Source organism: Pantoea sp. Tr-811 (assembly GCF_011752535.1).
Taxonomy (GTDB): domain Bacteria; phylum Pseudomonadota; class Gammaproteobacteria; order Pseudomonadales; family Pseudomonadaceae; genus Aquipseudomonas.
The window spans coordinates 1-57671 of the sequence record NZ_VWXJ01000016.1; the positions used below are offsets into that span (position 1 = coordinate 1).

The following is a 57671-nucleotide window of genomic DNA, read 5'->3' on the forward strand; positions in this document are numbered from 1 at the left end:
CGGATAGCACAGGTCGCGCCTGGTGCCCGACTGAGGTAGATCTGCACTTAGATCTGCTGAATTTACAGGGGGTCCCAGCTTCTTTCGCTACTCGACGTACTTACTGGCGTTTTCACACAGCCTGGACTCGAAGCCGCCGTTGAGCCCAACAGCAATAATTGTGGGAGATAACCCAGCCCTGCGGGCTGCGCTGTCGCGCAGGGAACCGTGCCAGCAGTCGCGCCGCAGTTCAATGCCCTGTAGGAGTGGGCTTGCCCCGCGAACACCGGCGCAGCCGGTGCCATACACCGCGTCGCCTGCTTCGCGGGACAAGCCCGCCCCTACAGAAATACCAGTTGAATCAGATAGTTACGATTTTTCCATAGGAGCCTGCCCGGCCCTACGGGCTGCGCTGTCGCGCAGGGAACCGTGCCAGCAGTCGCGCTGCATGCCCTGTAGGAGCGGGCTTGCCCCGCGAACACCGGCGCAGCCGGTGCCATACACCGCGTCGCCTGCTTCGCGGGACAAGCCCGCTCCTACAGGGATTTTCACGCCAGCTTTTAGAAAGCCAAGTTAATAGCTAGCCGTCCCATGATCTTTCAACAAACCGCGCATCAGCAGCTCCAGTGCCGTGGTCGCTTGAGCGAGGCGCATAGGCCCGTCTTCTGCCTCAGCTATCCATACGGCCGCTTCTGCCAAGCTGCCATAAATCAACGAGGCCAGCGCCTGCGCGGGGACATCAGCTACCACGCCCTGCTCGATCAGGTTTTCTATCAGGTGTTGCATCGACTCCACACAATGCTGTTGGGCATCCGGTGAGCCAACGCCCAACACGGCCCTTGCATCACGCAGCACGATCCTCTGGATGGGCGGTTCCAGCGCCATTTCGAGGTAGGCGCGGCAGCGCCGATGAAAGCCGTCCCAGGCATCATCGGCGGTGTCGGTAATGGCGCGCAGCCGCTCATCCATCTCGGCATCTAGCTGATCGACAACCGCCTTGAGCAAGCCCTGCTTGTCGCCAAAGTGATGGTACAGCGCCCCCCGCGTCAGGCCCGCCTGCGCGGTCAGGTCATCCATCGAGGTATCGGCATATCCGCGCTCAGTGAATACCTGGCGTGCCGTTTCCAACAACAAGGCGCGGGTTTGTTCCATTGCGGCACGGGTACGGCGAACCATCCAGCGGCTCCAGTTGATAACGCGGCTCAAGGGGATGCTGATCTACCGATACAGCCTGCGTGCATTGTCATGATCGTCAGGTGCGCTGGCAAGCATACCCAGGCCCAGGTAACGCTACGTGGAGGATTGGGCACGGCTGTCCGCCTGCCGTTTGCCATTGCCAACGCCGATGACACAAGCCAGCAGCAATGCCAGCCCGGCCAGGGCGCTGGCGAACCACAGATTGGTCGCCAGACCGAGCCTGTCGACGGCTTGCCCACCGCCCCACGAGCCAAGTGCAATGCCCACATTGAACACCCCGACATACAACGCGGTAGCGACCTCCACTGCCCCTGGTGCGGCTTTCATCATCCAGGTCATCAGGCTCACCGACACCCCACCATAGGCCAGCCCCCAAACCATCAACAGCACCCCACTGCCAACAGGCGAGCCCCCCAGAGCAAGCAATAATATCGGTGTCAGGAGCAGCCCGACGGCAATCGCCATGAGCGTACGCAAGGTAGAATGCGCAGCGCCGAGGCCGGCGAGAAAGTTGCCGATAATGCCGGCAATGCCGTAGGCGAACAGAAGCACGCTAATCCACTGCACGCCAACCCCCGACACTGAGAGCAACAAGGGGCGGACGAAGGTGAAGGCCATGAAGTGCCCTGCCACCAACAGCAAGGTCAAGGCAAGCCCGGCGAGCAATGTACGGTTGCCCAACAGCGCGGCGAACTGGCTCGGCCTTACCGAGCTGTTCACTGGCAAGCGCGGGAGGACGGCTAGGTGAATCAGTAGCACAAGTGCGCAGAGCATAGCCATGCTGCCGAACGCCCAACGCCACCCAGCCAGGTCGCCGATCAGCGCCCCCACTGGCACGCCCAACACCGACGCCGCCGCCACTCCGCCAAAGATGATCGCGGTGGCCAAACCTATCGAGCGGCCTGGCACCAGCCGCGCAGCAAGGCCACCGGCAATCGCCCAGATCCCGCCCATGCACAGCCCCACCAGAACCCGAGCAGCGAGCATCCAAGGCATAGTAGGTGCCAATGCCGACACAACGTTGGCGATCACCAACAGCCCCAGCAGGCTGCACAAGATCCATCGGCGGTCCAGGCGCCCGGCCGCAATCACTACCAGCGGCGCGAACAGCGCTGCCAACAGCGCAGGCAAGGTGATCATCAGCCCTGCTGCGCCCGTCGAGATCTCCAGGGATTCGGCTATCGCCGTCAGCAAACCGACGGGAAGCATTTCGGTGGTAACCACAGAGAAGGTTGCCAAGCCTACGGCAGTGACCGCCAGCCAGGGGTGACAGGCCGTCGACTTGGCGCCGGCCGATGCAGTGGTACTCATGATTGCAGGCTCCATTCGATTTCAGCGAATGCTAAAGATCCGTCAAACCCCATAGGACACCTGCTCAGATCGATCGCGCATGCTGAAATAGCCCCACAAAGCTACCAGCAAGACCGCCAAGCCAGCGCAGAGCGCAACGTTGAAACCTGCCTTGGCGCCCAGCAGATCGACCACCTGGCCTGAGGCCGCGGCCCCAGCGGCAACGCCGACATTGAGGCCAGCAAGCAGCCAGGTCATGCCTTCGGTCAATTTGCGTTCTGGCACAACACGCTCCACCAGCGACATCGCCACGATCATGGTCGGGGCAAAGAACAGGCCGGCGACCAGCACTGCGGCGGCCAGCTCGAAAATGTTCCCCGCCAGCAGCAACGGCAACGTGGTCAGCGCGGTGGCTGCGCCACCCAACAGGAGCAGCTTGCGCAAGGGCGTCTGCCATTTCGTGGCCCCAAACGCCAGCCCCGCCACGCAGGAACCCATGGCATAGCAGGACAGCACCACGCTGGCTGCAGCCGGTGTGCCCCTGTGTTCGGCAAAGGCCACGCTGACGATATCGACAGTCCCGACGATCACACCCATGGCAACCATCAGCAGGGTCAGCAGCCGCACATCGGCGAGGCGAATCACCGACACGCTGTCCCGGCCGCGGGTCGCGGTGGCCTCTACCGGCGGCTCGGTACTCACCTGCACTACCAGGGCAGCGACACCCATGGCCAGCAATACCGCAGCAGCCAGAGGCCCGGCCTGGGGTAACACGGCCACGCTCAATCCCACTGAAATCGGTGGGCCGGCAATGAAGGTCACCTCATCGAGCACGGTTTCAAGGGAAAAGGCCGTCTGCAACTGCGGCTTGCCGCGGTAGATGGCAGTCCAGCGTGCGCGCACCATCGCCGACATACTGGGCATGAAGCCGGCCAGAGCGGCGCCAGCGAACAACGTCCAGTCGGCGCCCTGCAGGTCACTGCAGGCCAGTAGCAGCAGGATACCCAGCACGCTTACCGCGGCAGCAGCCGGCAATACCCGGCGCTGACCGTAGCGGTCGACCAGGCGCGAGATCTGTGGCGAGACCAGGGCATAGGTCATCACGAAGGTCGCCGAAACGGCCCCTGCCAGGCCGTAGCTGCCACGGACCTGCGACAGCAGGGTGATGATTCCGATACCGGTCATCGGTAATGGGATCCTGGCCAATAGCCCGGCCAGGACGAACCCCTTCGCGCCTTTTGCCTGGAACAACCCACGGTAGGTACTGAACATGGTCGACGCTCCTTATCGATGGCCAGCCGAACTGATTCAGCTGCATACATACGCTTCGTATGATTAAAAACCTTATTATCATACGAACTGAATGTAAAGCAGTGAGCAGCCCGGCGCCGCCTTGGTAGGAGCGAGCGCAGCTCGCGAAGCGCCGCGTGGGCGGCGCTCGATCTCACAGCGCTGAAAATCCCAAGCCGAACACATCCAAACACCACACGCCCCTCAAGCCCCCCCGTGCAACATCAACGCGCCAACGATAAGCGCCTTCATCCCCTCCAGAAGCTCGACCTCCATCTCCGACTCTTCCTCGCCCCGGTCAACGCCCAGCAGCGGCTCGCGCCCCGACACCGTGTACACCGTGTCGGACACGGCAAAGCCATGGAATGCCACGGTCGACAGTAGCCAGCGCGAGCGTTCCAGGCTCAACCCATAGGCCTGGGCGATATGCGCCTGGTGTTCGTTGATCTTGCCAATCATCGCCTCCGTCGCCGCCAGCCTGCGGATCACATACGGCGTCAGCCCCGGGTGAGCCTTGACGAATGCCTGCACCGATGTGGCGAAGCGGATCAGGTAGGCCTGCAAGTCTTCACCGCACGGATCGTCTGCCCGCGGGATTTGCCAGCGCTGGAAGATCTCCTCGGCCACCAGGCACTTGAGTGCCTCGATGTTCGCCACGTGCTTGTAGAGCGCCATATGGCTCACCCCCAAGGCAGCAGCCACACCGACGAAGGTGAGGTTGGGCAAACCGATGGCGATGCTGACCTCGGCTATCCGTTCGCGGGTAATCGTGCGGGGGCGACCGCGTGCAGGTGTGCGTTGGGGTGGTTGCATCAGCTCCTCCGGGCTTTCTGAAGACCGTCTTGTAGCCGTCTTGTCGGGTTTTCGCAAATTAGTTTATAGTCATGCAACTAATTCGCTGATCGCTTTTGCAGGGCCTGTTTCATGTCTGACTCGTCCCCTTTCCTCGGCCCCCTGGGGCTTGTGCTCGCACCTGTTCGCGGGCGTTTGCTGATTGCTACCTTGCTGGCCGCCTGCGGCTCGATGCTGACCCTGGTGCCGCTCGCAGGCATCGCGCACATCGGGCAATTGGCCATTTATGCCACGGGCACGGCAGGTGCCATTGGCTGGACCATCGCCGTCAGCGTTGCCAGCGTTTTCGTCGGCATGGCACTGATCACCGCCGGTGAGTTCTTGGCGCACCAGGCCGACAACCACCTCACCCACCGGCTGCGCTTGGCGATCGGCCAACGTTTGATGCAGGTGCCGCTCGGCTGGTTCAGTGAGCGCACGTCGAGCGAGGTGAAGCGGGCCATGCAGGACGACATTGGCACCCTGCACAGCCTGACCGCGCACTTCTTCACCACGCTAGGCCGTGCCGTGGGCGCCGTGCTGGTGTCGGTGATCTACCTGGTCGCCATGGACTGGCGCCTGGCGCTGATCGCCTTGCTGCCGTTCCCGGCGTTCTTCCTGTTCCTGCACCGGGCAGTCAAGGCCAGCGCGCAGCACATGGGCGATGTGGCGGCGGGCATGGCCCGCATCGACAACTCCGTGGTCGAGTTCGTCAACGGCATGCCGCTGGTCAAGGCATTTGGCGATCATGGCAACGCCCAGGACCGCTACCGCGCCGCAGTGGATGACTTCGCCGCGACCTTTACCGGCTTCACCCGCCCATTGGTTACGGCCATGGCCCGTGCCAATGCCTTGATCGCACCGGTAACGGTGCTGGGCGTGGTACTGCTGGCCGGCATGCTGTTCGTCGCCCTGGGCTGGATCGAGCCGCTGCAGATCCTGCCGTTCGCCCTGGTTACCCCAGGGCTGTGCGCGCCCTTGCAGCTGCTGCACTTCATCACCCATGACCTGAACACGGCCGTTGCCGCCGCCCAGCGGCTCCAAGCGCTGCTGGCCACCCCCGTGCTGGCGACGCCTGCCACCTGCACCTTGCCCAATGGCAGCGAAGTGCGCGTGGAGCAGGTCAGCCATGCTTTCGCGCCCGGTAGCAACGTGCTCAGCGATATCAGCTTTACCTTGGCCCCCGGCACCACCACCGCCATCATCGGCCCTTCCGGCGCCGGCAAGTCGACCCTGGCGCGCTTGCTGCTGCGCTTCTTCGACCCGGATGCCGGGCGCATTACCCTGGGTGGCGTCGACCTGCGCCAGGTCGCCAGCCCAGAGCTGTACCGGCGCATCGGCTTCGTGTTGCAGGAGGTTCGGCTGTTGCATGCCAGCGTGGCCGACAACATCGCCCTCGGCCGGCCAGGCGCAACCCGCGCGCAAATCGAAGCGGCAGCGCGCCTGGCCAATATTCACTCGCGCATCCTGCAACTGCCACGCGGCTATGACTCGGTCGTGGGTGAGGACGCGCAATTGTCTGGTGGCGAACAGCAGCGCCTGAGCATCGCCCGTGCGGTGTTGCTCGACCCGCCGCTGCTGGTGCTGGACGAAGCCACCGCCGCTGCCGACGCCGAAAGCGAAGCCGCGATTCAAGACGCCCTCGCCCACTTCGCCCAGGGCCGCACCCTGCTGGTCATCGCCCACCGGCTGGACACGGTCATGCACGCCGACCAGATCCTGGTGCTCGACCAAGGCACGCTGTGTGAACAGGGCAAACACGACGAGCTGTTGGCCCGCCAAGGGTTGTATGCCCAGTTGTGGGCGCAGGGGGGTTACCAAGACACCGAGAGCAAGGCGCTGCCGACATGCTGAAAACCTTCATTCGGCTGCTGGGCGACAATGCCCAAGCCGCCCGCCGCTACCTGGTCATGACCGTGCTGTATGGGGTTTTCAGTGGCCTGACCCTCAGCGCCCTGGCGCCGGTCATGCTGCACCTGCTGCACAACGAGATGCGCGCCGCCGCTGCCTGGCTGATCGGCCTGACCGTCGGCATGGCGTTGTGCTGGGCCTGGCGACGCCGGGTAGAACAGGCCGGCATCGGCTTGGCGGTGGCAGTGCTGCAAGACGGCCGCCAGCACCTTGGCGCCCATGTGGCGCAACTGCCACTGGGCTGGTTCACCCCCGCCAACAGCGCACGGCTGGGGCACGTCATCACCCAGGGCACCATGGCCGTGGCCCAGCTGCCGGCCCATGTGCTGACGCCGCTGATCTGTGGCAGCGTCACCCCGCTGGTGCTGCTGGCCGTGCTGTTTGCCTTGCACCCAGCGCTGGGCCTGGTCGCCCTGCTGGCACTGCCGGCCTTGGTCGCAACCGCGCTGTTCAGCGCTCGCCTGGGGCGCCACGCCGATCGCACCTTCAAGCAGCACTTCGCTGCCGCCAGCCAGCGCATGGTCGAGTTCGCCCAGGCCCAATCGGTGGTGCGCGCATTCAATGGAGACGGCGGCGGCACCCGCCTGCTGGCACACAGCCTGGAGCGCCAGCGCGACAGTGGCAGGGGCTTGATCGTCCGCGCGGCACTGGCGGCGCTGCTCAACAGTTGGGCGGTGCAGGCGACCTTCGCCGCGCTGCTGGCGGCTGCCGGGTCATGGCTGGCCGAGCTGCCAGGTGGGCAGGTGCAAGACGCCGTGGTGGTGACCGTGGCGCTGGCAATGGTCTGCCGCTTCATCGACCCGCTGCAGGACGTGGCCAGCCATGTCGAGATCCTCCGCGGCGCCCATGGCCACCTGCAGGAAATCGAACGGATTCTGTCAGCCGAACCGCTTCCCCAGCCCCCATCGCCTGAACAACCAGCGGACGCTGCCATCGACCTGGATCACGTGCACCTGCGCTACAGCGCCAGCAGCCACGACGTGCTGCGTGGCGTGAGCCTGCACATCCCGGCCGGCAGCATGACGGCAATCATCGGCGCCTCAGGCTCGGGCAAAACCTCGCTGCTGCGCTTGATCGCACGCTGCTTCGATGCCACCGGCGGCAGTGTGCGTATTGGCGGCGTGGACGTGCGCAGGATGGCCCGCGCCAGCCTGGCCGCCAGCGTCAGCCAGGTGCTGCAGGACACCTGGCTGTTCCAAGGCAGCATCGCCGACAACATCCGCATCGGCAAACCCGACGCCAGCGATGCCGAGGTACTGCAAGCCGCGCGCATGGCGGGGCTGGCGACTGTCATCGCACAGCTGCCCGATGGCCTGGCCACGGCCGTGGGTGAAGGGGGAACACGGTTGTCGGGTGGCGAACGCCAGCGTGTGACCATCGCCCGCGCCTTGATCAAGCAAGCCCCCGTGCTGCTGGTGGATGAAGCCACCGCCGCGCTCGATGCCCATAACCAGGCCCTGATCGCGCAAACCCTGCACAACCTGCGTGGGCGTTGCACGCAGGTGGTCATCGCGCACCAGCTCAGCACCGTGGCCATGGCCGACCATATCGTGGTGCTGGAGGCCGGCCAGGTTGTCGAGCAAGGCTCACCGGCGGCATTGCGTGCCAGCGGCGGCTACTTCGCACGCTTCCTGGCCCAACGTCACGCGGCCAACGGCTGGCGTATCAATGCGCCGCAGGCGGACCAGCCTTGATGCGTGTGGCATGGCTCGTTGCGTTCCTGCTGTTGTGCCTGGCCTCCCTGGCGGTTGGTGCCCGTGAGCTGGCCTGGGCGCAACTGTCAACCTTGCACGGCGACGCCTGGCTGACCCTGACCGCCAGCCGCCTGCCACGCCTGGCCGCGTTGCTGCTGGTCGGCGTGGGCCTGGCAACTTGCGGGGTGATTGTGCAGCAGATCGTGCGCAACCGCTTCGTCGAACCAGGTACCACCGGTGGGCTGGATGCCGCCCGCCTGGGCATCCTGCTGTCGCTGGGTTTGGCGCCAGCAGCCGGGGCGCTGCAGCGCATGCTGTTCGCCCTGGCCGTGTGCTTTGCCGCCAGCCTGCTGTTCGTTGCCATCATCCGCCGCCTGCGCGCCCGCAACGCCGTGTTGGTGCCTGTGATTGGCCTGATGTATGGCGGTGTGCTCAGTGCGCTGGCCGAATTCTATGCCTACCGCTTCAACCTGCTGCAAAGCATGCAGGGCTGGTTACTGGGTGATTTTTCCAAGGTGGTGCAAGGCCACTATGAAATCCTCTACCTGATCCTGCCCATCGTGCTGCTCACCTACCTGTATGCCCAGCGCTTCACCGTGCTCGGCATGGGCGAAGGCATGGCCACCAGCCTGGGCCTGAACTACACCGCCAACGTCACGCTTGGCCTGCTGCTGGTGGCGGTGACCGTGTCGGCCAGTGTGATCGCGGTCGGCGCCATTCCCTTCGTCGGCCTGGTTGTGCCGAACCTGGTGGCCCTGCAATGTGGCGATAACCTGCGCAGGACCCTGCCGCTGGTGGCACTGGGAGGGGCATCGCTGCTGCTGGTATGTGACCTGCTTGGGCGGCTGCTGATCTACCCGTTCGAAGTGCCCATTGGCCTCACGGCAGGTAGCCTGGGCGGGCTGATTTTCCTCGGGCTGATCCTCTGGAGGCAGCGATGAAAGCCCGTCACTGCATCTGGCTGGCGGTGCTCGCCCTGGCCATCGTGTTCGTGTTCGTCAACGCCGGGCTGGACTTCACCTATGTGATCCCCAAGCGCCTGGCACGGCTGGCCGCCATGGTGATCGGCGGGGTGTGCGTGGCCTGCTCGGCCATCGCCTTCCAAACCCTGTCCGGCAACCGCATCCTGACCCCGGCGATCATGGGCTATGAAGCCGTGTACCTGCTGCTGCAGGCACTCCTGGTACTGGCCCTGGGCGTACAGGGGCAGGCGCTGCTCGGCAACCAGGGTAACTTCCTGATCGCGCTGCTGGTGATGCTGGGGTACTCCTGGGCGCTGCACCGCTGGCTGTTGCGCAGCGCCAACGGCAACGTCTACTTCCTGCTGCTGGTCGGCCTGGTGCTGACCCTGGTCATGGGCACCTTGACCCAATTCGTGCAGCTGAAAGCCAGCCCTGGCGAGTTCTCGATGCTGCTGGGCTACACCCAGGCCTCGTTCAACCGCGCTTCGCCGCAACTGTTGCTGAACTGCGCCGTGCTGGTTGCCGGGCTGTGCGGGTTGCTGGCCAAGGCCATACCGGTACTGGACGTGCTGGTACTGGGGCGCGACCAGGCCATTTCCCTGGGCGTTGACTACCAGCGCAACGTGCGCCTGCTGCTGGCACTGATTGCGGCGCTGGTCGCGGTATCCACCAGCCTGCTTGGGCCTACCGCGTTCATGGGGGTGTTCGTCGCCAACATCACCTACGCCGTGGCCGGCACGTTCCGCCACCGCACCACCCTGGCGCTCGGCAGCGCCGTGGCCATTGCCGTGTTCATCGCCGCCCAGTTGCTGGTCGAGCACGCCTTCAACTACAGGACCACCGTCGGCATTCTCGTGAACCTGGTGTGTGGCACCTACTTCCTTGCCCTGATGGTGCGTAACCGGGGAGCCGCATGATTACTGTCCATGACCTGTACAAGCGTTACGGCGACAAGGCCGTGTTGAATGGCGTCAACGCCTGTTTTCCACGCCAGCAGCTGACTTCGCTGATTGGCCCCAACGGCGCCGGCAAGACGTCGTTGCTGATGATGCTGGCGCGGCTGCTCAAGCCAAGCAGCGGTGAGATCCGCCTGGACGGGCAAAGCATCGGCCACCTGTCCATCGGTGCCTACGCCCGGCGCGTGGCCACGCTGCGCCAGGCGGTGGAGGTGAACCTGCGCCTGACCGTCGATGAGCTGGTCGCCTTCGGCCGCTTTCCCTACAGCCGCGGCGCACTCACCCGGGAAGACCGCCAGGCGATCGACCAAGCCATTGCCTTTCTGGCCCTGGAGCCACTGCGCCAGGCCTACCTCGACGAACTGAGCGGCGGCCAGCGGCAATTGGCGTTCCTGGCCATGACCATTGCCCAGCAAACCGATTACCTGCTGCTCGACGAGCCGCTGAACAACCTCGACATGCGCCACGCCGTGCAGATCATGCGCAACCTGCGCCGGCTGTGCGACGAATTCGGCCGCACGGTGATCCTGGTGGTGCATGACATCAACTTCGCCGCGGCCTACTCCGACCACATCGTCGCCATGCAGGGCGGGCGGGTGCATTGCAGTGGCAGCGTCGACCAGGTGGTGACCGAACAACAGCTGCAGGCGCTGTACGGGCTGGATTTCGAAATCAGCCACAGCGCGAGCGGCCGCTTGTGCAACTACTTCAACCCCCCCGGAGAACTGCGATGAACCGCAATCAACTGGCCAGCGGCTGGCCTTTGGCGTTGCTGCTTGGCGCCACCCTGGCCCTGCACGGCTGCAACGAGCCCACGGCAGCCACCGTGCCACACGCTGCCCATGGCGACTATGCGCCGGTGACCGTGCAACACAAGCTGGGCACCACGGTGGTCAGCCAATTACCCCAGCGCGCCGTGGCCCTGGACATGAACGAAGTGGACTTCCTCGACCAACTGGGCGTGCCCGTGGCCGGCATGCCCAAGGATTTCGTGCCGCACTTTCTGGCCCGCTACAAGGACGCCACGGCAACAGCGGATGTCGGCTCGATCGTACAGCCCAACCTTGAGCGGGTGCATGCCGCCCACCCCGACCTGATTCTGATCACCTCCCTTCAGGCCAACCACTACGCCGAGCTGAGCGAAATGGCGCCAACCCTGCACTTCGATGTGGATTACCGCGACAGCGAGGCCGGCCATGTGCAAGTGATCCAGCAGCACCTGGCCAGCCTCGGCCAGGTGTTTGGCAAGCAGGCCGTGGCCCAGGCAAAAGTCGCCGAACTGCAAGCCAAGCTGGCCGAAGTGCGCAGCGTGACCCGCGACCGCCCGGAACGGGCACTGGTGGTACTGCATAACAACGGTGCCTTCAGCGCCTTTGGCGTGCACTCGCGCTATGGCTTCATCTTCAACGACCTGGGCGTCAAACCGGCCACCGCCACCCTGGACACTGGCCTGCACGGCCAGCCGATTTCCAGCGAGTTCATCCAGCAGGCCAACCCCGACATTCTCTATGTGGTAGACCGCACCGCCGTGATGGAGCACCGCCCGCTGCTGACGGCTGAAACGCTGGCCAACCCACTGCTGCGCCAAACCAACGCCTGGAAGCACGGCCGCGTTGTGTTCGTCGACCCCGAAGCCTGGTACGTCACCGCCGCCAGCCCCACCTCACTGGCGCTGATCGCGGATGACGTGATCAAGGGCTACCAGGACTAGGCCATGACCGCTCTCACCGCCCTGCTCATGTAATCAGCTGATTCTCATTTGCCTTTCGTCTTCGCTTCACAAAACCAAAAACCAATCTGCCATCCGCCCACCTGGAGCCACCGCGTGCCCAACCGTCCCTTGCATACTGTTCCGTCCCCTGCCCTGAGCGTTGCTGCCTTGCAACGCACCCCCCTGGCACATGCCGTGTTCATCGGCCTGGCCCTTGGCAGCTGCACACTGGCGCCCATGGCCGCACATGCCGACACCGCCAGCAGCCCCGCACACCAAGCGGGTGAAGAAAAAACCACCGCCGCTGAACTGCCCGCCACCTTGATCGACGCCCAGGCCAACGCCGCCGACACGCTACCGCCGGTGTATGCCGGTGGCCAGGTGGCCACGGGTGGACGTGTCGGCCTGCTGGGCAACAAAGACTTCATGGAAACGCCGTTCAGCACGGTCAGCTACACCGACGCCTATATCCAGGACCTGCAGGCCCGAGACATCACCGATGTGATTGCCGCCACCGACCCCTCGGTGTTCAGCAACGGCCTGACCGGCACCTACAGCGAGAACTACTCGATTCGCGGCTTCCAGACCAGCGTCAGCGACATGACCGTCGATGGCCTGTTCGGCATGGCGCCCTACTACCGTGCCTCACCGGAAATGTACGAGCGCATCGAAGTGCTCAAGGGCCCCTCGGCGCTGCTCAACGGCATGCCGCCGGGTGGCTCGGTGGGCGGTATCGTCAACCTCATTCCCAAGCGTGCCGGTGACACGCCGCTGACCCGCGTAACGGCCACCTACGCCTCAGACAGCCAGCTGGGTGGCCATGTCGACGTTGGCCGACGCTTCGGCGAAGGCAACCAGTTCGGCGTGCGCTTCAACGGCATGTACCGCGACGGCGACACCGCCATGGACGACCAGCGCCAGCGCAATGTGTTGTCTGCACTGGCCCTGGACTGGCGCGGTGAGCGTGCCAAGCTGTCGCTTGACCTGTTCGACACCGACGACCATATCCGCGGCCAGAACCGCGGCATGGGCCTGGCAGCCGGTGTGCCCGTGCCCAGGCCACCGAGCAACAACACGCTGCTCAACCCCGACTGGGCCTATGTCGAAACCAAGGACAAGGGCCTGATCTTGCGCGGCGAGTACGAATTGAGCGACCAACTGCTGGCCTACGGTGCCTTCGGCACCAGCAAGACCGACTACCACTATAGCGGGGCGCTGACCGCCACGGTGCTCAACAGCGCCGGCGATTTCAGGACCGACATGGGCCAGTTGCAGATGCAGATCCACAAGACGTCGGCCGAAGTGGGCCTGCGTGGGCATTTCGACACCTTCGGCATTGGCCACCAGTGGTCGCTCAATGCTACCGAGTACAGTGACACGCAAAAGGACTTCGGCCGCCGTGGCGCAGGCGCCAGCTGGACCACCAACCTCTACCACCCGGTCTGGGGCCCGAAGGCACCCGAAGCCTGGCCAGCGATTGCCCACACGGAAAACGACCTGAAAAGCTACGGCATCGCCGACACCTTGTCGGTGCTGGATGAGCGCGTGCAGCTGACCCTCGGTGTCCGTCGCCAGGAAGTGGTCACCGATACCTTCAACGTCACCACCGGTGCACGCAACAAGCCCGGCTACGACACCCATGCCACCACCCCAGCGGCGGCCGTGCTGTTCAAGCTGACCGATGAGTTGTCGCTGTATGCCAACTACATCGAGGGCCTGAGCAAAGGCGCGGCGGCGCCCATTACCGCGGCCAACTACGGCGATGTGTTCGCGCCGTACAAGTCCAAGCAGAAGGAAGTCGGCCTCAAACTCGACCTGGGCACGTTCAGCCACACCCTGGCGCTCTACGAAATCAAGCGCCCAGGCAGCATGACCGACCCGGTGACCAACATCTACTCGTTCGGTGGCGAACAGCGTAACCGTGGCGTGGAGTGGAGCTTCTTCGGCGCGCCCCTGCCCAGCCTGCGCCTGATGGGTGGCGTGGCCCATGTCGACCCGAAACTGACCAAGACCCAAGGTGGCAGCAACGACGGCAAGACCGCCACCGCCTACCCCAAGCTGCAGGGCAAGCTGGGCATTGAGGTCGATATCCCATGGCTGGAAGGGCTGACCTTGACCGGTAACGTGACTTCACAGTCCAAGCAGTACCTCGATGCCAGCAACAGCCTGTCGATTCCGGGCTACACGATCTTCGACGCCGGTGCCCGCTACGTCACCCACGTTGCCAGCAAGCCTGTGACCGTGCGCACGAACATCACCAACCTTGGCGACAAGGACTACTGGGGGGTGCCGCTGACCCAGAGCCTTGGGCTGGGGGCTTCGCGGACCTATCAGTTGTCGACGACAGTGGACTTCTAAGGCATTGCAGGCGCTCGCGATGGCGCGCCGCTGCGGCGCATCGCGACCCCGGTAGGAGCGAGCGCAGCTCGCGATGGGGCGCGCAGCGGCCCCAGGTCTTCAGCTTCGCAATTCATCACGCTGGGGCTGCTTTGCAGCCCATCGCGAGCTGCGCTCGCTCCTACCGGGTCCTGTGGGAGCGGGCTTGTCGAGGCGGCGAGTGGGGAATCAGCGTGCCCCCTCCAGGGCATGGCTGCCCGCCACGGCAATCGGGTCGTCGTGCGCCCCCACCGCCGTGCTAACCCCCACCGCACCAATCACCTTGCCCTCCACCAGAATCGGCTGGCCGCCGGCCAAGGTGGTAACGTCCAGGGCCAACAGCGCCGGGTGGCCATCGTTCACGCGGTTTTCAAAGTTCACGCTGGGCGCGCCGAACAGCGCCGAGGCCTTGGCCTTGCGCATGGCCAGCTCAGCGCTGATCGCGGTGGCACCGTCCATGCGGCGAACGACAATGGGGTAACCGGCGTTGTCGACCACGGCGATCGAACCTACCCAACCCTGTTGCTTGGCGTACTGGTCAGCAGCCTGGGCGATACGCTCGGCAGCCGCCAGGTCCAGTTGCTTGGTCGAAGGCAACGCGACCGGGCCGCCAGCCTGGGCGCCAGCACAGACGCCCAGGGCCAGCGTGGCGGACAACAGCAATCGTACGAACATGAAATTCTCCTGATGACATTGAAAACGCGCCCGGCCAACCGGGCACGTGAGGAAAGCGCCTCAGCGCAGCTCGGCCACCTGCGCGGCGGTAACGGCCACCTCGGAGTTGCCGAACTGCTTGAACAGGAAGGTGCTCAGGGTCGCAAGCTGGGCATCGCTGAGGTTGGCAAAGCCCGGCATGAACACCTCCTGGCCGTCGACCTTGCGGTGCACGCCGTGCAGCAGCACCGACACCAGGTTGGTGGGCTCGGCGGCGCCCAGCACGCTGTTGCCGAACAGCCGTGGGTATTCGCCCACACCCTTGCCGGTGACCGCGTGGCAGGTGGCGCAGTTGGCGTTGAACATCACCTCGCCGCCCAATGCGTCGCTGCCTGGGTCGTACTGCGGGTGGCTGGCGCGCAGCGCGGTGGTGCCAGTGTAGGCCTGGCCCTGGCCGGTACGCGCAGGCGCGCTGCCCGGGGCGCCACTAGCCGGCAGGTCGCGCAGGTAGGCGACCATGGCGTGCAGGTCGGCATCGGGCAAGTGGTTCAGGCTGTTTTCCACCGCCTCGGCCATTGGGCCTGCAGCGTTGGCCTTGCCATGCACGGCGCCGGTCTTGAGGTAGGTGAACAGCTCGTCATCGCTCCAGGAGCCGACACCGCTTTGCCCGCCGGTGATGTCGTAGGCCTTCCAGGCCCCCAGGTTGCCACCGCCCAGGTCCGGGTGGCCAAGGCCTTGGATGAAGTTGCGCGGGGTGTGGCATTCACCGCAGTGCTCCAGGCTTTGCACCAGGTAGGCCCCCCGGTTCCACTGCGGGCTCTTGCCCGCCACCGGCAACTGGCGCCCGGACTGGAAGTTCATCACGTTCCAGAAGGCCATGGCCCAACGCTGGTTGAACGGGAAGCCCATGGTGTTTTCTGGCGGCTTGCTGTCGATTGGCTTGAGCGTGCGCAGGTAGGCCACCAGTGCCAGGGCGTCGTCGTCGGACATGCCGGTGTACGAGGTGTACGGCATGGCCGGGTACAAGCGCCTGCCGTGCTGGGAGATGCCATTGCGCACCGAGCCGACGATCTCGGCGTCAGTGAAGCTGCCGATGCCGTTGACCGGGTCCTGGGTGATGTTGGTCGAATAGAGCCTGCCAAACGGTGTGTCGAAGGCCATGCCACCGGCATAGGGCTTGCGCGCATCGACGGTGTGGCAAGCCACGCAATCCGAGGCCAACGCCACGGCGCGGCCACGCTCGATCAATGCTGCGCTGTCCTGCCCGGGCCTGGCGGTGGGCATTTCGACCTGCGATTGCTTCCAGATCACGCCACCTGCTCCGATGCCTACGGCCACGGCCACGGCGACACCGGTCAATGCCAGCACCCGCCAGCGGGCGCGGCGTTTTGTCGATCCTGCTTTCATCAGCATGCGCCGCTCCTCACACCGAAGCCTTGATGATGCTGTCGGCGGCCAGCAGCGACAGCGCCACCCCGGTCAGCGTCGAGTTGACCAGCGCCGCGGTCGGCATCACGCCGGTGCCCCCGAAGTACAGGTTGTCGTGGTCGTGGGCCTGGGCCAGCTTGTTGCACACCGAGGTGTGCGGGTCGCTGCCCATGCTCAGGGTGCCGGTAATGTGCTGGCTGTTGGTGTACTGGCCGCGCTCGGAGAACTTCACCTCGGTGCCACCGGATGCGCTCACGCAGTCGGCGAAGTGCTCGCGGCAAACGTCGTAGCCACGGTGCACGTAATCGGGGAAGCGGTAGTGGATTTCCATTTTCGGAATGCCCCAGGCGTCTTTCTGGTCGCTCAGGACGATGCGGTTTTCCGGGTCTGGGAGCATCTCGAACATCGACTTGAGCAGCACGAAGCGTTCGCCATCGCGCTTGATCTTCTCGTTCAGTTCCTTGCCGTAGTAACCCTGGGCCACATATTTCTCGGTCAGGTAGCGGGTCGGGTTGTCGTTGTGCACATCGATGCGCAAGGCCGAGCGCTCGCTGCGGAAAGCGCCATCGCGGGTGTTGTTGATGCTGCCTGGGCACATTGGGCCACGGCCGATGTACAGGGGTTCGTCGGCAAGGTACTCGACGGCGCTCGCCGGGTGGTCCATCAAGCGGCGGCCAACCTGGTCGGTGCCGTTGGCCACGCCGTTGGGGTTGCGCTCATCCTTGGACATCAGCAGGATCTTCACGCTTTCCATGGCATTGGCGGTGAGCAGGAAATGCTTGCCGGTAACCCGGTGTACCGCTTTGTGCTGGTCGATGAAATGCGCCGCGACGATACGGTTGCCCTCCCCGGTTTCAAGCTTGAACACCACCGCGTTGCTGATCAGGTTCAGGCCCAGCCCCTGGGCGCGGCGCACCGACATGCTGCCGTTGTACTGGGCGCCGATTGGGCAAATGGGCATGCAGTTGTTGTTGCCGCAGCACGCCGGGCGATCGTCGTAGGCCGCGCTGTTGCGCGCTTGCGGGCCAGGCAGCAGCTCCAGGCCTACCGCTTCGTAGCGTTGGCGCAGGCGCTCGAAGCCGTAGGGCAACGGCAACACGTCCATCGGGTAAGGCATCGAGCGCGGCGAGCCGTAGTCACCGGCCAGCGTGCCGCCACCGGAGACGCCCATCTCAATTTCCGCTTCGCAGTAATAGGGTTCGAGGTCGTCGTAGCTGATGGGCCAGTCGACCGACTGGCCATACAGGCTCTGCATGCGAAAGTCGTTGGGAATCAGGCGCCAGGCCTGCCCTGCCCAATGCCAGGTGGTGCCGCCCACACCGCGAATGAATTGCGCGGTATACGGGGCCGGGCCCTTCTGGATCAGGTAGCCGTTGTCGTGCGGGACGAAGTTCGGGTGCGGCGCCCAGGGCATCATCGGGTACGGCGCCATGTGGTTGTTCTTGTACGCGCCATTGCGATAGTTGGACACCAGCATGGCTTGGTCCAACGGTGCGCCGGCTTCCAGCATCAGCACCGACAGGCCCTTGCGCAGCAACTTGACGGCCGCAGCGCCACCGGCGGCGCCGGCACCGATGATGACCACATCGGCCGACAGGGGGGTGGAATTCGAATCAGGCATGGCGTTCGCTATCTTTTTGCAGGGCGTAGGCAGGGGGGTTGACCCAGAAGTTCGGGCTTGAGGTGCAGTAGCTTGGGGGCTGGACGAAATCGGACACTGCCTGGTAGGCCGCCACGCTTTCGAAGGCGACACATTCGCGCACCCCGTCACCGTCCTCGACGGTGCCCAGGTACAGCGCAGTGTTCAGGCGCAGGAACAGGCTTTTCAGGTCCGGGTTCAGGCTGGCCAGCGTTTGCAGGCGCTCGGCCGGGGTCGGGAGGGCGGACAGTTCAGGAAGCGTGGCCAGCAGTTGCTCGACCAATCGGTCAAGGCCGGGCAGCGTTGGCTGAAGCTTCTGGTGCACCAGGTCGATCAGCTCGCGATCGACACCGATCTGGCCGGAAAGCTGGTCTGCGAGTGAGATGAATGGGGCCGGGGCAGCAGGGACTTCAAGGGCGCCGCCGGCCGCCAGGGCCTTGGGCAGAAGTTTGGGTGCGCCCAGCGTCAGCAGCATCATGCCAGCGCCGCTGGAGACAAAGAACTCTCGTCTACTAAGCATGGGAATTACCAATGAATGGGAAGCTGCCCAAGAGGGATAGGCATAGGCTCCCCTTTTTGGGCGGCGGCACCGTATCACATGTTACTAAATGTGTAGTTAACTTTTTAAAACGCTGAAAAGCCTGTTTTAGAAGGCTTTGTCGTCTTATTGCTAGACTTAAGGCGAGTAGTTTTGCGCATTGAAATAATGCTAGCCCGAGGTCATTCCAACACAATTACTGTTGAGTGAAACGCTCTCTGTTCGGACTTTTGTGCATGCAGGCGCAATGAGTGATTTCAACGCGAAGTGTCGAGTAGCCCTCAGTGTTTTCGGGGGCAGAATGCCCTCCCCGCCCTGCCAGCACCCCGTGCAATTGCCCACTGGAGCCCGGTGGCCGAAATAGGAACAGACAGGCTCGGTTCCAGGCGGGCGATAGCGGCCAAGCGCACGGGTGCTTTCAGTAGGTAGCCATTTCAACGGCTTGATGCCAAAGAAAATTTTTCACTGGAGCGTTCGATAACCGCCCACTTTAATCTCGCCAGGGCCAAAGCCATCGTTGTAGGAGCGAGCGCAGCTCGCGATGGGCTGCAAAGCAGCCCCGGCGTACCAAGCCGCGAAGCTGAAACCCTGGGGCCGCTGCGCGCCCCATCGCGAGCTACGCTCGCTCCTACCGGGGCGGCGCCGGCCTGGGCCTGAATTGCAGCCAACGCAACCGTCAGATCAAGCCTTCCGCTTCCAGGGTCTTGTGCACCGCCGGGCGGCTGGCAACGCGCTTCTGGAACGCGACCACGGCCGGCCAGGGGGATAGGTCGACCTTCAACATCGGTGCCCAGTTGACGATGGTGAACAGGTAGGCATCCGCCACGCTGAAATGCTGGCCACCCAGGTAGTCCTTGCCTTGCAAGGCCTTGTCCACTACCCCCAGGCGCTTGCCGAAGGTTTCCACGGTCTTGCTTCTGGCCTCCGGGGTGATGCTCGGGTTGAACAGCGCGGCAAGGGTCTTGTGCAACTCGGTGCCGATGAAGTTCAGCCACTCCTGCACCCGCGCCCGCTCCAGCGACCCCGCTTGCGGCAGCAAGCCAGCCTGGGGCTTCTGGTCGGCCAGGTACTGGATAATGGCCGGGCCCTCGGTGAGCACCTCACCGTTGTCCAGTTGCAAGGCTGGCACGTAGCCCTTGGCGTTGATGGCGTAGAAATCCGCGCCGCTGGCCGTGGTGTGCTGCTTGAGGTCGACCTTTTCGGCGGTGTAGGGCAAGCCCAGTTCGTTGAGCACGATGTGCGGCGAGAGTGAGCAGGCACCTGGCGTGTAGAACAGTTTCATCGTTTTCTCCCGTGAGGTAAGGCCAGCCGTAAGGCGGCTGGCGCGGCGAAATACTCTGCAACCCAGCCGATATGACACCAAAAGCCGAGCGCCCACAAGGTGTGGCCACCGATCACAGGCACTTGAGCGATTGCGCCAGGTCGGCGAACCGGTACGACTCGGTGATCAGCCCATCGACCTTGAGCGCATCGCGATTGCGTTCGGCCTGCGCGCGCAAGGCCTCGCTGACGTTGACGTTCAGCGCTATCTGGCGCGGCATGAAATCGGCATCCGTTTCCTTCACCGGCACCGCCGTTTTTTCCAGCTGGGCGATGCTCTGCTCGGAAAGCTGGGCCGGGTGGATCACCCGCTGCACATCCCGCTCGCTGCGCCGGTTGTTGCTGCGGATGGTGAAGTCCGGCGCGGCAACCCGGCCACTTGGGCTGTACATTACCGCCGTTACCAGCCGGTCCAGTGCGCAGTCTTCTTCCTTGCGCCGGTGGGTAATGTCGCGCACCGGGCGCTCCGGCAACGCCAGGCGGGTAATGCCGAAGTCGTTCAAGGCGCCCAGCACCTCGCGTGGGTCATCCGCCACCTGGATCTCGCGCCGGGGCGGCCAGAAGTCGAAGTTGCCGTGCCCTCCCCACCAGCCCCCCACGTGAATGGCGAACATCTCCGGGTAGACCTTGCGCTCGGTGCGGCGAACTGGCTTGGAATCGTAAAAGCACATGCACGCCAGCTGGATCAGGTGGGTGGCGCCAAGCGCGGCCAGCGGCTCGTAAATCAATACGCCCAGGCGGTCGTGGGCGTTCCAGTTGGCGAACACATCACCGCTGCTGGCGGGCGTGCCGTTCAACTCGACTTCGTAGAAATCGGTTCTCAAAGCGTCGATCACATGCATAAGCGTTCCTCGCGGATGGATGTTCGGTTCAGGCCGGAATGATGCACTGCACTTCGCCGGCCTCAACGCGCACGGCGTAGGTTTTCAGGCCGCACTCGGCAGGCCCCTCCAGCACCGCCCCGCTCTGGATATCGAAGCGCGCGCCGTGCAGCGGGCATTCGATTTCGGTGCCCTCCAGCCAGCCGTCCGACAGCAGCGCGTAGGCATGCGGGCACACATTTTCGGTGGCGTAGTAACGCTCTTCGACCTGGTAGACGGCAATCATCTTGCCATCGACTTCACAGGCGAACGGCGAATCCGGCAACACCTGCTGCGCTTCGCAGACTTTGGTCCAGACAGCTTCCATCAGACAACCCTCCGTGCCGGGGTGCGTTCCCCTGTTGTGCGTTGCGCCGAAACCAAGGCCGAAGCGTACAGCTCGGCAAGGGGCTCGTTGCGCTTGATTGCGCGCCGGATCGCCGAGATATCGCGGTTGCGATTCGCGGCAATGGCGCACACCAGACGATCTTCATCATCCCACCCCAATGCCAGCCACTGCCCGGCGTGCACATCACCCAGGTAGGCGTACTTGCCTGCCAACTGCGGCAGGCCCAGGCACTGCAGGGTGCTGCTGTACTGGTCGGACCACAGCCACGGCATCTCACCATAGGCTGCCGCCGCATCGCCTGCGGCAGCGCGGCCAGCCACGCTGCCCTGCTCCCCGGCGGCCGTCCAGGACTCCGAGCGGGTGCGCACGCCCAGGTGGGTGACCGGGTAGCAGGTAATCTCCCCCGCTGCGAAAATGGCCGGGTCGCGGGTCGCGCAGGCCCTGTCGACAACGATGCCATCGGCCACGTCCAGGCCACAGGCCTGGGCCAGTTCCGCATTGGCTTGCACGCCAATGCCCACCACCACCACATCGGCCAGCACAGGCCCGGCCGAGGTTTGCACCCGGGCCTTGCCCAATGGGCCAGGCTCGATGGCCGCCACCTGCGCCTGCAACTGAACCTCCACCCCGTTTTCCACATGCAGCGCCTGGGCCCAATGGCTCAGCGCCGCGCACCCGGTGCGCGCCAGCAGGTGTGCCTGCGCCTCGATCACCGTCACCCGGCAGCCGCGCTGGCGGGCAGCAGCGGCCACTTCCAGGCCAATGAAACCACCCCCGATGATCACCACGCGGGCCTCGCTGACCAGTTGGCTGCGCAGCGCCAGCGCATCCTCGAACGTTCGCAGGTAATGCACCGGCGCCCGGGCCACTTCACTGGGAAGCCTGCGCACACGAGAGCCGGTGGCAATTATCAGCTTGTCGTAGGCCAGTGCTGCGCCGCTTCCCAGGTGCACCCGTGCATTATCGCGGTCGATCTCGCCCACCGATGCCCCGCCCAGCCACTCCACGCGCGGCTCGCCGTACAGCTCGTGCCCGCCAAGCATGGCCGGCGACAGGCTGTCACCAGTCAGAAAACCCTTGGAAAGATGAGGCCTGTCATAAGGCAACTGCGGCTCCTGGCTCACCATCGCAAGGCGCGCCTGGGGTTTGGCTTGTAGCAGGCTTCTTGCCGCCTGGTGGGCGGCCGCGCCGCCGCCGATGATCACGAACTGTTCCATGGGACCCTCCCAGCGTTACCGGTTGAGAGGACTGTAGCGAGCCACCACCTGTACTACAATGCACACATTTTTGTGATTTCAAGTAGTACAGATGGGGGACCCCATGCAGCGTTTCAGAGCCATTGCCGAGCTGCTGCGCAAACGCATCGACGCCGGCCTGATCGCCCCAGGCGCCAAGCTGCCGTCCCTGCGCCGCTTGGCCAGCGAAACCGGCTGCAGTGTCGTCACCGCCTACCGCGCCTACGAATTGCTGGAATCCCAGGGCCTGTGCCAGTCCCGCGACCGCTCCGGTTTCTACCTGTGCAGCCCCGGCAAAACCAGCGTGCATCGCTTCGCCAAAGACATGCCAGTAATGCCTGCCGACACCGTGCGGGCATTGGATGAATCCCTGGCGCGCCCGCACTTTCATGCCCTGGCTTCGGCGGCCACGCTGCCAGATGCCGAACTGGTCGACAGCGAAGGGTTGAACAAAACCTTGCGTCGCGCCTTGCTGCATACTCACCCGCGCCCGGAACAGGCGCCAGACGGCCACCCGCATCTGATTGCAGCCCTGCTGCAACGGGCCGGGCGCAGGGAGCTGTTCTGCGAGCCGCACCAGGTGATCGTCACCCGCTCGGCCATGGAGGCGTTCAACCTCTGCCTCGACAGCCTGGCGCAAGGCGCAAGCCCGGTGCTGGTGGAAAGCCCGTCGTTCCACCCGGTGCTGGAAAGCCTGCGCCACCGGGGCATCAAGGCGCTGGAGATCTATTCGCACCCGCAACTGGGCATCGACCCCGAGCAGTTCGAGCACATCCTCAACAGCACAGGCGTCAAGCTGTGCGTGCTGATGGGCTGCAACCGCTTCCCCACCGGCGTGACCTACAGCCGGGCGACCCTGGAACGGCTGGTGGCCGCCGCCCGGCGTCACGGTGCCGTGATCATCGAGAACGACATGGCGGCCGAGCTCGGCCATGGTGCGCTGCGCAACGCCTCGTTGGCGGAGTTCGACAGCGGCGCCACGGTGGTGCAGTTCGGTGGCACGGCATCGTACCTTTCCTCTGCTTTCGAAATCGGTTGGGTCATGGCAGGCCAATACGCGGCGCAGATGAGCGCCAACCGTCACCTGGGCGCCACCTACCTCCCCCACCCGGCGCTGCAGGCGGCGCTGGCCGAGTACCTGGCGGGGCGCAAGGCCGAGCGTGACCTGCGCGCCACGTGCCTGAAACTGGGCCAGCGCATGCAGCAAGGCATGGGCCTGCTCAAGGCGGCCTCGGCTGGCAAGGTGACTGTCTCCGCCCCCCACGGTGGCTACATGTGCTGGGTCAGGGGGCCGCGCGGCTTCGATTCGATGAAGCTCGCCCAGACCGCCACCAGCGACACCTTTGCCTTCATACCCGGGCCGTTCTTCTCGCCTGCGGGAGCCTTCGCGAACTTCATGGCGCTCAACTTCTCGGCCCCCTGGACAACGCAGCGTTGCGAGCAATTGCGCCAGCTGGTCGAGGCCATGTACAGCCAGGCATGAACAAGGCCCGAAGCGCATGGCGCGTCGGGCCCGGTTCAATTCCCCCAACCGTTAGGCCGTTTGCAAGTGCGTGTAGGTGGCCAGGAATTTTCCGTACTTGTAGTTACCGCAGGTGTAGGGCTGATACTTGGCCGGGTTGCTTGGCGACACGCAGGTCGGCACAGGCTCGACCACGGCGTCGTAATCCATGTCGATGAAGAACGGAATCGAGTAGCGCGCCTTGCCGGTGGTATTGATCACCCGGTGGAACGTGGCAGGGTAACGGTCATTGGTCAATGTTTGCACCAGGTCGCCGATGTTGACGACGAAGGTGTCGTCCACCGGAGGCGCGCTCACCCAATCGCCATCACGGTTCTGCACTTGCAGGCCACCGATGTTGTCCTGGTGCAGGATGGTCAGGAAGCCATAGTCAGTGTGCGCGCCTGTGCCCAGCTCACCCAGGGACAGTGGCCCGTTCTGCGGCGGGTAGTAGTTCAGGCGGTGAATGGTGATCGGTTTGCGCTGCAACTTTTCGAAGTAATCCGGCGGCAGGTCGAGGCTCAGGGCAATGGCACTGATCAGTTTGCGGGCCAGGCGCATCATGTGCTCGTGGTACAGCTCGAACACTTCGCGAAAGCCGGCGATGGTGGGCGGAATCGGGTTGGGGCCGAAGAAGCGCGACACTTCATCGTAGTGTTTACCCAAATCGTAGGCTTCCTTGCGGTCCCGGGTGTTCTGCGGGTCGGCGTTCTCCGTGTACATCGGAATGTAGCCGCGGAACACTTCACCGTGGTGGACGATGCTGAGCTTTTCCTTCTCCTCGGCGGGCAGCGCGAACAGCTCGGCGGTAAGCCGGTAGGCGTCTTCGATCAGGCTTTTCGGAACACCGTGGTTCTTGATGTAGAGAAAGCCGATATTTTCGCAGATATGGCCAATTTCCCTGGCTACCTTCTGGCAGTCCGTGCCGTCCAGCAGCGTGGTCAAGTCAACCACCGGGATCTCGTGGAACGACGTGGTCTTGCTGTTCAAGCTCCGATTAACACTACTGCGCATAGCACTGCCCTCTTGTTGTTGGATATGGCTGACCAATGGCTTGGTGGTGGTTCTGATGCCTGTTCGCTGGCTGGTCGCTGCGTGTTTCAGCACGCCTCGACGAGCCAAGATTGGTACCACTAGACACTAGTGTCAAGTAACAAGAACACACGTGTACTGGTGTTTTCGATAATCCACTGATTTGCCGAAGAAAATAGTTACGCCGCCCGGCGCGGGCCGCAGCCGGTGTATGCTCAGAGCAATCTTGAGTCTGCGGGCGTCTCCTGCGCGGCATTGCTCCTGCCAATGCCCCACCGAGATAAACGCTTCAGTTGAGGTACAGATGGCACATCCAAACAAGCAGAACGACCTTGAGAACCCGGCCCGGGGAACCGCTGATGCATGGCTGGAAGGGGCTTTCGAGCTGTTTCTGGAATCGGGGATCGATTCGGTGCGAATCCTTCCGCTGGCCAAGAAACTGGGCCAGTCGCGCACCAGCTTCTACTGGTTTTTCCAGGACCGCGAAGCGTTGCTCGACGCATTGGTGGGGCGTTGGCGGGAGAAGAACACCGGCAGCATCGTCCGCCAGGCAGGTGCCTATGCCGACAGCCTTCAGGAAGCGGTGCTCAACGTGACCGACTGCTGGTTCGACCAGGCCATTTTCGATGCCCGCCTGGAGTTCGCGATGCGCAGTTGGGCATTACAGTCGGCGCCCATCGCCGCCGAGATCGAAACCGCAGATGCCCAGCGGATCGCGGCCATTGCCGACATGTTCAGGCGCTTTGGCGTAGTCGACCTGACCGCAGATGTGTGCTCGCGCGGGCTTTACCTGATCCAGATCGGCTACATTTCCATGCAAATCAGCGAAGACACCGGCACCCGCATGAAGCGCCTCCCGGAGTACGTGAGGCTGCTGACCCAGCACCCGCCCCTGCAGAAGGAAATGGACAGGTTCCATGCCCGTCATGGCTACGTGCCTGGCTGACATCTGGCGAACACGGGGCTGGACATTGCCGGTAATGAGAGTCATTATCTCTATCTAAATGTAACTTTATATCATTCCATAGGACGATGACATGAAACCCGGCATCCACCCCGACTACCGCCCGGTCCTGTTCCACGACGTGTCTGCCAATGCGTTCTGGTTGATCGGCTCGACCATCGACACGGACAAGACCTTCGAGCACAGTGATGGCAAGACGTACCCCTACGTCACCCTCGACGTTTCCAGCGCCTCGCACCCGGTGTATACCGGCCAGGAACGCAAGGCCAAGTCCGAGGGCCGCGTGGCAGGGTTCAACAAGCGGTTCGCGGCATTCACCAGCAAGTAGGCAGGCTCGGCCCTTCGCGAGCTGCGCTCGCTCCTACCAGGCCAATGCAGTTCCCGGTAGGCGCGAGCACAGCTCGCGGCGCGCGTTAGTCAGGGCTGCTGCAACATCCCCGCGACTTTCTCCAACAGCAGCGCTATCTCGAATGGCTTGGTGATCAACGCCGTGCCCGGGGTCAGGAACCCACCCTTGAGCACCGAGGCCTCGGCAAACCCCGTGACGAACAGCACGCGCAACTCAGGCCGTTCCAGGCGCGCCGCATCGGCCACCTGGCGGCCGTTGAACCCACCCGGCAGGCCAACGTCCGTCACCAGCAGGTCGAACGGGCGCGGGCTGCGCAGCAGGTGCAAGGCACCCGCGCCCTCCTCGGCTTCCTCGACCTCATAGCCCGCCTCGCGCAGCGTATCGACCATCGACATGCGCACCACCGGCTCGTCGTCCACCACCAGGATGCGCCCAACCTTGTCGCCCGGAACCGACCGCTCCCCCACCTCCTCGGTTACCTGGGCATGCAACTGCCCGTCGAACCTGGGCAGGATCAGGCGCATGGTGGTGCCCACGCCTTCCTTGGAGTGTACGTCCACCTGCCCACCGGACTGGCGCACGAACCCGTGCACCATCGACAAGCCCAGCCCGGTGCCCTGCCCCAGCGGCTTGGTGGTGAAGAACGGGTCGAAGATACGCTTGAGATTCTCCGCCGAAATGCCAGTACCGGTGTCAGCCACCGAAATCACGATGTACTCCCCCGCCGGCAGGTCCACCTGCACCGCAGCCTCCCCCTGGAATTCGACCACGTGCGTGGAGATCGAGATGGCACCGTTGCCATCGGGCATGGCGTCACGCGAATTGATGGCCAGGTTCAGCAGCGAACTTTCCAGTTGCGCAGGGTCGATGCGCGCAAGCCCGGTGTCCGGCTCCAGGTGCGTGATCACCGTGATGGCCGGCCCCACCGAGCGGTTGATCAGGTCCACCAGCTCAGCGATCAGCACGTTGATATCGGTGGGGCGCGGGTCGAGCGTCTGGCGACGCGAGAACGCCAGCAGGCGCTGGGTCAGCGAGGCGGCGCGCTTGGCGCTGACCTGGATGCCGTTGAGCAGGCGCTCGCTGGAGTCGGCCTTGCCCTGCTTCAAACGCCGGGACAGCAAGTCGGCGCTGCCCAGTATGCCGGCCAGAATATTGTTGAAGTCGTGGGCAATGCCCCCGGTGAGCTGGCCGAGCGCTTCCATTTTCTGCGCCTGGCGCAGCGCCTCGTTGGCCTGGTAAAGCTCCTCGGTGCGCTGCGCCACCCGCTCTTCCAGCGTGGCCTTGGCCTGCTGGACCTGGCGGTACAGCTGGGCATTGTCGATCGCCACTGCCGCCTGCGCGGCGAGCGACACGATCAACTGCTCATGCTGCTCGGTAAAGCGGTTTGGTTCCGGGTGGCCGAAGAACAGCCCGCCCAGCACCTCGCCGGTTCTGGACACCACGGAAATCGCCAGGTAACTGCGCACCGGCAGGTGGCCCTTGGGCATGCCATGGTGGGGCTTGAACTGGCCATAACGGGGGTCGGTCAGGATATCCAGGGACCGCACCACGCCCTCATTGCGAAAGGTTGGCGCAAACACCGGCGTGGCGCGCGGGTGACCCAGTTTCTCGAACGCCGCGCGGTCTGCCCCCGACAGCGTGTAGAGCTTCAGGTGGGCGCCGGTTTCATCGACCTCGTTGGCGAAGTACGAGCCAAAGGCCGCGCCAGTCAGTGCCATGGCGGCGTCCGTCAGGTTCTGGACAATGCGCTCCAGGTTCAGGTCACTGGCGAATGCTGCGTTGATGTCACGCAAAATCCCCAGGATCCGGCTCTCTTCCCTCAAGGCCTGCTCGGTTTCCACCCGGTCGGTGACGTCGAAGCCCTCGCAGAAAATGCCGCTGACCACGCCGTTGTCGTCGAACACCGGTTCATAGACGAAATCAAGAAAGCGCGTGGCCTTGCCTTTGTCGCCCCAGTACAGGGAAATCGCCGTCCCGTTGGCAACGAAGCGTTCACCGGTGGCGTACACGTTGTCCAGCCAGGTGTAATAACCCTGCCCTTCCAGGTCGGGGAACACCTCGCGCACCGACCGGTTGAGGTAGCCGCGCTCGCCGAAACTGCGCCGGAAGGCTTCGTTGACGAATTCGAACACGTGGTCCGGGCCTCGCAGAATGGTGATGAACCCAGGCGCCTGGTCGAACATCCTGCGGTCACGGCCCAGGGTAATGTGCGACGGCACCGGCTCGATCGCCGCCGCGCGTACCTCCTGGCCTTGCACCAGCACCCCGGCCACCTGCCCGTCCGCGCCGCGCAGCGGGCTCAGGCTGAACGCCCACGGCTTTTCCCGGTCCAGCCGCACGGGGAACTCGGAGTCCGACAGCAGCAGCAACGCCCCGCTCTCGATCACCGCATCGAGCTGCGGCGCCACACGCGGCCACACGGCTGTCCACACATCGTGCGCCGGCCGGCCCAGGGCGGCAGGATGGCGATGGCCCATGGCTGGCACCCAGGCGTCGTTGTACAGCACCGCCCGCTCGCCCGACCACACGATGGCCGACGGCAAATCCGAGCTCAGCAGGAACGAGAAGGCATGCTTCAACGCCTCCGGCCACTGTTCCCTGCTGCCAAAAGGCGTTGCCGCCCACTCGACAAGGCCAAGCCGTGCGGCCACCTCACCACGTCGAGGGCAAATGGGGTGCAGGAGCGGTTGTTGATCGCCAGAGTCCATATCGGTAAACGTCGCAGGAGCAGGGCCTTCAATTTAAACCATCGGCGACCCTTGGGCCTTAACTATTACCGCAGGCCTTTCACCCACTAAAGGTTTGCCCCGAGGTACTTGAAGCGCCTCGTCTGAAAAAGCGAAAAAGTTTGCAGCGCCCGGCACTTTTCCAACGGTCACAACTGAACACAGACCTTCCTGTGTTTGACTTGAGGTAAGCGATCATGGCGAACAATCAAGACAAAGGCGCGCACCAAGGCGGCACCACCAAGCCCGACATGGGCAAGACTGGCCAGCAAGGCGGCCATGGCGCGGGGGGCGATATGGGCGGCAAGCACCAAGGCGGTCAGAAATCCGGGCAAATGCCGGACGACAAGATGAACAAGGATTGGGACGCAACCAAGGACACCGGCCGCCAGGGCGGCCAGTCAGCCACCCACGACCGCGACACGAAAACCGCTGACAAGGCTGGCGCCATGGGTGGCCAGCATGCCCGCGACGATCAACAACGCAAAGATAAAGACCGCTGATCGCGCCCTGGCACCAAGGCGGCCCAGCCGCCCTGGTGCGGGAAAGGTGAAACCCAAGGGCCCGTCAAGGTGCCGAATTGACGTGCCCTGTTTGCCCCTCAAGCCGCTGGGCCTGGCCCGATGAGGGGCGTTTGAGGTGGAAAAGGAAGTACAGCAACCCGGCCAGAACCAGCCCCGCAATCCAGCTGACATCGGCGCCAATCCACTTGGCCAGGTAGCCCTCGAAGAACGACAACTTCATGAACGGCACCGTGCCGATGATCGAGGCGCCATAGACGATCATGGTCTTGCGATTCCAGCGGCCATAGCGCCCCTGGGCGTCGTACAGGTCGTCGATGCTGTAGTTGCCCCGCCGGACCACGTAGTAATCCACCAGGTTGATCGCACTCCACGGAATCAGCAGGTACAGCTGCCCAATCAGAATATCGGCAAAGAAGGTGTCGAACTGGTATTGCGTGTGCACGGCAATGGCACATGCCAGTATCGACAGCAGCGCCATCAGCCCTGCCTTGGCGCCACGCCGCACCTGCAGCACCTTGGCGAAGCCGCTGAAAATCGTGGTGGTGGACATGTAGGCGCTGTACAGGCACAGCACGTTGTACTGAATCACCCCCAACGCCACCACCAGCAGCGCCGCCTTGGCCCAAGGGCCGAACAGGTTGGCAACGGCCGTGCCGGGGTCGGCGCCGAGCGCGGAAGGCACCACGGCGGCCAGGGTCGCCCCCAGCGCCATCATGCCCAGCGAACCCAGTGCGCAGCCGAAGTAGGTGGTCCAGAACGTGTCCCGGGTGCGCACATCGGCCGGCAGGTAGCGCGAGTAGTCGGCCACGTAAGGGCCGTAGCCCAAGGTCCAGGAGGCCGCCTGGGCGATCACCAGGTTGAACACCGGCATGGAAAAGCCACCGGCATCCACGTGCAGCGCGTCGGGCGCACTCGCCTGCAACAGGATCAACACCAGCGCAGCACCGAATACCACGGACGACAGCAAGCTCATCCAGGCACCCAGGCGGTGAATCAGCTCATAACCGACGACACCGATCAGGAACGTGAGGGCGCCAACAATCAGGATGGCTTGGTTGTCGCTGACCGCCAGCAGCGCCTTGAGCGGGTCGCGCATCAGCACGCCGCTGGCGGCCATGAACAACACCGCGGCCGTCACCATCACCAGCAACGGAATGGCCGCACCGAACACGCCGAACTGGGCACGGCTCTGAATCATCTGCGGCACCCCCAGGTGCGGTCCTTGGGCCGAATGGGCGGCCATGAAGATGGTGCCCAGCAGGCAGCCCACCAGTAGCCCCACCAGCGTCCACGCAAGGCTCAAGCCCGCCGCAACGCCCAAGGTGCCGACCATCAGCGCGGTTACCTGCAGGTTTGAACTGAACCACACCGTGAACAGCCGTCGCGGCCTGCCGTAGCGCTCGTTGTGGGGGACGAACTCGATACTTCGCTGCTCGATTTTCATTGTTATTGTCCTTGTTACCAAGCGAGAGTTTCCCCGAACGGGGTGCCGGCGCTAGCGACGAATGCCGATCACCCGCCCGCAGTAGCCGGGGCGCGGCAGGGTTCGATGGGTTTGCAACAGCGCGCTGATGTTCGCCTCCACACCGGTGGCGAACTTCGCCGCGCGCCCGGCCAGGCTGGCAATGTTCATCAGCATCTGTTCACTGGCCGCCAACAGCTCGCCATCGGCAGGCCGGTACAGGTGATGGACGATATGCAGGCGCTTGCTGTCGTGGTCGATCAGCTGGGTAAACACCTGCACCTGCTCACCCAGCCGGGTTTCGCCCAAGTAGTTGATATGGGCTTCGAGGGTGTACAGGGTGTGGCCATGGATCGCCCGGCCGTCGGCATCAAGGCCGATGCGGTCCATCAGGGCATCGGTGGCGTGGCTGAACAGCAGGAAGTAGAAGGCATCGCGCAGATGCCCGTTGTAGTCGATCCAGTCTTCGACAATGGTGGCTTGATGGGTCAGCAGCAGCTCGTTCACGCACATACTCCTTGCACACGTCTTAGGGGCGCGTTTTCAAAGGTCGAGCACAAGGCTGGGTGACAGCGACCGGGAAACGCAGATCATCATCACGTCGTTGTTCTTGCGCTCGGCAGCCGTCAGCACGCTGTCGCGGTGATCCGGCGTACCGCCCAGCACACAGGTTTCGCACGAGGCGCAGGTGCCCTCCCGGCAGGAGCTTTCGACGCGCAGGCCGTTGGCCTCCAGCACCTGGAGAATGCTTTTGTCCGCTGGCACTTCGAGCGAAGTGCCGCTCCTGGCCAACTGCACCGTGAAGGCGTTGTCCACGCTAGGGCGTTGCGGCGCCTTGGGCGTGAACCACTCGAAATGCACCTGCGCCTCGGGAAAGCCGCGCGTGGCGGCTTCAACGGCCAGCATCAGGGGCGTGGGCCCGCAGGTGTAGAAATGAACATTGCCAGGTTGCCGGCCCACAGCCGCGGCGATATCGAACAGGCCGCCCGCCTCATCGTCGGCATGCAGGGTCACCTGGTCGGCATACCGCCCAAGTTCCTCAAGAAAGGCTGCACGCTGGCGGTTGCGCACCAGGTAGAACAGGTGCCAGGGGCGCTTGTTGGCTTCGCACCACTGGATCATCGACCACACCGGGGTAATGCCGATACCGCCCGCGAAGAACACGAACGCCGGCGCGTCTTCTTCCAGGGGGAAGTGGTTGCGCGGCGGGGTCACCGTCAGCCTGTCGCCCACGCGCAGCGCTTGATGCACGTGGCGGGAGCCGCCCCGGCTGGTGGCAGACAGGCCAACCCCCACGCAATAGCGGTGTTGCTCCCGGGCGTCATTGCACAGGGAATACTGGCGCACGGTACCGCCAGGCAAATGCAGTTCGATGTGGGCGCCGGGCTTGAACGGCGGCAGCGCCTGGCCCGGTTCAGCGCGCAACTCAACGACCATGACGCCCTTGGCTTCGGCAGTCAGGTCGGTTATCTGCAGGGTCAACTTCTCTTCAGGCATGGCACACCTCACGCAAGGGCAGACCGGCCCGGGGCCACTTGCACCCCGGGCCCGAACTCAAGGGCGGCGCAGTGGTACGCTGGCCTTGAGTAGCTGAGTGATCAGCTCATCGCGCTGGGCCGCCAGCGATGCCCAGCGGGTGCCACCGGCTTGCTGATCCACGCCTGCCACCAGCAGGGCGGCCGTTTCGCTGTCCAGGCGTGGGTCGCCCAGGTCATCCCACCAGCCGTTGAAGCTGTCGGCGTACTTCTGGCAGAAGGCCGCGAGGCCATCCGGCCCGCCCCCCAGGTGGAACAGCAGGCTCGGCCCCATTGCCGCCCAACGCAGGCCAGGCCCCGCCCACACCGCCTTGTCGACATCTTCCACACTGGCGACGCCGCTCTTGACCAGGTGAATGGCCTCACGCCACAGCGCCGCCTGCAGGCGGTTGGCCACATGGCCTTTCACCTCGCGATTGACCCGGATCGTCACCTTGCCCACCAACCCATAGAACCGCTCGGCCTGCTCCACCACACCCGCTGCCGTCTTGTCGTTGCCCATTACCTCCACCAAGGGAATCAGGTGCGGCGGGTTGAACGGATGGCCCAGGATGAAATGCGAAGGGTTGCGCCACCCTGCCTGCATCTCGCCCAGGCGCAGGCCGGACGCGGACGATGCCACGATGGCGCCCGGCTTGAGCGCCGCTTCCAGCCGGGCGAACAGCTCATGCTTGATAGCGATCCGCTCCGGCACGCTTTCCTGCACGAAGTCGGCGCCCTGCACGGCACTGGCGACATCGCTGTGAAAGCTCAGCTGGCCGGGTTCGGCCTGTACCAGGCCCAGCTCGCGCAGGGTGAGCCAGGCATTGTCGATGTAGCTGCGCACATCGGCTTGCACCGTCGGCGAAGGGTCGTAAACGGCAACGTCACGCCCCGATGCCAGAAACAGCGCCGCCCAGCTGGCGCCGATCACCCCTGCGCCAACCACTGCCACCTGTTGAAATTCACTCATCGGATAAACCTCGGTCGTTGGAAAACATCGAAGGCGCGCCGTTTCACTGCGGCGCCCTGCTGATCAGCCGTGTGCGTACATGACGTGGCGAATGCTGGTGTAGGCGTCGAGGGCGAACACCGACATGTCGCAGCCATGGCCTGAACCTTTCATGGCGGCCCAGGGCATTTCCGGCGTGGCAACGCCGTGGGTATTGACCCAGGTGAAGCCGTAGCGCAGGCGGCTGCTGGCCGCCATGGCGCGGCCGCTGTCACGGGTCCAGATCGACGAGGCCAGGCCATAGCGGCTGGCGTTGGCAATCGCCACCGGGTCCTGGTCGGGGGTGAAGCGCGACACTGAAATCACCGGGCCGAACACTTCCTGGGTGGCGATTTCAGCGTGGTGGTCAACGTCGGCAATCACGGTCGGGCTGTAGAAGAAGCCCCCGCCCGGCAGCACCGCGCCGCCACTGACCACTTCGGCGCAGGCGCGGGCACGCTCGACGAACCCCGCCACCCGCTGGCGGTGCTGTGCGCTCACCAGGGGGCCCATCTCGGTGCCGCTTGCCCGCGGCGGGCCAACCTTGATCGAACGGGCAGCCTCGGCCAAGGCCGCGACGACGCGCTCATACACATTGCTGGCCACCAGCACCCGACACGGCTGGGCACAGTCCTGGCCGGCATTGAAGAACGCCGTGGCGCGCAGGGTGGCGACCAGTTTGTCGATATCAGCATCCTCGTAGACGATCACTGGCGCCTTGCCGCCCAGTTCCACATGCACCTGGCGCATCTGCTGCGCCGCAGCGCGCATGGCCGCACTGCCCGTGGCGGGCGAGCCAGTGATGCTCACGGCCTCGATGCCGTCGGCGTTGATGAGCCGAGCCCCGAGCGAAGGGCCCTCCCCGTGCACGATGTTGACCAGCCCCTTGGGCACCACCTCGGCCAACAATTGCCCCAGGTGCAAGGTCGACAGCGGGGTCAGCTCCGAAGGCTTGAGCACCACGCTGCAACCGGCGGCCAGCGGCGCCGCCAGCTTCCAGGCCGCCATCATCAGCGGGTAGTTCCACGGCTCGATGGCCGCCACCGGGCCGATCGGGTCGCGGCGAATCAGGCTGGTATGCCCGGCCACGTATTCACCCGCCGCCACCCCGGCCAGGGTGCGTGCGGCGCCGGCGAAGAACCGCAAGGTGTCGAGGGTCAGCGGCATTTCATCGTCAAGGGCCGAGGGCCAAGGCTTGCCAACGTTCTGGCTTTCCAACGCCGCCAGCGCCTGGGCGTGCTGGCCGACCACCTCGGCGATGTCTTGCAAAAGCCCCGCGCGTTGCGCCGGGGTGGTGCTGGCATGGCGCTCTAAGGCTTCCCGTGCACCGCGCACGGCGGCATCGAGCTGCGCCTCGTCGGCCTGGCCAACGCGGGTGATCGCCTCCCCGGTGGACGGGTCGATGACCGCCAGTGGCGCAGCAGCGCCTTCGACGAGCTCGCCGTTGATCAACATTCTGCTAGGCATGGTGTATCCCCGATCACGCATCACAAGGTGATTTTGTCGCGGCCCTTGAGGCCAAGGCGGGCCCGGGCTTCTTCCGGCGTTGCCACCTTCAGCCCAAGCTGCTCGACGATCGAGCGGATCTTCAGCACCTGCTCGGCATTGCTCCTGGCCTTCTCGCCGGCGCCGATGAACAGGCTGTCTTCCAGGCCAACCCGCACGTTGCCGCCCAGCATCGCCGCCTGGGTGGCAAAGGCCATCTGGTGCTTGCCCGCCGCCAGCACCGACCACTCGTAGTCCTTGCCGAACAGCTTTTGCGCCACGCTGTGCATGTGCATCAGGTTGTCCAGGTCCGCCCCCACACCCCCGAGCACGCCGAACACGATCTGGATCAGGAACGGCGGCTTGACCCAGCCCTGGTCGATCACCCACGCCAGGTTGTACAGGTGGCCCAGGTCGTAGCATTCGAACTCGAAGCGGGTGCCGTGGCCGTCGCCCAGCTCCTTGACGATGTATTCGATGTCGGCAAAGGTGTTGCGGAAAATGAAGTCGCGGGTGCTGTCGAGGAACGCCGGCTCCCAGTCGTGCTTCCAGTTCGAATACTTGGCTTTCATGGGGAAGATGCCGAAGTTCATCGAACCCACGTTCAGCGATGCCATTTCCGGGCTGACCGCCAGGGCCGCACGCAGGCGTTCTTCACGGGTCATGCCCAGGCCTCCGCCGGTGGACACGTTCAGCACCGCATCGCTCTGGCGGTGGATCTGCCCCATGAAGTCCTGGAACAGCTCGGGGCGCGGGTCGGGTTTACCGGTTTCGGGGTTGCGGGCATGCAAGTGAATGATCGACGCACCGGCGCTGGCCGCCTCGATGGAGGAATCGGCAATTTCCTGCGCGGTGATCGGCAGGTACTCGGACATGGTCGGGGTGTGCACGCCACCGGTAGTGGCGCAGGTGATGATGACGGACTTTGGCATGGGGGCTCACCGTTTCATGGGTTGGGCTGGGGCGGTCTGGCCGATACGGCTCATGGCTTGACGCTGCGGGCGTAGGCGTCCAGCACCAGGCCGTGGAAGTGGTGCAAGGCGTGCTCGGACTTGCCCGAGCCGTTGGGGTCGGTAACGATGCGCCCCTGGTCGAAGGCTGGGGTCTGCATGCCGCGTTGCACGTTCTCCACCAGCGAGATGTCCTCCACCTGCAGCACTTCGTCCAGGTAGCGGATGGCCTCTTTCTCCATGGCGTCCGGCTCGGGGGTTTCGAGGAAGAAGTCATAGGTTTCGAAGGTGCGGTCCGGGCCCAGGGGCACGATGTTGAGCACGATCATCGAGCTGCGCCCCGGGTAGCGCATCAGGCAGGTGTTGGGCCACAGCCACCACACGGCGTGGGTCCGCACGCTGGCCTTGGACACGTCGTAGGCCGAGTTCTGGCCCTTGCCGGCTTCGGCCATGTGGCTTGAGTAGATGCCGTGGGTCTGCACCTTGTAGGTGTCCATGTCGACCAGGGTGCAGAAGTCCTTGTGCGCGGTCGGGCAGTGGTAGCACTCAAGGAAGTTGTCGACCACGTTCTTCCAGTTCGACTTGATCTCGTAGGTCAGGCGGTGGCCGAAAGTGAGCTTGTCGATGTCTGGCGCCCAGTGCAGGATCTCCTTGGCCAGGTCGCCGGATTGCTGATGCAGGGGCGCGGCCAGCGGGTCCAGGTTGACGTAGACGAACCCGCAGAATTCCTCGACCTGAACCGGGGTGAGGTGGATCTCTTCCTTGTTGAAGTCTTTCAGGCCGCCGACATGGGGCGCCGCCACCAGGTTGCCGTTGAGCCCATAGCACCAGGAGTGGTAGGGGCAAACGATGCGGCGGGTCTTGCCTTCACCTTGCAGCACCGGGTGAGCACGGTGCTTGCAGACGTTGTAGAACGCCCGCAGGCTGCCGTCCTGGTCGCGCACCACGGCAACCGGGTGTCCGGCGATATCCACGGTGGTGTAGCTGCCCGGTTCGCGAACCTTTTCCCCGTGGCACACCCACTGCCAGGTTTTTGCCAGGATCGCCTGCTGGTCGAGGCGAAACCACTCGGGGTCGACGTAGGCCTCGGCGCGCAGCGATTGGGACAGCAAAGGATCCGGGTCGTAGCCCTGTTTGATCGATTCGAATTGGCGAGGATGCAGCAACTCAGACATATCAACGGCCCTTTTATTGTTCCGGGCAAGGGGTTTTTGCCCGTTCTGTGGGGTCGATGATGGTCTGGGGCCGAGGGGTTAAATGTGCAAGATCCGCCGTTTTTTATCCTGTTTCGGCCATTGTCGTTTTTGGGTAAGTGGCGCCTGGAAACGACCCTCAACGGGGCGCCACACCCCGCTGGTGCATGGGCCAGGCGCGGTAGTCGAACGGCACCCTGCCCTCCTGGCGGTCCTGGCGCGGGGTGAGGCCGAAGCGTTCGCGGTAGGCGCGGCAGAAATGCGACTGGTTGGGAAAGCCTGAGGCGACGCCGACCTTGGTCAGGGCCAGGTCGGTCTGGGTGACCAGGCCACGTGCCCGGTCCAGGCGAATGTCGCGGTAGTACAGCGCCGGGCTCTTGTGCACCACCTGGCGGAACAGGCGGTCGAGCTGGCGCTGGGAAATGCCCACCTGTTCGCACAGCGCCGCAATGCCAATCACCTCTTCCAGGTGCCGCTCCATCAGCTTGATCGCCTGGCGCACCGGCACCGGGATGGTGTGCCCCAACGGCTGCTGGGCTTCGGGGTTCTGCTGCGCGCTGCCTGGGCGGAACTGCTGGTGGAACACGTAGCGGGCCGCCTCGTTGGCCAGGGTTTCGCCGTGCAGGTTGCGAATCAGCTGCAAGGCGGTGTCGGTGGCCGCAGCGCCGCCGCAGCAGGTGATGCGCTGCTGGTCGAACACGTACAGGTCCTCGACGATGGTCACATCGGGGTAAAGCTCCAGCAGGGCATCGATATGTTCATAGTGCGCCGTGGCTCGCCGCCCCTTGAGCAACCCCGCCTCGGCCAGCAGGAGGGTGCCGGTGTCCAGGCCGCCGAGCAGGCAGCCCTTGCTCGCCCAGGTTCTCAGCGCCCCCTGCAGGTAGCTGCCGTGGTGCTGCTCCGGCGCCCAGCTGCACGAGAGCATCACCAGGTCCCAGGGCTGGTCACGCAGGCTGGCAAGCGGTTGGGTGAGCAGGTCCATGCCGTTGGAGGCACGCACCGTGCCGCCCTCTACCGAAGCAAAGGCCCAATGGAAGCGGCTTTCACCGCTGAGGTAGTTGGCCGCCCGGAACGGATCGACGAACGCGGTGCTGGCGGCAGCGTTGAAGTCAGGGAACACGATGACCAGAAAGTTGAACACGGCGGCCTCGCTCAGCGGTAAAAGCCCCATTGTAGGAGCGGGCTTGCCCCGCGAACACCGGCGCAGCCGGTGCCATCCACCGCGTCGCCGGTTTCGCGGGGCAAGCCCGCTCCTACAGGGGGGTCATACGCCCCCCCGCAGGGTGGGTTATCTCCTAAGGCGGGCGCTTGCCGGCCAGGTTGAGGCGGCTGATACTAACCTTCCCCTTGATTCAGCCCCTACCCCATGCGCTATTCACCTGAAGCCCTCGTCGCCTTTGTCGAAGCCGCCGCGCTCGGCTCCTTCTCCGCCGCCGCCCGCAAGCTGCGCAAGAGCCAGTCGACCATCAGCATCGCCATCGCCAACTTCGAGGCCGACATCGGTTGCCCGTTGTTCGACCGTACCGGCCGTCACCCCACGTTGAACAGCGCCGGGCGCCAGGTGCTCAAGCAGGTGGAAGCGATCCTCGATGCCAGTGCCCGCCTCGACGCCCTGGCCGTGCGCCTGGCCGGGCAGGTGGAACCACTGGTGTCGGTGGTGATGTCCGACAGCTACAGCGTCACCTTCCAGGGCGCGGCGATGGCGCGCTTCGCCGAACGCTACCCGCACACCGAACTGCGCTGCGGCCCCTCCGAAGACGCCGATGTGATCGACCTGGTGCAACAGGGCATCGTGCACCTTGGCATCCTGGCCGCCCAGGACCGCTACCCGGCGGATGTCAGCGTGGCGCGCCTGCCCGAGCAGGCCGAATTCTGCCTGTATGTCAGCCGCGAGCACCCGCTGGCAACCCTGCCGGCCTTGCAGCCGGAACACCTTGAACAGCAACGCCAGCTGTACATCAAGACCTACGCCCCCAGCCTGCCCCATGGCCACGGCCAGGCCTGGTCGGCGCCGGACTACCTGACCCTGCTGGAATTCGCCGTGCGCGGGTTTGGCTGGGCCGAACTGCCCAAGGCGCTGGTGGCGCGCTTCGGCAGCGGCTTGGTGGAACTGCCCATGGCCGGCTACCCGCGCCGCGTGGCCATGGACGTGGCCTGGTCGCGCCAGCAGGCGCTGGGGCCTGCCGGGCAATGGCTGCTGGGGCAGTTGCTGGGGCACTAGGCGAGCCTGCCCTGCCCGGCTCCTATGAAACAAATCGTAACTATCTGATTCAACTGGTATTTCTGTAGGAGCGGGCTTGTCCCGCGAAGCAGGCACCGCGGTGTATGACACCGGCTGCGCCGGTGTTCGCGGGGCAAGTCGGGTCGCCGCACCGCCGCTCCTACAGGGCATTGCGGCGCGGCTGCTGGCACTGTTCCCTGCGCGACAGCGCAGCCCGTAGGGCTGGCTAGGCTCTCATGGAACAAATTGCAAATATCTGATTTAACAGAGGATCCTGTAGGAGCGAGCGCAGCTCGCGATGCGCCGCACCCGCGGCGCCCATCTCATCCCTCAAAAATCGACCGTAGCCGACAGCTGCAAGGTGCGCGGATACCCCGGCGATATAGCCCCATACGACGCCACGCCCGCCCAGTATTCACGGTCGAACACGTTCTGCACCGTGGCCCGGAAGGTGGTGGGCCGCCCCTCGATCCTGGTCACGTAACGGGCACCGGCGTCGACCCGCGTCCAGGAAGGCAAGGCCTGGGTGTTGGCCTGGTTGACATACTGCCTGTCGGTATAAATGACACCGCCCGTCAAGGTGAAGCCTTCAAGCCACGGCGTATCCCATTCACCCCACAGGTTCGCCTGCACATTCGGCACGCCGACTGGCTTGTTGCCGCGGTTGGCGGCGGTGGCCGAGTCGGTCAGCTTGCCGTCCAGCACGGTCACGCCGCCCATCAAGCGCGTGCCGGGTGCCACTTCGCCGAACAGGCTTAGCTCGACACCCCGGTTACGCTGTTCGGCCTGCACGGAAAACACGTTGCCCGCGCCCACTTCCCCGCTTGGCTTTTCAATCTGGAACAGGGCCAGCGTGGTCATGAACGTCCCCTGCTCGTACTTGACCCCCACCTCATGCTGCTTCGAGGTGTACGGCGCGAAGGTCTGCCCGGCGTTGGCCGCGGTGCCGGGCGCGATGTCACCTTTGCTCAGGCCTTCGACATAGTTGTAGTAGAGCGACACATCGTCCCAGGGCTTGACCACCACCCCCACCAGCGGCGTCGTCGCATGGTCGTCATACCGGGAGCTGACCGCCCCCGTCGCGCTGTAGTTGCGCGACTCGATGTCTTGCCGCCGCACGCCCAGGGTCAACTGAAAGCGGTCGTCGAACAGGGCCAAGGTGTCGGTCAGCGCCACACCGGACAGTTCCGATTCGGAAATGCGCAATACCTTTGGCGCGGCGATAGCGGGCTTGGCCACATCCATCGGGTGATAGATGTTGGAGCGAATCTCGCTGCCGTTGTTGATGCCACGGGACAACTCGTCCTGGTAGCGGGTCGCCATCGCCGTCAGGGTGTGGTTGACCGGCCCGGTGGCAAACACACCGCGCACGCCCACATCGGCCGTGGAGCGGTCGACGTTGAATTTGTAATAGCCGGGAATGTTACTGGTGTCCCCTGCCGCGTTGAGGATTCTGGGCACCTGGTCAGACATCCGTTTCACGTCCGCCTTGCCGCCGCCGGCGTGGGCGAACACGGTCACCGCGTCGCTCAGGTCATACTCACCGCCCAGCAGGGCCGACTGCTCCTTGGTGTCGGACCACCCCCAATCCTGCGGCAAGTTGGTTCGCCCGTTGGGCGCAGAAGGCACGTCGATGCCCGAGGCGACCGTGAAGGGCCGGGAAGCGGCGTCCCAGCTTTCCTTCTGGCTGAGGAAATCCAGGTTCAGGCGCAAGCGCTCCCCACGGTAGTCCAGGGCAATGGCGGCAATGCCCAGGTCACGATGCTGGCTGTCGACCGCAGTGTCGCCGCCCTGCAGGTTGCCATTGAAGCGCACACCAAACTGCTTCTCGTCACCAAAGCGCCGGCTCAGGTCCAGGTGGCCACCCACCTGCGAATCCGAGGCCAAGCTTGCGGTGAAGCGGGTCAGGTCGTCTTCCAGCGGGCGCTTGGGCACGATGTTGATCACCCCGCCCACGCCACTGTTCGGTGAGATGCCATACGCCAGGGCACCCGGCCCTTTCAGCACCTCGACGCGCTCGGCGTACTCGGTGAACACGCGGTAGTTGGGCGCGACGCCATACACGCCATCGAATGCCAACTCACCCAGGTTGCCCTCACTGATCGGGAAGCCGCGGATAAAGAACGAATCGACGATACCCCCCGTCTGCCCGGTAGAGCGCACGGACGGGTCGCGCTCCAGGGCATCGGCGACGGTGACCGTTTGCAGGTCGGCCAGGGTCTTGCTGGTGTAGCTGGTGACACTGAACGGGGTGTCCATCACGTCCTTGTTACCCATCATTCCCAAGCGAGCGCCGCGCGCCACCTGCTCGCCGGCCAGCGCTTGCGGCAACGCCGGGCCGGTGTAGGTGGCTTCGACGTTGGTGTTGTCGAGCACCAGCGCCTCTGGCTGCTCAGGGCTGGCCGCCAGCGCAGGGCTGCTGCCCGCCAGCAGAAGGACGTTCAGCAGGGTGTGACGCAAGGCGTTTCGATTGCAGGGACGACTGACAACGGGCATGGCGAGGGGATCCTTTTCGGCAGGAAGATGGGTAATCACCTCCTGTAGCCAGCCGAGCGGGGAAAAAGTATCAGTAGATTGAACAGATATTTCTGTAGGAGCGGGCTTGCCCCGCGAAGCAGGCAACGCGGTGCGTGGCACCGGCTTCGCCGGTGTTCGCGGGGCCAGCCCGCGCCTACAGGGGGTTGCGGCGGCGTGAGCGGGCTTGCTTGCCATGCACGATCACACTAGCATTGTTAATACTTCTCAATTACAACAAAATCGCAACCATGAGCCAAACCCTCCCCGCAGACAACCAGCCCCACCTGCGCGTTCTCGAAGCGTTGTACAGTGGCCATCATGGCTGGCTCTACGACACGCTGCGAAGGAAGCTCGGCAATGCCATGGATGCAGCAGACCTTACCCAGGACACCTTCACCCGCGTGCTCGCCTCGAAGGTGACCACCATCGAGCAGCCTCGTGCCTACCTGCGCTGCGTGGCCAAGGGCATTCTCATCAACTGGTATCAACGCAAGGCACTGGAACGTGCCTATCTCGATGCGCTGAGCCACTTGCCGCCCCAGGACGTGCCCTCCCCTGAGTTACGCTGGGTGGTGCTGGAAACCCTGCACCAGATCGACGCCATGCTCGATGCACTCCCTCCCCTGGTCAAACGCACCTTCCTGCTCTCCCAGCTCGGCGGCCTGACGTACGCCGACATCGCCGGCCAACTGGGGGTGTCGCTGATTACCGTGAAGCGCTACATGAAGCAGGCCTTCATCCAATGCCTGTTGCTGGTGGAGTAAGTGCCCCTGCCCGCAAAAGCTGCCCCACTGGACCCGCAAGCGCTTGAGGAAGCCGCGCAATGGCTGGTGCGCTGGAACGAAAGCGCGCTCAGCGAGTTGGAGCAGGCCCAATGGCAAGCGTGGAAAACCAGCAGCCCCGAACGGCAACAAGCCTGGGCGCGCGCGCAACTGCTGCAAAGCCGCATGGGAGGCTTGCCTCGGGCATTGGCGATGTCGGTGCTGGACCGCCCAGACAGCCCCGAACGCCGCGCCGCACTGCTCAAGCTGGCCCTGCTGCTGGCGGTACTGCCCGCCGGTTGGGGCGGCTGGGCGCTGAGCCGCCGGCAACAATGGACCGCCGACTACCGCAGCACACTGGGCGAGCGCCGCGAGCTGGTGCTGGCCGACGGCTCGCAGGTAACCCTGAACACCGACTCGGCCATCGACGTCTTGTTCGATGCCCAGCAGCGCCTGCTGCGCTTGCGCGCTGGCGAAATCATGGTGCAAACGGCGCTCGACCGCTTCTCACCCGCGCGTCCGTTCCTGGTCGAGTCCGCCCAAGGCCGCATGCAGGCACTGGGCACACGGTTCTGCGTGCGCCAACGCGACGGGCGTACCCACCTGGCCGTCCTGGAAGGGGCGGTCAAGGTCGTGCTGGCAAGCCCGCACCAGGTCCAGCCGATGGTCATCATGGCCGGCCAGCGCACGGATTTCTCGGCACACGCCTTTGGCCAGGTGCTGGCGGCCGACCGCAATGCTGGCGCCTGGGCCCAGGGCATGCTGATGGCCGACAAGATGCCCCTGGCAGACTTCGCCGCAGAACTTGCGCGTTACCGCCGAGGCGTTGTGCGCTGCGACCCACGCATCGCCGCGCTGCAGGTTTCCGGCGCCTACCCCATCAGCGATACCTCACGCACCCTGAACATGCTTGCACAGACCTACGCCATCAACGTCTCCGGGTACTTGGGCGGGCTCTGGGTCACGCTCTCGCCACGCGGATGAAACCAACAATGTCCGCCCCTCATGCCCATTTTTCGCGGGGCCCACACCCTCGGCCAGTGGTTTGCAGCGCCCTGCTCGGCCTGGTGCTGCTGGCATCCCATTGCCCGCGCGCCAGCGCCGATGCGCCGGTGCTACTGGATGACGTGCAGGTGCGTAGCTACGCCATTGCCCCCGGCCCGCTGGGCCCCACGCTGTCTGCGTTCGCCATGCAAGCCGGCATTGCCCTGGCGTTTCAGCCAGCGCTCACCGAAGGCCTTTTCAGCCCGGGCCTGACGGCCTCCTGCACCCCGCAGGAGGCCGTGAAACGCTTGTTGGGCGACAACCACCTGCAGATGCTGCTGCATGACGATGGCAGCTACACCCTGGCGTTGCGCCAAGTGACCCTGCTGGAAACCGACATCAAAGGCCTTGCCGCCCCGGCAGCCAACGAACAGGTGCCGCCCGCCTATCCCGGCGGCCAGGCGGCGGTAGGTGGGCGGCTCGGCTTGCTGGGCAACCGGGACGTCATGGACACCCCCTTGAGCATCAGCAGCTACACCTCGGCCATGGTGCAAGACCAGCAGGCCAGCACCGTCGGCGACCTGCTCGAACGGGATTCGTCCGTGCGCGCCACGGGGCAGACGGGCGGGATCGTCGACTCGTTTTTCATCCGCGGCTTTGCGCTGGGCGAAGGCAACCTGGGCGAGCTCGCCTTCGATGGGGTTTATGGCGTTGCCTCCAATTACCGCGTGTTCACCGACTATGCCGAACGCATCGAGGTGGTCAAAGGCCCTGCCACACTGCTGTACGGCATGTCGCCCAACAGCACGGTAGGCGGCGTAATCAATGTCGTGCCCAAACGCGCCCTGGATGACGACCTCACGCGCCTCACCACCCGCTTTGCCCTGGATTCGCAAACAGGCAGCCATCTCGACCTGAGCCGGCGCTTCGGTGCAGAGCGGCGCCTGGGTATGCGCTTCAACGGCAGTGTGCAGCAGGGCGACACGGCCATCGACGATCAACACCGCGCATTCGATGTGGGCGCACTCTCATTCGACTACCAGGGCGACAGCTTGCGCGCCAGCCTCGACCTGGTCGATCAGCGGGAAACCTTCATCGCCGCATCACGCCCTTTCCTGATTGCCGAAGGCGTGCCGATTCCCTCGGCGGCCAATGGGCGCACCAACGTGAGCCAGGAGTGGGGGAAGTCGACAACCCATGACCGCTCGGTGCTGCTCAGCGGCGACTACGCGGTCAACGACCAGCTCTCGCTGTTCGCTCACGCCGGCGGCGGCAAGTCCCGGGTCAACCGCCTGACCGACCAGACGCCCACCATCATCAATAGCGCCGGCGACACCTCGTCGATTCCCGGCTACTACGCATTCGACGTGCAGCGTTACACGGTGGATGCCGGTGCCCGCCTGCACATCGACACCGGGCCGCTGGCGCACAGCGCAGCGCTTCAAGTCAGTCGTTACCGGGACCAGCTGGGCCGCGGGATCACGTCCTCGGCGCCGGTTCTGTCGAACCTCTATCACCCGGTCGATCGCCCCGAACCGGCCATTGCCGAGCCTGCCACCGCCAAGGTTTCCTCCAGCGAGCTCTCCGGTGTCGCGCTTGCCGACACCTTGTCACTGTTCGGCCAGCGCTTGCAGATCACCGTGGGGCTGCGCCAACAGCAGATCGAGGCCACCAACTACCGCCCCGACGGCAGCGTTACCAGTACCTACCAGCAAGCCCGGTCGACTCCGCTGTTCGGTGTGCTGTTCAAGCCCCTGGAAAACCTGTCGGTCTATTACAACTACCTCGAAGGGCTCAGCAAGGGCGATGTCGCGCCCGGTACGGCCAGCAATTCCGGCGAGGTGTTCGCGCCCTACGTGTCCCGCCAGCATGAGGTTGGGCTGAAAGTGGATTACGGCACCTTTCTGTCCACCCTTGCGCTGTTCCAGATCACCAAGCCTTCGGGCGAACTGGCGGGCGGAAGCTTTTCGGTTCAGGGCGAACAGCGTAACCGGGGCCTTGAGCTCAATCTTCTGGGTGAGGTCACGCCCCATGCTCGCCTGCTGGCCGGGGTGACGCTGCTCGACGCCCGGCTGACCCGTACCCGCATTGCCGCCAACCGCGGCAACAGAGCAGTAGGCGTACCGAAGGTCCAGGCCAACCTGTGGGGCGAATGGGACACGCCGTGGGCCGAGGGCCTGACCCTGACCAGCGGTGTGATCTACACCGGCGAGCAATACGTCAACCAAAGCAATGCCCAGCAACTCGACAGCTGGCTGCGGGTGGATGCCGGCGTACGCTACACCACCCGCGTGGGCGGCTACCCCACCACCTGGCGCGCCACCGTGCAGAACCTCTTCGACACGGCGTACTGGTCGGGTGTCGCCTCCTACGGGGCGTTCTCCCAAGGCGCCCCGCGTTCGCTGCTGCTGTCCGCCACGGTCGATTTCTGAGCCGCCACGGGCCAACTCAGGCACACGCGGCAACCACGGCGTGCGGCCTCATCGCTGAACCCCACCTGCGCCGTGCCGCCACTGCGCTGCACCAGGGTCTGCACGATCGACAAGCCCAGCCCCGCCCCCTCGCCACCCTGGGGCGCCACGCGGTAGAACGGGTCGAACACCCGTGACCAGGCGTGCGGGGGAATGCCGGGGCCATCGTCACACACGCACAGGGTTACCCGGCCGCCACCCTGCCCGGCCTGCAGCACGATCTGCCCGCCCACGGGTGCGTGGCGGATGGCGTTTTCGACCAGGTTACGAATCACGTTATGCAGGTGCATGTCCGCCAGCGGCACACGCACATCGTCCCCCTCCACCGCAACGTCCAGCTGCTTGTGCTCCAGCAGCGGCATCAGCGCTTCCAGCACCGAACGAAAGGCCCCGTGCACGGAGGCGTCCGCCGCCGCCGGCTCGCCCAGCTGGGCGCTCGCCGAGGCTAGCAACTGTTCGATGAGCGTACGGCTGCGGGCAATGCCCAGGCGTAACTGCGCCACCTGGGCCTGGGCACGCGCGGGCAGCGCCTGGTCTTCCAACCCCTGGGCCTGCAGGGACAACGCCGTCAGCGGCGTGCGCAGTTCATGGGCGGCATCGGCGACAAAGCGCTTTTGCCCCTCGACACTGCGGGCAACCCGCGCCAGCAGGCGGTTGATTGCCTGGACGAAGGGCCGGATCTCGCTGGCCAGCAGGCGCTCGTCGACCGGGCGCAGGTCCTGCTCGTCACGGGTGTCGAGCGTCGCAGCCAAGCTGGCAACGGGCTTGAACAGCTCACGAATCAGGTTGGCGACCACCAGCAGCAGGATGGGGAACAAGATGGCAAAGGGCAGCAATGCTCGCCAGGCGCTGGCCCGGGCATCACGGTTACGGCTGTCGATCTCCTGGGCCACCGCAAAGCGCCGGCCGGACACTTCCTGGCCAACCAGCACGCGAAACGGCTCGCCACCGACCACCACGGTCGACCAGCCATCGGCCACGGAAGCTGCAATGGGCAACGGCAGCTGGCTATCATCGCCGTGGCTGACCACGGCGCCATCGGCGACATACTGGATGACGATGCGTGTTTCCTCATCGTCCCCTGTGCTTTGCAATGGGGCGCTCGGGTAGTGAAATTGCAGGCCCTGGCGCGTGTACAGTGCCGCCACCTGGCGCAGGCTGTTGTCCTGCAGCGTCAGCGCCTCATCATAGGCCGTGAGGTAACTGAACAGGGCGCTCAGCGAAGCCACCAGCAAGATCGCCAGCGACAACGCCAGCGACAGGCGCAACTGCAGCGACTGGCTCAGGCGTCTTTTGAAACCATCCATCCCAGCCCCCTGATATTGCCGATCACGTCCTTGCCCAGCTTGCGGCGCAGTGCGTGAATGATGAATTCCACTGCATTGCTTTCCACCTCGTTGCCCCAGCCGTAGAGCCGGTCTTCCAGTTCGCTGCGCGACAGGATCGCCCCTGGGCGCACCAGCAACGCCTGGAGCAAGGCGAACTCACGGCTGGAAAGCTGCACGGGCGGCTGGCCTGGTACGCTGGCGCATTTGCTCGCCGGGTCCAGGGTGACCCGGCCGTTGCTCAATTCCGGCGCTGCCCGCCCGCCTTTGCGGCGCATCACGGCGCGCATCCTGGCCAGCAGCTCGGCCATCTCGAAGGGCTTCTGCAGGAAGTCGTCGGCGCCGCCGTCCAGGCCGCGCACGCGGTCATCGAGCCCGTCACGGGCGGTGATGATCAACAACGGCACCGGGTTGTCGCCGGCACGCAATGTTTGCAGCAACTGCAGGCCGTCCTGGCCGGGCAAGCCCAGGTCGAGCAGTACCTGGTCGTAGGCTTGCGCGCGCAGGGCCGCTTCGGCGGCCAGCCCATCGGCAACCCAATCGACGGCATAACCGGCCAACGCCAGCGCATCCTGCAGCGCCTGCGCAATCATGCTGTCGTCTTCGACCAGCAATACCCTCATGGCCATCTCCTCGGCGAACCGGCAGGGCAACGATAGCCGCCCTGCGCCGTCCGCGAAAGCCCGTGCATCAGCCTTGCCGCGGGCCCTGCAGGGTGTCGAAGGTGCCCAGCAGCTCAACCATGGCCGCCTTGCACGCCGCCTGTTGCGGCGAGCTGGCCCGCAGCGCGTCCAGGGCGCGGTCGATGGCCTTGTCCAGCAGGTGCCAGTCACCCGCGGCGCGCGGTTTGATCCCGGCCTCGGCGTCATCCCAGCTTTTTTCAAGGTCCTTGATGCGCGCCTTGGCGCCTGGCAGGTCCTGGGCATCGACCTTGCTTGCGACATCCTGGGCGATGGCACGGAAGGCGCTCAGGTCGCCCAATTTGGTAGGCGCATGCACCTCCGAGGCTGACGCTGGCGGCTCATCGTGCTTCGAACAGCCTTGGGTGAAGGCCAGCACACTGGCCAAGCAGGCGATGGCCAGTGTGGTGGTGAACAGTGGTTTTGCAAGCATGGTGTGTACCCTCGTTATCAGGGGTGGGGGGTTATCAACGGGCAATTCGCTTGGCCTGGTTGGCGCTGAACTGGGCAACGCTGACCAGCATGAAAATCACGCACAGGAAGATCGCGCTGGTCCAGGTTGCGCCCATGCCCAGGCCGCCGTACTCGCGGGCCTGGGTCAGCAGGTCGCCCAGGGAGGCGCCGAGCGGGCGGGTGAGGATGTAGGCCAACCAGAACACCAGCACGGTGTTCACGCCCAGGCGCCAGGCGACCAGGCAGGCGGCGATCAGCACGGTGAAGATCAGCGAGCCGACACCAAAGCCCAGGCCTAGCGCCTCGGTGGCCAGGTCGCCGCCCGCAGTGCCCAGGGCGAAGGTGCACAGCACGGTTGCCCAGTAGAAGCCTTCACGCCTGGGGGTGACGATCTCGCGGATGGACAGGTTGCGCTCCCTGGCGTACCAGACTGCGAAGTTGACGGCGAGCAGGCCTGCAAAGAAGGCACTGCTGGCGTACAGGCTGACGTTCAGTTCGTCGGTGAGGATGTCGGTAATCTGCGTGCCCAGAATGCTCACCAGCACCACATTGAGCCAGTAGATCCACGGCTCGCAATGGCGCTTGCGCAGTTGCATCGTCAGCGCCGCCGCCAATAGCAGCGCCATTACCGCGCTGGTGATGCCCAGTCCCCAGCCGACATCGACGGCGAGAAAATCGGCGAATGTCTCCCCTACCGTGGTGGACATGACCTTGATGATCCAGAAGGACAATGTCACTTCCGGGACCTTGTTGAGCCATCCGCTATTCGTTGCGTTCATCGGGTAAACCTCCTCGGTGCCCGTCTTGGTGTCTGGGCAGGAGGTTACGCATGAAGACTTAGCTGAGCCTGAGGGCCAGCCTGCTGAAAACCATGATGTTTTTTTGACGAATTTTTGCCAGATGCTTGCTTAGGGTAGCGGCCTGATCACACAGGTAGCCCACCGATGCCCCCACCCCTTCCCGACCCTGAGGATGACGCCCTGCTGACCCAGGCTGCCGATTGGTGCCTGCGCCTGCATGACGGCAGTTGCACCGCTGCAGAGCGCGCCGCGTTCGAACGGTGGGTGCAGGCCGACGCCAGGCATGCCCTGGAGTACGCGAAGATGCTGGAAATCTGGGACCTGTGCGACGAGCTGCCCAGGCATGAAAGCACGCTGGACACGCTGCTGACGGTAACCTCACCGCGTAACAAGGGTGTGCTCGACAGCTAGCCTGATATAAACCCCAGCTGTCGCAGCGCGGCACGCTCCCCCGTAGGAGCGAGCACAGCTCGCGATGGGCTGCAAAGCAGCCCCAGCATTACGAGCCACTAAACTGAAACCCTAGGGCCGCTACGCGCCCCATCGCGAGCTACGCTCGCTCCTACCGGGGCGGTACCGGCCTGAAGATGGGGGGCTAATCAGCAGCCTACTCCCTAAAGCGAAAATTCCTACAACGTTTTGGGAAGTGATGAACTCCCCCGAGACTTGATTCCTCGTTAGTGTTCTGGCGCACCTTCATACGCACCTGAGCGCAGCCGCTGCTGGCCTGCACGCCCGTGCGCCAGTGGCTGGACGAGGACACCCAATGTTCAAGGAACTGAATTCAAGCGACACATCACCCCGGCGGCACATGCAGCCTCACCATGGGAGAACCGCCCATGACTGAAGCCTCCGTCAGCCGCGCCACCTCCGGCCCACCCTGCAGCCCGCGGGTACCCATCCTGCCCCTGCGCTACGCCATCGTGCCTCGCACCAGCAATGCACCACCCTGCCGCTACAGTGCCTCGGGCTTCGCCCTGGAACAAGGCTTCCCCACGCTGCAGCACTGCGCCTACACCCTGCGTGCCTTGCGCCCTGGCTACGTCTACGTGTTCATGAAAGGCACCCACGGCGAAAAGCTGGTCATCCACGAGTACGACGGCGAAGGCCAGTACAAGGAACTGCGCTACCGAGGGCTGGAGCATTACCAGCGGCGTGACCGCTACCTCTCCAGCCGGTCGATGGGCTGGGTGTGGGCCGACACCTGCACCACCACCGCCCAGGAGGTCTGGATCGCCTACAGCCCGCACCTGTGGACCAACGCCGTCACCGCACGCATCACCGGCTCGGCGGCCCTGCGCAACCGGCACATGCGCCAAGTGAACATGGCCGAGCTGATCGCCGGCGACAAGGCACCCTCCACCCAGCCCCATGTACTGCCCGTCAGTGCCCTGCCCACTTGGGTCGAGGACTTCAAGCCAGACGCCCAGCGCATGTCGCTGGCCTGGAGCAGCCACCCTCGCCCTTCGGCGCTGTTCGCCGGCGCGCTTCACGCCGTGGCCCGGCACTACCCCTTCACCCAGCCGAAGATTCCCGCCGTGGTGGTGTTGAGCGACGCCGAAGGCATGGCCCTGGACCTGAGCCTGTCGGTGTCGGCCTACCAGCACCAGTTGCGCGACCTGATGCCCGCCGAGCCCTTGCCCCACCTCCGGCCCGCCCAGGGCAGCGAGCAGGCTGATGTGCCGATGTGCTACCAGCTCAACGCCGAACGCCTGAGCCCGCGCAGCCGCGACTTCCACCACCGCAACCTGGTGGCCACGCTGCTGAACAAGACCCTCGAAAGCCTGTACCCCGCCAAAAACCCCAGCCTGGCCACCGCCGCGCTGCGCATCCGCCCAGACAGCCGGCCAAAACCGCCGTACGAAGAGCGCTTCCGGGTGCTCACCCACAAGGACTACTCCGAACAGGGCCACCGCCTGGGGCAGCGCCTCGATACCGCCAAGTACCTCAGTTTCCTGGCCGAACGCGACGAGCTCGAACAGCGTATCGCCGAGTTGCAAGCATCGGCCCTGCAAGCCAGCGCCGATCACGATGCCTGGCTGGCCACTGCCGAAACCGGCCACCTCGACACCCCCTACAGCCTGGCCGCCGCACTGGCCTGCTACGACCGCGACGACCTCACCTCCGCCGGTGGCCTGGAAACCTCCCTCGCCTTGCTGATTCACCCCATGGGCCAACCCGTGCCCGGCACCGAAGAGCAAGACCTGCGCTTACAGCGCCTGGAACGCTGGCTGGACCAACACGACAGCCCGCTGTATGTAGCCCTGGCACCGTTCAATCCCTTCCGCGACAAGGCCGACGCGGTCGGCACCTTGCTCGGAGGCAGCGACAACGTGATCGAAGGCCTGGTCGGCCGATTCCCGGCCCTGGCCAACATCACCGACCTCACCGCCCAGTCCGTCACTACCGTGGTGCTCAAACGCATGCATGGGCAGGCCCGCTGGACGGCCAGCAACAGCCTGCGCCAGCAAGTGCTGGCGGCGGCCAGCGAGGCCAATGCCGAGAAGGCGCTGGGGCTGCTGGCGGCGCGGTATGCCGTCACCGATACGCTGATCCGGGAGAACCCCTTTAGCCAGGAGGTCGATAAGTACCTGAAGACCGGAATGGCCCAGGTGGAGGAAATGAAGGCACTGCGCATCACGGGCAGCCGGACGGTGGCGCTGGAACTGACCACGACTGCGCGGGTAAAGCCGAAGTTGCTCGGGTTACTAACGTCAGGTACGGGAACAGGTTTGAATGTTGGGATGCTGTGGTTCAATGTCATTGCACTAAAAGCGGCTTACAACAGTTTGCAGAAGAGTAATGCACCGGAATACACCCTGGGGTTTGCTGCGTCGATCTTTGGGGTGATCGGCGCCGCGGCAGCGACGCTAGTTGGATTGCGGGCTACCCAGAAAGCAATAACGCTACGTTTTGGTTCTGCAGCTCCGGGCATGGGTTTCGGAAATGGGCTTACCAAACTTTTTGCAAGTAATTTTTTCGCTAGGCTCTCTGGTTATCCTGCGATAATTTTAGGTTTTGTTTCTGATTTCAAAAAGTCAAAAAGACAAAGCGCTTATGGCGATTTGCAAGCCTCAGACCTTACTTTCTACGGAGGAGGATCCGTCGCACTCGGCTCCATATTAGTACTGGAGGGTAGCCTTGCTATCGCGGGCGCCACGTCGGTGATCCCATTCGCAGGATGGGCTGCAGCAGCAGTTGTATTGCTGGGAGCAGCAGCCATAACAGGTGGTCTGTATCTACATGCTATGGCTGATGAGCGCCTGCACAGCCCTATTGAATTATGGGCATCAAGGTGCATTTTTGGAAACCGGCTGAATGATGGTGAGAAACGGATCGATATCAAATTAGACTTCGAGAGAAAACTCCCCCTTTACTCCAGTCTGAGTGAGGAAGTGCAAAGCTGGCACTCAGCCTACTATCAACCAGTGCTGCTTTCAGCGAATGATGCTAAAAAATTTGGTCTAGACGAACTAGACAGTCGCTGGAATAGAAGTACCGTCTTATCACCAGCTGATTGGTATAGAGCCATTCACAACGCTCCGCCCTCTTCCCCTGCCATTGAGTTTACGATTTTTCTACCTGGATTCACTTTAACAAAAAGTAGCTGGAGTGCACATTTAAGCGTTGCAAGCGATCACCATCAGTCAATCATCCCCCTACCAGACCCTGTATGCTACCTCGTCAACGGGAGCCTCATACTGAATTTCAAAATTGAAGCTCGCCCGTATACGAGTGCAACGCTTTCAGTCACATACCACCCTGCCAAAGGCTTGGATGAAGAAAATTATACCACTACGCATTTCACACTAGAGAGGTAGGCCAATGTCTATAACCTGGCTATTCTCACACCACGGCAGCACGAAAAGCACACCATACATAAAAGATCAAGTAGTCGACATATCCACCAACCATCTAACCTTGAGAAACCCCTGGATAAAAGACTCCGTCTTCATGGGAAAACTCTATACAGCCATAGTCTTGATCTCGGCGCTATATATTTACCCAGAAATATTAGACGATGACTACCGCCATTTGCTCCTGTCACGCCCACACTCAATGCTTCAATATCTAATTGCCCCATTGATTTTCATACCATTTTTGCTGTACAGAGCTTACATAATAAAGAATAACTCCCACTTCCACTTAAGCAGACTCAAAAAGAGAGTCTATTACCAGCGCGGCAAAAAACTCGTACAGTTCGACTGGAAAACTACAATGGGAGGAGCCTTCAAACGCACCGAATTCGGGGGTTCATCTTTCAGCACTAGCTACGCCCTCGCGTTCGCTCCCCGCCGAGCTGACGGCACTCTCCACCAAAAAGACTGCCTCTGGATCGACAGCAACGAGCCCACCGAACCAGACGTAAAATACGTCGCCGAAGTCTGGGAATACCTGCGCCACTTCATGGACCACGGCCCCGACAAACTCCCCCCACCTGGCGAACCCAACTGGTGGCACGTCCCCCTGCATGCCATCTGCCTGACCCCAGCCCAAGCCTGGCGCCACTACGCCCCTTGGCGAACGGGCGAACCCGGAGAACTGCAGGGCAAGAAAAACTGGCAACTGCCGCTTTGGGCCGTCTTGTTCCCCTACAACCTGAGTGTCGCCATCTGCTGGTACTTCATCTGCATACTTTTCAATGTGAAAGCTGCACCTGCACCGCCTGAAGCACTTGAGAGCAGCCCAAGAACGCCAGAAAAGCGCAAAAGACGATAAGACGTGTGCCATCAAAGGAGAACGACGCAGTGGATGGCACGGGCAAGTTCATTTCTATGGAACAAATCATAACTCTCTGATTTAACGGAGAATCCTGTAGGAGCGGGCTTGACCCGCGAAGCAGGCACCGCGGTGCATGGCACCGGCTGTGCCGGTGTTCGCGGGGCAAGCCCGCTCCTACAGAGGATGGCAGCGGGCTTGCGGGCAATGGTCCCTGCGCGACAGCACAGCCCGCAAATGCAGCCCCGCAGGCACTTCGATAGTCACTATCGACAACACCAATTTCTATCCATCAGCGCCAACCCATAACCTCACTCCATCGATTCCCGTCCCCCGAATCCTGGAGCTTCCCGATGAACACCTCAGCCCGCCTGCTGCTCGCCACCCTCACCGCCATCGCCATCAGCGTGCTCACCGGTTGCGCCGCCAATCACCCCGAACTGCGTGGCTACACCGTCGAGGAAACCCGACAACTGCAACTCGAAGCCATCCAGCGCCAAAGCCTGTCGCTGGACGAATACGAACTGCGCAAACGGGTGATCGAACGTGCCGCCAGCCGGCAGGTAGTGACCGAAGCTGTCGAAGCCCAGCCGGCGATCAAGGGCTGACCCTGGCAGGCTGGCGGAGTTGGCTGTACCTGCATCTGGCCGAAATGCCCCCGACACAGGTATCCTTGGCCGCTCAAGAGCAAGCCTTCCAGGACGGTGACCATGACCAGGCCCTTTCTGTCGCTGTGCGCGGCGCTCCTCTTCAGCCCGTTGCTGCAGGCCCAGCAGATCCAACGCCAGTTGGGCGATTTCGATTTCAAGCTGGGCACCACGCCCTCACGCAGCATGGCCCAGGGGCTGATCTCACCTAGCGCGGTAGGTACATTTCACGGCGGCCTCGACCTCAGCCACCCCAGCGGTTGGTACCTCGGCCAGTACGCCCCGAGCATGGGCGTAACACCCGACTCGACCCTGCGCCTGGACAGCTACCTGGGCTATAAACATTACTTCGACAGCACCCTGGGCTACGAGGTCGGGCTGATTCACTACAGCCAACCGAACATCGCCGGGGCCAACAGTTATGCGCTGTACGGCGGTATCTCGATACTTGGCAGCCGCATCGGCGGCGCCTGGCGCGACAACCCCGACAACCGCACCGGCACCCTGTTCGCCGACTTTGGCCAGTTGCCGCTACTGAACATGGACTTCACCGTGAAGGTGGCCCACCACCGCTTGGGCACGCCCTTCACCATTGGCGACGGCAGCCAGGTCAGCGCGTTTTCCGACTGGTCACTGGAGCTGTCACGGCCATGGCTGGGCATCGACCTCAACTTGATCTACAGCAACTCCGACCTCAGCGGCGGTGGCTGCGACGCCTACTCGGGCATCAATACCTACTGCGAAAGCGTGGTCACCCTCAAGGCTCAGCGCAGCTTCTTTTGACGGATTTTGCCGGCAGTAGCGCCAGCGCTACACCGCCCAGTACCACCAGCGAGGCGAGCAGCAGGCGCAGCGACATTGGCTCACCAATCATCAACACCCCAGCCAATGCGGCGATCACCGGCACACTGAGCTGCAGGGTGGCCGCCTGCTGGGCGCTGACCTGCCTGACCACCCCATACCACACGGCATAGCCCGCGCCGGACGCCAGAATGCCTGAGGCCAGGGCAAACAGCAGCCCAGCCGGGGTGACATGCACATGGGCGAGCAGCACCATGGGCACGCCCAGCATCAGCACCAGCGGCAGGCTGCGCACGAAGTTGCCAGCGGTATCGGCCAGTGGGTTCGGCGCACCTTTGCCCAGCAGCGAGTATGCGCCCCAGGCGACACCGGAGGCTGCCATTACCAGCGCGCTGACCAGCGGCGGCGCTTCAGCGCCGGGCAACAGCAACACGACCAGGCCGGCGAAAGCGATCAACATGCCGAGCAAGCTGGGAGCGCTAACGTGTTCGCCCTTGAGCCAGGCGAACGCGAACATGGTGATTTGCACGGCGCCGAACAGCACCAGCGCGCCTACGCCTGCGCCCAACTGCAGGTAGGCCACGGAAAACAGGTAGGCATAGAGAAACAGGGCAAGCCCGCCCTTCCAACTGCCGCCCAGGGGTTGGCCTGGCTTGCGCAGGCGTATCAGCAACAGCAGAAACGCAGCGCCGCTGGCCAGGCGCAGCAGGGTGAACGATTCGGCATCGATCGCTCCGTCGCGCAGGGCCAGGCGGCAGAAGATGGAGTTGGCGGCGAAGGCTACCAGGCTGAACAGGGCGGGCCAGCGCCAGGATTTATGGCCGGTGGTGGTGCGGGGGCTCATGGTGATGACACCTCTGAGATAGGGATTCTTGTTCTGATGGTTCTTTTTAGGGGGTTTGGCCGGATTGGACAACCTTTGTCAGTCCACATTGCTGTATCAGGAACTTCGTATTTGTAGGAGCGAGCGCAGCTCGCGAACACCGGCGAAGCCGGTGGTGGCCGGTGGTGGCCGGCGAAACGAATGGTGTCTCTTTCCTTCAAAAGCAAAAAGCAAAAGATCAGAAACCTGGATCGCGCCGGTTTTGATTCACGCGAGTCATTCATTTGCGATGGTGACGCATAGTCACCATCGCAAATGAATGACTCGAAGTAATCAAGACCCACGCCATCAAGCTTTTGGCTGTGACTTTGGCTATGTGCGCCAATCCCAAACCGCAAGATCAACACCTTGATGTAATGGCAAACCAAGCCCATCCCCGCTACACAGTGTGCCCCTGAACAAGCACCAAGGTAGAGCAGATGGACCACATGGATCACATCCTGATCGTCGACGACGACCGTGAAATCAGGGAGCTGGTAGGCAACTACCTGCGCAAGAACGGCCTGCGCGCCTCACTGATGGCCGACGGCCGCCAAATGCGCAGTTTCCTGGAAACCAACCGCGTCGACCTGATCGTCCTCGACATCATGATGCCAGGCGACGACGGCTTGGTACTGTGCCGGGAACTGCGCGCCGGCAAGCACAAAGCCACCCCAGTGCTGATGCTGACCGCCCGCAATGATGAAACCGACCGCATCATCGGCCTGGAAATGGGCGCAGACGACTACTTGGTCAAACCCTTCGCCGCCCGCGAACTGCTCGCCCGGATCAACGCCGTGCTGCGCCGCACACGCATGCTGCCACCCAACCTCGTGGTCAGCGAAGCCGGCAGGCTACTGGCCTTTGGCGACTGGCGGCTGGACACCACCGCGCGCCACCTGCTCGACCGCGAAGACACCATCGTCGCCCTCAGCGGCGCCGAATACCGCCTGCTGCGCGTGTTCGTCGACCACCCCCAGCGCGTGCTCAGCCGCGACCAGTTGCTCAACCTGACCCAAGGCCGCGATGCCGACCTGTTCGACCGCTCCATCGACCTGCTCGTCAGCCGCCTGCGCCAACGCCTGGGCGACGACGCCCGCGACCCGGCCTACGTGAAGACCGTACGCAGCGAAGGCTATGTGTTCTCCTTCGCCGTGCAGATCCTCGGGGAGCCAGCATGAAGGCCCCGCGCTGGCCCCGCACCCTGGCCTCGCAGCTGTCGCTGATTTTCCTGCTCAGCCTGGTCATCGCCCACGGCCTGTCATTCGGCTTGCAGTTCTATGAGCGCTACGAAAGCGCCAAGACCCTGATGCTAGGTAACCTGGAGCAAGACCTGACCACCACCCTGGCGGTACTCGAACGCCTGCCAGCCAGCGAACGCAACGCCTGGCTGCCGCGTTTCGTGCACCCCAACTACCGCTACCAGCTCGACGAGGGCCAGCCCGGAACGCCCCTGGACCTGGCCTCGCCGCCCGCGTTCGTGCGCTCCATGCAAGCCACCCTGGGCCGCACCTACACC

General features: G+C 64.0%; 50 protein-coding genes (1 of these 50 running past the window's edge). 22 read left to right on the forward strand and 28 right to left on the reverse strand.

All coding sequences use genetic code 11. The annotated features are described in order from the left end of the window. Window positions 1–552 precede the first annotated feature (552 nt). From F3J44_RS21620 to F3J44_RS29935, 4 genes are all read right to left on the reverse strand, one after another. Entirely contained in the window at window positions 553–1155 is a 603-nt protein-coding gene (locus F3J44_RS21620) for a TetR/AcrR family transcriptional regulator (protein WP_167275890.1), read from the reverse strand. A gap of 114 nt (window positions 1156–1269) precedes the next feature. After that, a complete protein-coding gene (locus F3J44_RS21625) occupies window positions 1270–2487 on the reverse strand; it encodes an MFS transporter (protein WP_167276126.1) in 1218 nt (405 codons plus the stop codon). Window positions 2488–2529: 42 nt separating this feature from the next. Continuing rightward, window positions 2530–3738, reverse strand: a complete 1209-nt coding sequence (locus tag F3J44_RS21630) for an MFS transporter (protein WP_167275893.1) — start codon at window positions 3736–3738, stop codon at window positions 2530–2532. A 222-nt stretch (window positions 3739–3960) separates the two neighbouring features. Beyond that, window positions 3961–4569: a TetR/AcrR family transcriptional regulator gene (locus F3J44_RS29935; protein WP_167275895.1), complete on the reverse strand. Its 609-nt coding sequence runs from the start codon at window positions 4567–4569 to the stop codon at window positions 3961–3963. Window positions 4570–4680: 111 nt separating this feature from the next. Between F3J44_RS29935 and F3J44_RS21640 the strand changes: the two genes are divergently transcribed. From F3J44_RS21640 to F3J44_RS21670, 7 genes are all read left to right on the forward strand, one after another. Next, complete coding sequence (locus F3J44_RS21640; protein WP_167275898.1) at window positions 4681–6441, forward strand: ABC transporter ATP-binding protein; 1761 nt, start codon at window positions 4681–4683, stop codon at window positions 6439–6441. Beyond that, window positions 6435–8192: an ABC transporter ATP-binding protein gene (locus F3J44_RS21645; protein ID WP_167275901.1), complete on the forward strand. Its 1758-nt coding sequence runs from the start codon at window positions 6435–6437 to the stop codon at window positions 8190–8192. The genes F3J44_RS21640 and F3J44_RS21645 overlap by 7 nt, the downstream gene beginning before the upstream one ends. Further along, entirely contained in the window at window positions 8192–9133 is a 942-nt protein-coding gene (locus F3J44_RS21650; protein ID WP_167275903.1) for an ABC transporter permease, read from the forward strand. The genes F3J44_RS21645 and F3J44_RS21650 overlap by 1 nt, the downstream gene beginning before the upstream one ends. Next, window positions 9130–10071, forward strand: coding sequence for an iron chelate uptake ABC transporter family permease subunit (locus F3J44_RS21655; protein WP_167275905.1), 942 nt, complete (start codon window positions 9130–9132; stop codon window positions 10069–10071). Before F3J44_RS21650 ends, F3J44_RS21655 begins: the two co-directional genes overlap by 4 nt. Beyond that, on the forward strand, window positions 10068–10844 hold the full coding sequence (locus F3J44_RS21660; RefSeq protein ID WP_167275907.1) for an ABC transporter ATP-binding protein: 777 nt from the start codon (window positions 10068–10070) through the stop codon (window positions 10842–10844). The genes F3J44_RS21655 and F3J44_RS21660 overlap by 4 nt, the downstream gene beginning before the upstream one ends. Next, window positions 10841–11821, forward strand: a complete 981-nt coding sequence (locus tag F3J44_RS21665) for a siderophore ABC transporter substrate-binding protein (RefSeq protein WP_167275910.1) — start codon at window positions 10841–10843, stop codon at window positions 11819–11821. Before F3J44_RS21660 ends, F3J44_RS21665 begins: the two co-directional genes overlap by 4 nt. 114 nt (window positions 11822–11935) lie before the next feature. Continuing rightward, window positions 11936–14179: a TonB-dependent siderophore receptor gene (locus F3J44_RS21670; RefSeq protein WP_205300047.1), complete on the forward strand. Its 2244-nt coding sequence runs from the start codon at window positions 11936–11938 to the stop codon at window positions 14177–14179. Between the two features lie 207 nt (window positions 14180–14386). Here the strand turns inward: F3J44_RS21670 and F3J44_RS21675 are convergent, their stop codons facing one another. The 8 genes from F3J44_RS21675 to F3J44_RS21710 form a co-directional block, all read right to left on the reverse strand. Further along, the gene (locus F3J44_RS21675; protein ID WP_167057749.1) at window positions 14387–14872 is read right to left on the reverse strand and encodes a heme-binding protein; all 486 of its coding nucleotides are present in this window, start codon (window positions 14870–14872) and stop codon (window positions 14387–14389) included. A gap of 60 nt (window positions 14873–14932) precedes the next feature. Then, on the reverse strand, window positions 14933–16264 hold the full coding sequence (locus F3J44_RS21680; RefSeq protein ID WP_167275913.1) for a cytochrome c: 1332 nt from the start codon (window positions 16262–16264) through the stop codon (window positions 14933–14935). Window positions 16265–16274: 10 nt separating this feature from the next. Then, a complete protein-coding gene (locus tag F3J44_RS21685) occupies window positions 16275–17900 on the reverse strand; it encodes a GMC family oxidoreductase (protein ID WP_167275916.1) in 1626 nt (541 codons plus the stop codon). Beyond that, window positions 17893–18438: a sugar dehydrogenase complex small subunit gene (locus tag F3J44_RS21690; RefSeq protein WP_167275919.1), complete on the reverse strand. Its 546-nt coding sequence runs from the start codon at window positions 18436–18438 to the stop codon at window positions 17893–17895. The genes F3J44_RS21685 and F3J44_RS21690 overlap by 8 nt, the downstream gene beginning before the upstream one ends. A 694-nt stretch (window positions 18439–19132) precedes the next feature. Further along, on the reverse strand, window positions 19133–19738 hold the full coding sequence (gene gstA / locus F3J44_RS21695; RefSeq protein ID WP_167275921.1) for a glutathione transferase GstA: 606 nt from the start codon (window positions 19736–19738) through the stop codon (window positions 19133–19135). A 112-nt stretch (window positions 19739–19850) separates the two neighbouring features. Further along, window positions 19851–20618 (reverse strand): hypothetical protein, encoded by a 768-nt coding sequence (locus tag F3J44_RS21700; protein WP_167057754.1) that lies wholly within the window; start codon window positions 20616–20618, stop codon window positions 19851–19853. A 28-nt stretch (window positions 20619–20646) separates the two neighbouring features. After that, the gene (locus F3J44_RS21705; protein ID WP_167057755.1) at window positions 20647–20964 is read right to left on the reverse strand and encodes a non-heme iron oxygenase ferredoxin subunit; all 318 of its coding nucleotides are present in this window, start codon (window positions 20962–20964) and stop codon (window positions 20647–20649) included. Further along, entirely contained in the window at window positions 20964–22202 is a 1239-nt protein-coding gene (locus F3J44_RS21710) for an NAD(P)/FAD-dependent oxidoreductase (RefSeq protein ID WP_167275924.1), read from the reverse strand. The genes F3J44_RS21705 and F3J44_RS21710 overlap by 1 nt, the downstream gene beginning before the upstream one ends. 103 nt (window positions 22203–22305) lie before the next feature. Between F3J44_RS21710 and F3J44_RS21715 the strand changes: the two genes are divergently transcribed. Continuing rightward, the gene (locus F3J44_RS21715; protein ID WP_167275927.1) at window positions 22306–23703 is read left to right on the forward strand and encodes a PLP-dependent aminotransferase family protein; all 1398 of its coding nucleotides are present in this window, start codon (window positions 22306–22308) and stop codon (window positions 23701–23703) included. Window positions 23704–23754: 51 nt separating this feature from the next. Here F3J44_RS21715 and F3J44_RS21720 read toward each other — a convergent pair whose 3' ends face one another. Next, window positions 23755–24711: an isopenicillin N synthase family oxygenase gene (locus F3J44_RS21720; RefSeq protein WP_205300048.1), complete on the reverse strand. Its 957-nt coding sequence runs from the start codon at window positions 24709–24711 to the stop codon at window positions 23755–23757. Window positions 24712–25057: 346 nt separating this feature from the next. On the opposite strand from F3J44_RS21720, the gene F3J44_RS21725 reads away from it, so the two are divergent. After that, window positions 25058–25699 (forward strand): TetR/AcrR family transcriptional regulator, encoded by a 642-nt coding sequence (locus F3J44_RS21725; protein WP_167275930.1) that lies wholly within the window; start codon window positions 25058–25060, stop codon window positions 25697–25699. A 91-nt stretch (window positions 25700–25790) separates the two neighbouring features. Beyond that, on the forward strand, window positions 25791–26045 hold the full coding sequence (locus F3J44_RS21730; protein ID WP_167275933.1) for a type B 50S ribosomal protein L31: 255 nt from the start codon (window positions 25791–25793) through the stop codon (window positions 26043–26045). A gap of 89 nt (window positions 26046–26134) precedes the next feature. On the opposite strand, the gene F3J44_RS21735 is transcribed toward F3J44_RS21730, so the two are convergent. After that, window positions 26135–28645, reverse strand: a complete 2511-nt coding sequence (locus tag F3J44_RS21735) for an ATP-binding protein (protein WP_167275936.1) — start codon at window positions 28643–28645, stop codon at window positions 26135–26137. Window positions 28646–28989: 344 nt separating this feature from the next. Here F3J44_RS21735 and F3J44_RS21740 point away from each other — a divergent pair, with 344 nt between their 5' ends. Continuing rightward, complete coding sequence (locus F3J44_RS21740) at window positions 28990–29295, forward strand: hypothetical protein (protein WP_167057767.1); 306 nt, start codon at window positions 28990–28992, stop codon at window positions 29293–29295. Window positions 29296–29359: 64 nt separating this feature from the next. Here the strand turns inward: F3J44_RS21740 and F3J44_RS21745 are convergent, their stop codons facing one another. The 8 genes from F3J44_RS21745 to F3J44_RS21780 all read right to left on the reverse strand — a co-directional run bounded on the left by F3J44_RS21745 (window position 29360) and on the right by F3J44_RS21780 (window position 38052). After that, window positions 29360–30760 carry a cytosine permease gene (locus F3J44_RS21745; RefSeq protein ID WP_167275939.1) on the reverse strand — a complete coding sequence of 467 codons (1401 nt, stop codon included), beginning with the start codon at window positions 30758–30760 and terminating at the stop codon, window positions 29360–29362. A 51-nt stretch (window positions 30761–30811) separates the two neighbouring features. Next, entirely contained in the window at window positions 30812–31285 is a 474-nt protein-coding gene (locus tag F3J44_RS21750; RefSeq protein ID WP_205300049.1) for a thioesterase family protein, read from the reverse strand. Window positions 31286–31321: 36 nt separating this feature from the next. Further along, the gene (locus tag F3J44_RS21755; RefSeq protein ID WP_167275942.1) at window positions 31322–32275 is read right to left on the reverse strand and encodes a PDR/VanB family oxidoreductase; all 954 of its coding nucleotides are present in this window, start codon (window positions 32273–32275) and stop codon (window positions 31322–31324) included. 57 nt (window positions 32276–32332) lie between these two features. Continuing rightward, entirely contained in the window at window positions 32333–33265 is a 933-nt protein-coding gene (locus F3J44_RS21760) for a 3-hydroxyacyl-CoA dehydrogenase NAD-binding domain-containing protein (RefSeq protein WP_167275945.1), read from the reverse strand. Between the two features lie 63 nt (window positions 33266–33328). Next, complete coding sequence (locus F3J44_RS21765; protein WP_167275948.1) at window positions 33329–34750, reverse strand: aminobutyraldehyde dehydrogenase; 1422 nt, start codon at window positions 34748–34750, stop codon at window positions 33329–33331. 20 nt (window positions 34751–34770) lie between these two features. Next, window positions 34771–35700, reverse strand: a complete 930-nt coding sequence (locus F3J44_RS21770) for a 3-keto-5-aminohexanoate cleavage protein (protein WP_167275950.1) — start codon at window positions 35698–35700, stop codon at window positions 34771–34773. A gap of 50 nt (window positions 35701–35750) precedes the next feature. After that, window positions 35751–36893, reverse strand: coding sequence for an SRPBCC family protein (locus F3J44_RS21775; protein WP_167057776.1), 1143 nt, complete (start codon window positions 36891–36893; stop codon window positions 35751–35753). 157 nt (window positions 36894–37050) lie between these two features. Beyond that, window positions 37051–38052: a GlxA family transcriptional regulator gene (locus F3J44_RS21780; RefSeq protein ID WP_205300050.1), complete on the reverse strand. Its 1002-nt coding sequence runs from the start codon at window positions 38050–38052 to the stop codon at window positions 37051–37053. Between the two features lie 225 nt (window positions 38053–38277). Here F3J44_RS21780 and F3J44_RS21785 point away from each other — a divergent pair, with 225 nt between their 5' ends. Further along, the gene (locus F3J44_RS21785) at window positions 38278–39132 is read left to right on the forward strand and encodes a LysR family transcriptional regulator (protein ID WP_167275956.1); all 855 of its coding nucleotides are present in this window, start codon (window positions 38278–38280) and stop codon (window positions 39130–39132) included. Between the two features lie 330 nt (window positions 39133–39462). On the opposite strand, the gene F3J44_RS21790 is transcribed toward F3J44_RS21785, so the two are convergent. Then, window positions 39463–41592, reverse strand: a complete 2130-nt coding sequence (locus F3J44_RS21790; RefSeq protein ID WP_205300051.1) for a TonB-dependent siderophore receptor — start codon at window positions 41590–41592, stop codon at window positions 39463–39465. Between the two features lie 305 nt (window positions 41593–41897). Between F3J44_RS21790 and F3J44_RS21795 the strand changes: the two genes are divergently transcribed. From F3J44_RS21795 to F3J44_RS21805, 3 genes are read left to right on the forward strand one after another with little or no spacing between them, the layout of a single operon-like run. Further along, window positions 41898–42413: a sigma-70 family RNA polymerase sigma factor gene (locus F3J44_RS21795; protein ID WP_167275961.1), complete on the forward strand. Its 516-nt coding sequence runs from the start codon at window positions 41898–41900 to the stop codon at window positions 42411–42413. Next, window positions 42414–43394: a FecR domain-containing protein gene (locus F3J44_RS21800; RefSeq protein WP_205300052.1), complete on the forward strand. Its 981-nt coding sequence runs from the start codon at window positions 42414–42416 to the stop codon at window positions 43392–43394. An 8-nt stretch (window positions 43395–43402) separates the two neighbouring features. Next, window positions 43403–45826: a TonB-dependent siderophore receptor gene (locus F3J44_RS21805; protein WP_167275964.1), complete on the forward strand. Its 2424-nt coding sequence runs from the start codon at window positions 43403–43405 to the stop codon at window positions 45824–45826. On the opposite strand, the gene F3J44_RS21810 is transcribed toward F3J44_RS21805, so the two are convergent. From F3J44_RS21810 to F3J44_RS21825, 4 genes are all read right to left on the reverse strand, one after another. Further along, a complete protein-coding gene (locus F3J44_RS21810) occupies window positions 45763–47172 on the reverse strand; it encodes an ATP-binding protein (RefSeq protein WP_167275966.1) in 1410 nt (469 codons plus the stop codon). The two genes, F3J44_RS21805 and F3J44_RS21810, sit on opposite strands and share 64 nt — an antisense overlap. After that, window positions 47148–47813, reverse strand: a complete 666-nt coding sequence (locus F3J44_RS21815) for a response regulator transcription factor (protein ID WP_167275969.1) — start codon at window positions 47811–47813, stop codon at window positions 47148–47150. The genes F3J44_RS21810 and F3J44_RS21815 overlap by 25 nt, the downstream gene beginning before the upstream one ends. A 67-nt stretch (window positions 47814–47880) precedes the next feature. Then, complete coding sequence (locus F3J44_RS21820; protein ID WP_167275972.1) at window positions 47881–48303, reverse strand: hypothetical protein; 423 nt, start codon at window positions 48301–48303, stop codon at window positions 47881–47883. A gap of 34 nt (window positions 48304–48337) precedes the next feature. Next, a complete protein-coding gene (locus F3J44_RS21825) occupies window positions 48338–49102 on the reverse strand; it encodes a hypothetical protein (RefSeq protein ID WP_167275975.1) in 765 nt (254 codons plus the stop codon). A 165-nt stretch (window positions 49103–49267) separates the two neighbouring features. Here F3J44_RS21825 and F3J44_RS21830 point away from each other — a divergent pair, with 165 nt between their 5' ends. The 5 genes from F3J44_RS21830 to F3J44_RS21850 all read left to right on the forward strand — a co-directional run bounded on the left by F3J44_RS21830 (window position 49268) and on the right by F3J44_RS21850 (window position 55272). After that, on the forward strand, window positions 49268–49534 hold the full coding sequence (locus F3J44_RS21830) for a DUF4880 domain-containing protein (protein WP_167275978.1): 267 nt from the start codon (window positions 49268–49270) through the stop codon (window positions 49532–49534). A gap of 428 nt (window positions 49535–49962) precedes the next feature. Next, on the forward strand, window positions 49963–52944 hold the full coding sequence (locus F3J44_RS21835; protein WP_167275981.1) for a T6SS effector BTH_I2691 family protein: 2982 nt from the start codon (window positions 49963–49965) through the stop codon (window positions 52942–52944). 4 nt (window positions 52945–52948) lie between these two features. After that, window positions 52949–53842: a hypothetical protein gene (locus F3J44_RS21840; RefSeq protein ID WP_167275983.1), complete on the forward strand. Its 894-nt coding sequence runs from the start codon at window positions 52949–52951 to the stop codon at window positions 53840–53842. 353 nt (window positions 53843–54195) lie between these two features. Continuing rightward, on the forward strand, window positions 54196–54450 hold the full coding sequence (locus tag F3J44_RS21845; RefSeq protein WP_167070671.1) for a hypothetical protein: 255 nt from the start codon (window positions 54196–54198) through the stop codon (window positions 54448–54450). Between the two features lie 102 nt (window positions 54451–54552). After that, on the forward strand, window positions 54553–55272 hold the full coding sequence (locus F3J44_RS21850) for a TorF family putative porin (RefSeq protein ID WP_167275986.1): 720 nt from the start codon (window positions 54553–54555) through the stop codon (window positions 55270–55272). Here F3J44_RS21850 and F3J44_RS21855 read toward each other — a convergent pair. Then, on the reverse strand, window positions 55247–56134 hold the full coding sequence (locus F3J44_RS21855) for a DMT family transporter (RefSeq protein WP_167275988.1): 888 nt from the start codon (window positions 56132–56134) through the stop codon (window positions 55247–55249). The genes F3J44_RS21850 and F3J44_RS21855 overlap by 26 nt on opposite strands. 458 nt (window positions 56135–56592) lie before the next feature. Here F3J44_RS21855 and F3J44_RS21860 point away from each other — a divergent pair, with 458 nt between their 5' ends. Then, on the forward strand, window positions 56593–57333 hold the full coding sequence (locus F3J44_RS21860) for a response regulator (protein ID WP_167070668.1): 741 nt from the start codon (window positions 56593–56595) through the stop codon (window positions 57331–57333). Then, a protein-coding gene (locus F3J44_RS21865; RefSeq protein WP_167275991.1) for a HAMP domain-containing sensor histidine kinase crosses the window boundary here: on the forward strand, window positions 57330–57671 show its start. 996 nt of this gene lie beyond the right edge of the window; only the first 342 of its 1338 coding nucleotides appear in the window; the start codon lies at window positions 57330–57332; its stop codon lies beyond the right edge, outside the window. The genes F3J44_RS21860 and F3J44_RS21865 overlap by 4 nt, the downstream gene beginning before the upstream one ends.

Excerpts from the sequence above, each read along its gene's own strand:
- F3J44_RS21620 (WP_167275890.1), bottom strand. The coding sequence starts at position 1,155 with ATGGTTCGCCGTACCCGTGCCGCAATGGAACAAACCCGCGCCTTGTTG.
- F3J44_RS21625 (WP_167276126.1), bottom strand. The coding sequence starts at position 2,487 with ATGAGTACCACTGCATCGGCCGGCGCCAAGTCGACGGCCTGTCACCCC.
- F3J44_RS21630 (WP_167275893.1), bottom strand. The coding sequence starts at position 3,738 with ATGTTCAGTACCTACCGTGGGTTGTTCCAGGCAAAAGGCGCGAAGGGG.
- F3J44_RS29935 (WP_167275895.1), bottom strand. The coding sequence starts at position 4,569 with ATGCAACCACCCCAACGCACACCTGCACGCGGTCGCCCCCGCACGATT.
- F3J44_RS21640 (WP_167275898.1), top strand. The coding sequence starts at position 4,681 with ATGTCTGACTCGTCCCCTTTCCTCGGCCCCCTGGGGCTTGTGCTCGCA.
- F3J44_RS21645 (WP_167275901.1), top strand. The coding sequence starts at position 6,435 with ATGCTGAAAACCTTCATTCGGCTGCTGGGCGACAATGCCCAAGCCGCC.
- F3J44_RS21650 (WP_167275903.1), top strand. The coding sequence starts at position 8,192 with ATGCGTGTGGCATGGCTCGTTGCGTTCCTGCTGTTGTGCCTGGCCTCC.
- F3J44_RS21655 (WP_167275905.1), top strand. The coding sequence starts at position 9,130 with ATGAAAGCCCGTCACTGCATCTGGCTGGCGGTGCTCGCCCTGGCCATC.
- F3J44_RS21660 (WP_167275907.1), top strand. The coding sequence starts at position 10,068 with ATGATTACTGTCCATGACCTGTACAAGCGTTACGGCGACAAGGCCGTG.
- F3J44_RS21665 (WP_167275910.1), top strand. The coding sequence starts at position 10,841 with ATGAACCGCAATCAACTGGCCAGCGGCTGGCCTTTGGCGTTGCTGCTT.
- F3J44_RS21675 (WP_167057749.1), bottom strand. The coding sequence starts at position 14,872 with ATGTTCGTACGATTGCTGTTGTCCGCCACGCTGGCCCTGGGCGTCTGT.
- F3J44_RS21680 (WP_167275913.1), bottom strand. The coding sequence starts at position 16,264 with ATGCTGATGAAAGCAGGATCGACAAAACGCCGCGCCCGCTGGCGGGTG.
- F3J44_RS21685 (WP_167275916.1), bottom strand. The coding sequence starts at position 17,900 with ATGCCTGATTCGAATTCCACCCCCCTGTCGGCCGATGTGGTCATCATC.
- F3J44_RS21690 (WP_167275919.1), bottom strand. The coding sequence starts at position 18,438 with ATGCTTAGTAGACGAGAGTTCTTTGTCTCCAGCGGCGCTGGCATGATG.
- gstA (WP_167275921.1), bottom strand. The coding sequence starts at position 19,738 with ATGAAACTGTTCTACACGCCAGGTGCCTGCTCACTCTCGCCGCACATC.
- F3J44_RS21700 (WP_167057754.1), bottom strand. The coding sequence starts at position 20,618 with ATGCATGTGATCGACGCTTTGAGAACCGATTTCTACGAAGTCGAGTTG.
- F3J44_RS21705 (WP_167057755.1), bottom strand. The coding sequence starts at position 20,964 with ATGGAAGCTGTCTGGACCAAAGTCTGCGAAGCGCAGCAGGTGTTGCCG.
- F3J44_RS21710 (WP_167275924.1), bottom strand. The coding sequence starts at position 22,202 with ATGGAACAGTTCGTGATCATCGGCGGCGGCGCGGCCGCCCACCAGGCG.
- F3J44_RS21715 (WP_167275927.1), top strand. The coding sequence starts at position 22,306 with ATGCAGCGTTTCAGAGCCATTGCCGAGCTGCTGCGCAAACGCATCGAC.
- F3J44_RS21725 (WP_167275930.1), top strand. The coding sequence starts at position 25,058 with ATGGCACATCCAAACAAGCAGAACGACCTTGAGAACCCGGCCCGGGGA.
- F3J44_RS21730 (WP_167275933.1), top strand. The coding sequence starts at position 25,791 with ATGAAACCCGGCATCCACCCCGACTACCGCCCGGTCCTGTTCCACGAC.
- F3J44_RS21740 (WP_167057767.1), top strand. The coding sequence starts at position 28,990 with ATGGCGAACAATCAAGACAAAGGCGCGCACCAAGGCGGCACCACCAAG.
- F3J44_RS21745 (WP_167275939.1), bottom strand. The coding sequence starts at position 30,760 with ATGAAAATCGAGCAGCGAAGTATCGAGTTCGTCCCCCACAACGAGCGC.
- F3J44_RS21755 (WP_167275942.1), bottom strand. The coding sequence starts at position 32,275 with ATGCCTGAAGAGAAGTTGACCCTGCAGATAACCGACCTGACTGCCGAA.
- F3J44_RS21760 (WP_167275945.1), bottom strand. The coding sequence starts at position 33,265 with ATGAGTGAATTTCAACAGGTGGCAGTGGTTGGCGCAGGGGTGATCGGC.
- F3J44_RS21765 (WP_167275948.1), bottom strand. The coding sequence starts at position 34,750 with ATGCCTAGCAGAATGTTGATCAACGGCGAGCTCGTCGAAGGCGCTGCT.
- F3J44_RS21770 (WP_167275950.1), bottom strand. The coding sequence starts at position 35,700 with ATGCCAAAGTCCGTCATCATCACCTGCGCCACTACCGGTGGCGTGCAC.
- F3J44_RS21775 (WP_167057776.1), bottom strand. The coding sequence starts at position 36,893 with ATGTCTGAGTTGCTGCATCCTCGCCAATTCGAATCGATCAAACAGGGC.
- F3J44_RS21785 (WP_167275956.1), top strand. The coding sequence starts at position 38,278 with ATGCGCTATTCACCTGAAGCCCTCGTCGCCTTTGTCGAAGCCGCCGCG.
- F3J44_RS21795 (WP_167275961.1), top strand. The coding sequence starts at position 41,898 with ATGAGCCAAACCCTCCCCGCAGACAACCAGCCCCACCTGCGCGTTCTC.
- F3J44_RS21805 (WP_167275964.1), top strand. The coding sequence starts at position 43,403 with ATGTCCGCCCCTCATGCCCATTTTTCGCGGGGCCCACACCCTCGGCCA.
- F3J44_RS21810 (WP_167275966.1), bottom strand. The coding sequence starts at position 47,172 with ATGGATGGTTTCAAAAGACGCCTGAGCCAGTCGCTGCAGTTGCGCCTG.
- F3J44_RS21815 (WP_167275969.1), bottom strand. The coding sequence starts at position 47,813 with ATGAGGGTATTGCTGGTCGAAGACGACAGCATGATTGCGCAGGCGCTG.
- F3J44_RS21820 (WP_167275972.1), bottom strand. The coding sequence starts at position 48,303 with ATGCTTGCAAAACCACTGTTCACCACCACACTGGCCATCGCCTGCTTG.
- F3J44_RS21825 (WP_167275975.1), bottom strand. The coding sequence starts at position 49,102 with ATGAACGCAACGAATAGCGGATGGCTCAACAAGGTCCCGGAAGTGACA.
- F3J44_RS21830 (WP_167275978.1), top strand. The coding sequence starts at position 49,268 with ATGCCCCCACCCCTTCCCGACCCTGAGGATGACGCCCTGCTGACCCAG.
- F3J44_RS21835 (WP_167275981.1), top strand. The coding sequence starts at position 49,963 with ATGACTGAAGCCTCCGTCAGCCGCGCCACCTCCGGCCCACCCTGCAGC.
- F3J44_RS21840 (WP_167275983.1), top strand. The coding sequence starts at position 52,949 with ATGTCTATAACCTGGCTATTCTCACACCACGGCAGCACGAAAAGCACA.
- F3J44_RS21845 (WP_167070671.1), top strand. The coding sequence starts at position 54,196 with ATGAACACCTCAGCCCGCCTGCTGCTCGCCACCCTCACCGCCATCGCC.
- F3J44_RS21850 (WP_167275986.1), top strand. The coding sequence starts at position 54,553 with ATGACCAGGCCCTTTCTGTCGCTGTGCGCGGCGCTCCTCTTCAGCCCG.
- F3J44_RS21855 (WP_167275988.1), bottom strand. The coding sequence starts at position 56,134 with ATGAGCCCCCGCACCACCACCGGCCATAAATCCTGGCGCTGGCCCGCC.
- F3J44_RS21860 (WP_167070668.1), top strand. The coding sequence starts at position 56,593 with ATGGACCACATGGATCACATCCTGATCGTCGACGACGACCGTGAAATC.